Annotated in this window: 57 protein-coding genes, 3 pseudogenes and 1 riboswitch (1 of these 61 only partly in view); of the genes and pseudogenes, 18 read left to right on the top strand and 42 right to left on the bottom strand. The window is 45.8% G+C overall.

The annotated features are described in order from the left end of the window. The first annotated feature begins 23 nt into the window (after positions 1-23). A complete protein-coding gene (locus BTA30_RS10835) occupies positions 24-623 on the top strand; it encodes a rhomboid family intramembrane serine protease (RefSeq protein ID WP_076761265.1) in 600 nt (199 codons plus the stop codon). A gap of 201 nt (positions 624-824) precedes the next feature. On the opposite strand, the gene BTA30_RS10830 is transcribed toward BTA30_RS10835, so the two are convergent. The 6 genes from BTA30_RS10830 to BTA30_RS10805 form a co-directional block, all read right to left on the bottom strand. Further along, entirely contained in the window at positions 825-2,309 is a 1,485-nt protein-coding gene (locus BTA30_RS10830; RefSeq protein ID WP_076761264.1) for a PH domain-containing protein, read from the bottom strand. Further along, positions 2,299-2,778: a PH domain-containing protein gene (locus BTA30_RS10825; RefSeq protein ID WP_076761263.1), complete on the bottom strand. Its 480-nt coding sequence runs from the start codon at positions 2,776-2,778 to the stop codon at positions 2,299-2,301. Before BTA30_RS10825 ends, BTA30_RS10830 begins: the two co-directional genes overlap by 11 nt. A 107-nt stretch (positions 2,779-2,885) precedes the next feature. Continuing rightward, positions 2,886-4,355, bottom strand: coding sequence for a degradosome RNA helicase CshA (gene cshA / locus BTA30_RS10820; protein WP_076761262.1), 1,470 nt, complete (start codon positions 4,353-4,355; stop codon positions 2,886-2,888). A 410-nt stretch (positions 4,356-4,765) separates the two neighbouring features. Beyond that, positions 4,766-5,479: an alpha/beta hydrolase gene (locus tag BTA30_RS10815; RefSeq protein WP_076761261.1), complete on the bottom strand. Its 714-nt coding sequence runs from the start codon at positions 5,477-5,479 to the stop codon at positions 4,766-4,768. A 59-nt stretch (positions 5,480-5,538) separates the two neighbouring features. Next, positions 5,539-6,909, bottom strand: coding sequence for a UDP-N-acetylmuramoyl-tripeptide--D-alanyl-D-alanine ligase (locus BTA30_RS10810; RefSeq protein ID WP_076761260.1), 1,371 nt, complete (start codon positions 6,907-6,909; stop codon positions 5,539-5,541). A 146-nt stretch (positions 6,910-7,055) separates the two neighbouring features. Beyond that, positions 7,056-8,141, bottom strand: a complete 1,086-nt coding sequence (locus BTA30_RS10805; protein ID WP_076761259.1) for a D-alanine--D-alanine ligase — start codon at positions 8,139-8,141, stop codon at positions 7,056-7,058. A 158-nt stretch (positions 8,142-8,299) separates the two neighbouring features. On the opposite strand from BTA30_RS10805, the gene BTA30_RS10800 reads away from it, so the two are divergent. The 3 genes from BTA30_RS10800 (at position 8,300) to fbpB (ending at position 9,389) form a co-directional block, all read left to right on the top strand. After that, complete coding sequence (locus tag BTA30_RS10800) at positions 8,300-8,620, top strand: thioredoxin family protein (protein WP_076761258.1); 321 nt, start codon at positions 8,300-8,302, stop codon at positions 8,618-8,620. A 452-nt stretch (positions 8,621-9,072) separates the two neighbouring features. Then, on the top strand, positions 9,073-9,234 hold the full coding sequence (locus BTA30_RS10790; RefSeq protein ID WP_076761256.1) for a Fur-regulated basic protein FbpA: 162 nt from the start codon (positions 9,073-9,075) through the stop codon (positions 9,232-9,234). After that, positions 9,234-9,389: a Fur-regulated basic protein FbpB gene (gene fbpB / locus BTA30_RS10785; RefSeq protein ID WP_076761255.1), complete on the top strand. Its 156-nt coding sequence runs from the start codon at positions 9,234-9,236 to the stop codon at positions 9,387-9,389. The genes BTA30_RS10790 and fbpB overlap by 1 nt, the downstream gene beginning before the upstream one ends. 52 nt (positions 9,390-9,441) lie before the next feature. Here fbpB and BTA30_RS10780 read toward each other — a convergent pair whose 3' ends face one another. The 9 genes and pseudogenes from BTA30_RS10780 to BTA30_RS24240 form a co-directional block, all read right to left on the bottom strand. Continuing rightward, positions 9,442-10,590 (bottom strand): acyl-CoA dehydrogenase family protein, encoded by a 1,149-nt coding sequence (locus BTA30_RS10780; protein WP_076761254.1) that lies wholly within the window; start codon positions 10,588-10,590, stop codon positions 9,442-9,444. A gap of 130 nt (positions 10,591-10,720) precedes the next feature. Further along, on the bottom strand, positions 10,721-11,059 hold the full coding sequence (locus BTA30_RS10775; protein WP_076761253.1) for a hypothetical protein: 339 nt from the start codon (positions 11,057-11,059) through the stop codon (positions 10,721-10,723). Positions 11,060-11,182: 123 nt separating this feature from the next. Next, positions 11,183-11,950 (bottom strand): ABC transporter permease, encoded by a 768-nt coding sequence (locus BTA30_RS10770; protein ID WP_076761252.1) that lies wholly within the window; start codon positions 11,948-11,950, stop codon positions 11,183-11,185. After that, positions 11,943-12,869 carry an ABC transporter ATP-binding protein gene (locus tag BTA30_RS10765; protein ID WP_076761251.1) on the bottom strand — a complete coding sequence of 309 codons (927 nt, stop codon included), beginning with the start codon at positions 12,867-12,869 and terminating at the stop codon, positions 11,943-11,945. Before BTA30_RS10765 ends, BTA30_RS10770 begins: the two co-directional genes overlap by 8 nt. Positions 12,870-12,939: 70 nt before the next feature. Then, the gene (locus BTA30_RS10760; RefSeq protein WP_076761250.1) at positions 12,940-14,184 is read right to left on the bottom strand and encodes a dicarboxylate/amino acid:cation symporter; all 1,245 of its coding nucleotides are present in this window, start codon (positions 14,182-14,184) and stop codon (positions 12,940-12,942) included. Positions 14,185-14,257: 73 nt separating this feature from the next. Further along, positions 14,258-14,399: riboswitch (cyclic di-AMP (ydaO/yuaA leader) on the bottom strand. Between the two features lie 71 nt (positions 14,400-14,470). Next, on the bottom strand, positions 14,471-15,511 hold the full coding sequence (locus BTA30_RS10755; RefSeq protein ID WP_076761249.1) for an AI-2E family transporter: 1,041 nt from the start codon (positions 15,509-15,511) through the stop codon (positions 14,471-14,473). 224 nt (positions 15,512-15,735) lie between these two features. Further along, positions 15,736-16,116 carry a glucose starvation-inducible protein GsiB gene (gene gsiB, locus BTA30_RS10750; RefSeq protein WP_076761248.1) on the bottom strand — a complete coding sequence of 127 codons (381 nt, stop codon included), beginning with the start codon at positions 16,114-16,116 and terminating at the stop codon, positions 15,736-15,738. 111 nt (positions 16,117-16,227) lie between these two features. Further along, a pseudogene (locus BTA30_RS24245) lies at positions 16,228-16,575 on the bottom strand (YdbC family protein); the annotation flags it as partial. A gap of 21 nt (positions 16,576-16,596) precedes the next feature. Then, positions 16,597-16,914 (bottom strand): annotated as a pseudogene (locus BTA30_RS24240) (cupin domain-containing protein); the annotation flags it as partial. A gap of 3 nt (positions 16,915-16,917) precedes the next feature. On the opposite strand from BTA30_RS24240, the gene BTA30_RS10740 reads away from it, so the two are divergent. Further along, on the top strand, positions 16,918-18,354 hold the full coding sequence (locus BTA30_RS10740; RefSeq protein ID WP_275667190.1) for a Na+/H+ antiporter NhaC family protein: 1,437 nt from the start codon (positions 16,918-16,920) through the stop codon (positions 18,352-18,354). A gap of 42 nt (positions 18,355-18,396) precedes the next feature. Here the strand turns inward: BTA30_RS10740 and BTA30_RS10735 are convergent, their stop codons facing one another. Beyond that, positions 18,397-19,245 (bottom strand): EcsC family protein, encoded by an 849-nt coding sequence (locus BTA30_RS10735; protein ID WP_076761247.1) that lies wholly within the window; start codon positions 19,243-19,245, stop codon positions 18,397-18,399. Positions 19,246-19,366: 121 nt separating this feature from the next. On the opposite strand from BTA30_RS10735, the gene BTA30_RS10730 reads away from it, so the two are divergent. Together BTA30_RS10730 and BTA30_RS23165 are read left to right on the top strand one after the other, a co-directional pair. Continuing rightward, on the top strand, positions 19,367-19,813 hold the full coding sequence (locus BTA30_RS10730) for a DUF2188 domain-containing protein (RefSeq protein ID WP_076761246.1): 447 nt from the start codon (positions 19,367-19,369) through the stop codon (positions 19,811-19,813). A gap of 3 nt (positions 19,814-19,816) precedes the next feature. After that, entirely contained in the window at positions 19,817-19,954 is a 138-nt protein-coding gene (locus BTA30_RS23165) for a hypothetical protein (protein ID WP_158027622.1), read from the top strand. A 100-nt stretch (positions 19,955-20,054) separates the two neighbouring features. Here the strand turns inward: BTA30_RS23165 and BTA30_RS10725 are convergent, their stop codons facing one another. Beyond that, positions 20,055-21,254, bottom strand: a complete 1,200-nt coding sequence (locus BTA30_RS10725) for a macrolide family glycosyltransferase (RefSeq protein WP_076761245.1) — start codon at positions 21,252-21,254, stop codon at positions 20,055-20,057. A 307-nt stretch (positions 21,255-21,561) separates the two neighbouring features. Between BTA30_RS10725 and aspA the strand changes: the two genes are divergently transcribed. The 5 genes from aspA (at position 21,562) to BTA30_RS10700 (ending at position 25,733) form a co-directional block, all read left to right on the top strand. Beyond that, entirely contained in the window at positions 21,562-22,983 is a 1,422-nt protein-coding gene (gene aspA / locus BTA30_RS10720; RefSeq protein WP_076761244.1) for an aspartate ammonia-lyase, read from the top strand. A gap of 95 nt (positions 22,984-23,078) precedes the next feature. Next, a complete protein-coding gene (locus BTA30_RS10715) occupies positions 23,079-23,345 on the top strand; it encodes a GlsB/YeaQ/YmgE family stress response membrane protein (RefSeq protein ID WP_076761321.1) in 267 nt (88 codons plus the stop codon). A 176-nt stretch (positions 23,346-23,521) separates the two neighbouring features. Beyond that, the gene (locus tag BTA30_RS10710; RefSeq protein WP_076761243.1) at positions 23,522-24,802 is read left to right on the top strand and encodes an Nramp family divalent metal transporter; all 1,281 of its coding nucleotides are present in this window, start codon (positions 23,522-23,524) and stop codon (positions 24,800-24,802) included. Between the two features lie 56 nt (positions 24,803-24,858). Then, on the top strand, positions 24,859-25,410 hold the full coding sequence (locus tag BTA30_RS10705; RefSeq protein WP_076761242.1) for a GNAT family N-acetyltransferase: 552 nt from the start codon (positions 24,859-24,861) through the stop codon (positions 25,408-25,410). Between the two features lie 71 nt (positions 25,411-25,481). Then, positions 25,482-25,733, top strand: coding sequence for a hypothetical protein (locus BTA30_RS10700; protein ID WP_076761241.1), 252 nt, complete (start codon positions 25,482-25,484; stop codon positions 25,731-25,733). Between the two features lie 171 nt (positions 25,734-25,904). Here BTA30_RS10700 and BTA30_RS10695 read toward each other — a convergent pair. From BTA30_RS10695 to BTA30_RS10685, 3 genes and pseudogenes are all read right to left on the bottom strand, one after another. Then, positions 25,905-26,522: pseudogene (locus BTA30_RS10695) on the bottom strand (lytic polysaccharide monooxygenase auxiliary activity family 9 protein); the annotation flags it as partial. A gap of 191 nt (positions 26,523-26,713) precedes the next feature. Then, the gene (locus tag BTA30_RS10690) at positions 26,714-28,435 is read right to left on the bottom strand and encodes a pyruvate oxidase (RefSeq protein ID WP_076761240.1); all 1,722 of its coding nucleotides are present in this window, start codon (positions 28,433-28,435) and stop codon (positions 26,714-26,716) included. 83 nt (positions 28,436-28,518) lie between these two features. Further along, positions 28,519-28,770: an FAD-dependent oxidoreductase gene (locus BTA30_RS10685; RefSeq protein ID WP_076761239.1), complete on the bottom strand. Its 252-nt coding sequence runs from the start codon at positions 28,768-28,770 to the stop codon at positions 28,519-28,521. 952 nt (positions 28,771-29,722) lie between these two features. On the opposite strand from BTA30_RS10685, the gene BTA30_RS10680 reads away from it, so the two are divergent. The 3 genes from BTA30_RS10680 to BTA30_RS10670 are packed head-to-tail and all read left to right on the top strand — an operon-like array spanning position 29,723 to position 33,103. Then, a complete protein-coding gene (locus BTA30_RS10680) occupies positions 29,723-30,112 on the top strand; it encodes a chorismate mutase family protein (protein ID WP_076761238.1) in 390 nt (129 codons plus the stop codon). Further along, on the top strand, positions 30,081-32,177 hold the full coding sequence (gene pabB, locus BTA30_RS10675) for an aminodeoxychorismate synthase component I (RefSeq protein ID WP_076761237.1): 2,097 nt from the start codon (positions 30,081-30,083) through the stop codon (positions 32,175-32,177). The genes BTA30_RS10680 and pabB overlap by 32 nt, the downstream gene beginning before the upstream one ends. Further along, a complete protein-coding gene (locus tag BTA30_RS10670; protein ID WP_076761236.1) occupies positions 32,174-33,103 on the top strand; it encodes a prephenate dehydrogenase dimerization domain-containing protein in 930 nt (309 codons plus the stop codon). Before pabB ends, BTA30_RS10670 begins: the two co-directional genes overlap by 4 nt. Before the next feature lie 815 nt (positions 33,104-33,918). On the opposite strand, the gene BTA30_RS10665 is transcribed toward BTA30_RS10670, so the two are convergent. The 3 genes from BTA30_RS10665 to lrpC form a co-directional block, all read right to left on the bottom strand. Beyond that, positions 33,919-34,530: an FAD-dependent oxidoreductase gene (locus BTA30_RS10665; RefSeq protein WP_076761235.1), complete on the bottom strand. Its 612-nt coding sequence runs from the start codon at positions 34,528-34,530 to the stop codon at positions 33,919-33,921. 75 nt (positions 34,531-34,605) lie between these two features. Beyond that, the gene (locus tag BTA30_RS10660; RefSeq protein WP_094777321.1) at positions 34,606-36,789 is read right to left on the bottom strand and encodes a DNA topoisomerase III; all 2,184 of its coding nucleotides are present in this window, start codon (positions 36,787-36,789) and stop codon (positions 34,606-34,608) included. 70 nt (positions 36,790-36,859) lie between these two features. Then, positions 36,860-37,288, bottom strand: a complete 429-nt coding sequence (lrpC, locus tag BTA30_RS10655) for a transcriptional regulator LrpC (protein ID WP_076761319.1) — start codon at positions 37,286-37,288, stop codon at positions 36,860-36,862. A 117-nt stretch (positions 37,289-37,405) separates the two neighbouring features. Between lrpC and BTA30_RS10650 the strand changes: the two genes are divergently transcribed. Then, positions 37,406-37,816 carry a carboxymuconolactone decarboxylase family protein gene (locus BTA30_RS10650; RefSeq protein ID WP_076761233.1) on the top strand — a complete coding sequence of 137 codons (411 nt, stop codon included), beginning with the start codon at positions 37,406-37,408 and terminating at the stop codon, positions 37,814-37,816. A gap of 80 nt (positions 37,817-37,896) precedes the next feature. Continuing rightward, on the top strand, positions 37,897-38,190 hold the full coding sequence (locus BTA30_RS10645) for a DUF3817 domain-containing protein (RefSeq protein WP_076761232.1): 294 nt from the start codon (positions 37,897-37,899) through the stop codon (positions 38,188-38,190). A gap of 37 nt (positions 38,191-38,227) precedes the next feature. Here the strand turns inward: BTA30_RS10645 and BTA30_RS10640 are convergent, their stop codons facing one another. The 3 genes from BTA30_RS10640 to BTA30_RS10630 all read right to left on the bottom strand — a co-directional run bounded on the left by BTA30_RS10640 (position 38,228) and on the right by BTA30_RS10630 (position 41,034). Continuing rightward, a complete protein-coding gene (locus BTA30_RS10640; RefSeq protein WP_411813150.1) occupies positions 38,228-39,166 on the bottom strand; it encodes an LCP family protein in 939 nt (312 codons plus the stop codon). 164 nt (positions 39,167-39,330) lie between these two features. Continuing rightward, positions 39,331-40,140, bottom strand: a complete 810-nt coding sequence (gene amj / locus BTA30_RS10635) for a lipid II flippase Amj (protein ID WP_076761231.1) — start codon at positions 40,138-40,140, stop codon at positions 39,331-39,333. Positions 40,141-40,611: 471 nt separating this feature from the next. Continuing rightward, positions 40,612-41,034, bottom strand: coding sequence for a pyridoxamine 5'-phosphate oxidase family protein (locus BTA30_RS10630; protein WP_076761230.1), 423 nt, complete (start codon positions 41,032-41,034; stop codon positions 40,612-40,614). A gap of 82 nt (positions 41,035-41,116) precedes the next feature. On the opposite strand from BTA30_RS10630, the gene BTA30_RS10625 reads away from it, so the two are divergent. Next, positions 41,117-41,494 (top strand): DUF2283 domain-containing protein, encoded by a 378-nt coding sequence (locus tag BTA30_RS10625; protein ID WP_076761229.1) that lies wholly within the window; start codon positions 41,117-41,119, stop codon positions 41,492-41,494. Between the two features lie 438 nt (positions 41,495-41,932). Here BTA30_RS10625 and BTA30_RS10620 read toward each other — a convergent pair whose 3' ends face one another. The 16 genes from BTA30_RS10620 to ulaA form a co-directional block, all read right to left on the bottom strand. Next, positions 41,933-42,802, bottom strand: coding sequence for an SDR family oxidoreductase (locus BTA30_RS10620; protein ID WP_076761228.1), 870 nt, complete (start codon positions 42,800-42,802; stop codon positions 41,933-41,935). A gap of 111 nt (positions 42,803-42,913) precedes the next feature. Next, positions 42,914-44,992, bottom strand: a complete 2,079-nt coding sequence (locus BTA30_RS10615) for a BglG family transcription antiterminator (protein WP_076761227.1) — start codon at positions 44,990-44,992, stop codon at positions 42,914-42,916. A 255-nt stretch (positions 44,993-45,247) separates the two neighbouring features. Beyond that, entirely contained in the window at positions 45,248-46,381 is a 1,134-nt protein-coding gene (locus BTA30_RS10610) for a mannitol-1-phosphate 5-dehydrogenase (RefSeq protein WP_076761226.1), read from the bottom strand. After that, the gene (locus BTA30_RS10605) at positions 46,378-46,818 is read right to left on the bottom strand and encodes a PTS mannitol transporter subunit IIA (protein WP_076761225.1); all 441 of its coding nucleotides are present in this window, start codon (positions 46,816-46,818) and stop codon (positions 46,378-46,380) included. Before BTA30_RS10605 ends, BTA30_RS10610 begins: the two co-directional genes overlap by 4 nt. Before the next feature lie 71 nt (positions 46,819-46,889). Next, entirely contained in the window at positions 46,890-48,317 is a 1,428-nt protein-coding gene (locus BTA30_RS10600) for a PTS mannitol transporter subunit IIBC (RefSeq protein WP_076761224.1), read from the bottom strand. A 277-nt stretch (positions 48,318-48,594) separates the two neighbouring features. Continuing rightward, complete coding sequence (locus BTA30_RS10595; protein WP_076761223.1) at positions 48,595-49,233, bottom strand: GDSL-type esterase/lipase family protein; 639 nt, start codon at positions 49,231-49,233, stop codon at positions 48,595-48,597. 92 nt (positions 49,234-49,325) lie between these two features. Then, positions 49,326-50,075, bottom strand: a complete 750-nt coding sequence (locus BTA30_RS10590) for an IclR family transcriptional regulator (RefSeq protein WP_076761222.1) — start codon at positions 50,073-50,075, stop codon at positions 49,326-49,328. Between the two features lie 22 nt (positions 50,076-50,097). Next, positions 50,098-51,111, bottom strand: coding sequence for a 5-oxoprolinase subunit C family protein (locus BTA30_RS10585; protein WP_076761221.1), 1,014 nt, complete (start codon positions 51,109-51,111; stop codon positions 50,098-50,100). After that, positions 51,108-51,818: a 5-oxoprolinase subunit PxpB gene (gene pxpB / locus BTA30_RS10580; protein WP_076761317.1), complete on the bottom strand. Its 711-nt coding sequence runs from the start codon at positions 51,816-51,818 to the stop codon at positions 51,108-51,110. The genes BTA30_RS10585 and pxpB overlap by 4 nt, the downstream gene beginning before the upstream one ends. A gap of 91 nt (positions 51,819-51,909) precedes the next feature. Then, entirely contained in the window at positions 51,910-52,713 is an 804-nt protein-coding gene (locus tag BTA30_RS10575) for a putative hydro-lyase (protein WP_076761220.1), read from the bottom strand. Continuing rightward, entirely contained in the window at positions 52,704-53,915 is a 1,212-nt protein-coding gene (locus BTA30_RS10570) for an NRAMP family divalent metal transporter (RefSeq protein WP_076761219.1), read from the bottom strand. The genes BTA30_RS10575 and BTA30_RS10570 overlap by 10 nt, the downstream gene beginning before the upstream one ends. Positions 53,916-53,939: 24 nt before the next feature. Beyond that, a complete protein-coding gene (pxpA, locus tag BTA30_RS10565) occupies positions 53,940-54,701 on the bottom strand; it encodes a 5-oxoprolinase subunit PxpA (RefSeq protein WP_076761218.1) in 762 nt (253 codons plus the stop codon). Between the two features lie 288 nt (positions 54,702-54,989). Then, positions 54,990-55,745: a Cof-type HAD-IIB family hydrolase gene (locus BTA30_RS10560; RefSeq protein WP_076761217.1), complete on the bottom strand. Its 756-nt coding sequence runs from the start codon at positions 55,743-55,745 to the stop codon at positions 54,990-54,992. A gap of 73 nt (positions 55,746-55,818) precedes the next feature. Further along, positions 55,819-56,772 (bottom strand): transketolase family protein, encoded by a 954-nt coding sequence (locus tag BTA30_RS10555; protein ID WP_076761216.1) that lies wholly within the window; start codon positions 56,770-56,772, stop codon positions 55,819-55,821. Next, on the bottom strand, positions 56,769-57,599 hold the full coding sequence (locus BTA30_RS10550) for a transketolase (RefSeq protein WP_076761215.1): 831 nt from the start codon (positions 57,597-57,599) through the stop codon (positions 56,769-56,771). Before BTA30_RS10550 ends, BTA30_RS10555 begins: the two co-directional genes overlap by 4 nt. A 12-nt stretch (positions 57,600-57,611) precedes the next feature. After that, positions 57,612-57,671: the final stretch of a PTS ascorbate transporter subunit IIC gene (gene ulaA, locus BTA30_RS10545; protein ID WP_076761214.1), read on the bottom strand. It continues 1,314 nt past the right edge of the window; 60 of the gene's 1,374 nt are visible here — the last part of the coding sequence; its start codon lies beyond the right edge, outside the window — the gene reads right to left on this strand; it ends in the stop codon at positions 57,612-57,614.

The raw sequence follows: 57,671 nt of genomic DNA, 5'->3' as shown, positions 1-57,671 counted from the left end.
GTAAAGGGGCTTAGAGCTAAAGCATGTTTATCAGAACAGAAAATTTTCAGACGTTTATCAGACTTTATCCGGTTACGACCGCTATATTGGCCCTGCAGCTTGCCATTTGGATTGTTTTTTTAATCCCCCTTCCTTCTGTGCAAATGTGGTCTGATTTAATGATCGGGTTTAACTGGGGAATTGCAAATGGAGAATGGTGGCGGTTTGCCACACCGATCTTGATTCATGGAGGGTTTTCTCATCTGCTCTTCAACTCGATGTCGCTGTTTTTATTTGCGCCTGGACTGGAGCGGATGCTGGGGAAGATGCGGTTTATGATCATTTATTTCGGAGCGGGCGTGATCGGCAATATCGGCACATACTTCATAGAGCCGCTGGAGTATATGCATGTCGGGGCTTCCGGCGCGATATTCGGGTTGTTCGGCGTTTATTTATATATCGTCCTGTTTCGTAAAGAGCTGATGGGGAGCGCCAATTCACAAATCATCGTAACGATTCTCGCCATTTCGGTTTTGATGACTTTTATCAATCATAATATTAACATCATGGCGCATATTTTCGGCCTTTTGGGCGGACTGGCGCTTGCTCCGCTATTTTTAAGCAAAAAGAGTGACGGTTATTAACCGTTCACTCTTAGATTGTTGACAAAATCCTAAAACGGTTTAAAGTTTTAGGATTTTGTCATCCTTTCAGCGTGATTGAAAACCCTTGCAGTCTAGGAAGGACGAGCATCGGAGCGGAGCGAATGTTGGAATTCGTGAGCACCGACGCGCAGGCCTGACAACGAATGCGAGGGTTTTTCGACACGCTGAGAGTGACGGTTATTAACCGTTCACTCTTTTTTCATAGGAGTACCAATTAAAAATGTCTTCTGAATCCTTCTCGTCTGCATCCGCTACGGAGAACTTCTCCATCAACATCGATGATTTTGTTGATGTGTGGATGGAGACAAGCTTCTTTCTGCGCTGGAAAAAAGAGCGGCTGACCTCAAAAACCTGCATGCGTTTGTGCTGGATGACAGCGGTTGTCCTGCCGATGAGGCGGGATGACATGATCAGTTTGCTGCCGCTGATTTTCCACCCCGCATCACGATATGCCAAATATCCGAAGATCCAGTAAAAAGGAATCAATATGATGGACAAATACCCCCAAGGCGGAAAGAAAATGCTGAGCGGAATCACCGCCAGGACAGGCCATGATGAGCGCAGCATGTACCGGCCCAATGCGCGCTTCGGCAAGCGGTTCAGCCCTTCTTCAGGAGCATAATCAGGTATCAACTCGCCGAGGCGTTTTTTGATCAGCTTTCTGCTGATGATCGGGAACAAGACGGTCGATTTGTCTTCTTCCATCGCGCTTCCCCCGGCGCTGACGATCGTGATGGTTGCAAAGCCGAACGGCTGCCTGATCAGACTTTCTTTTATTTTAATCGCCTGGATTCGCTGGAGCGGAATGGTGACTTGATGTTTTTCAATCAGTCCCCGGGAAATGATGATTTCTTTTTGTTTGCGGACAATGGTAAAGTTCGCATACTTCAACAGCATGCCGATGATGCTGAGGAGCCATGCGATGAATAGGGCGGCAAAGGCAACCAATGCAATCACCGCTGCTCCGGCGCTGTTCAAAAAGGAAAATCGATCATACAGCCAATCCAAATTGAACACTTCGTCTATTTGAGTAATAAAAGCGAAAATCCCTGAAATAATGACCCCTATTCCGCTTGATGTTGAAGCAGCGATCAGAAGCTCCTGTCCGCTCATTTTATATGTCGTCTCAGGTGCCGGCGGCGCTTCTTCTATTTTCACGACAGCATCTTTTTGAAGCTCTGCATTGTCAGCTGCAATATCGGCCATTTCTTTCTTTCGCTCAAAGAGCGCCTTCTGGATATTTTCAGCTTCGGCCTGTGTAACGGCGACAAGGGAAACTTCCGCTTCTTTGCCGTCTCCGGCCGTTTCGACCTGAAGTTTGACAAGCTTAAAGATTTGCTGGATGATCCCTGCGCTTGTGTTGATCGTTTGAATCCGTTCGATCGGAATGTACCTCTTTTTCTTTGTGATCAGGCCTTCCTCGATCCGCAGTTCATCCTCCTCAATCCGATAGGTGAATTTTCTCCACTTTATGATACTGCTTGCAATCAAAAAAACGAAAAACAGTACGACCGCAGAAATTGCTATTATGTTGATCACATGGTTATGATTTAAAAAAAAGGCCACGCCAAACGGGATGATAAAATTTTTGACGGTTTCAACAAGCCCCGTAAAAAAGTTGAGAATCATGGCTGCCGGGTGCATGCGTTTCGGTTCAGACATCATCTTCAGTCACCCTTGCCAAACGGGATATGAAATCTCTGAGCTGATCCGCTTCTTCCAGATCAAGAGCGGGAATTGAATGGGTTGTCGCGGCAGTTGAAATTTGAACGGATGCAAGGTTGTATTTTCTGAGCAGAGGCCCCTGTGATGTATCAACATGCTGAACCCTGACCATCGGGACGATCACACGCGTCACTACAAAGATTCCGTGCTGAATATCAATTTCATGCTCATGCACTTCATAGCGCCAGATCTTGTGACGGAGGTTCGGGATGATCAATATAATAAAAATTGAAATGACCAGCCATACGGCGGCTGGCAAAATTCCAATCCACAAAGGCCATTTAAAGATCACGCCAAGCACAACCAGACCTGCGGCAATCAGGAATAAAACAAATGATGTGATGATTGCGCTGATTCTCCACACTTTTACGCCATCACGGCTGATTTGATTTTTCGGCTCGCTTCTCAAAACTCGATTCCCCCAATCTTATATTTTATGTACGAACTTCATGCCCTTTTTGTTTCACTAAATTGCTTTTAAAAAAGGCGAATCCGTTAAAAGGATCCGCCTTCTGATTATGAATTATATGATTTTTTTTGTCGTCTGTCATTTGATGAACGCTTTTTATCATAGGATGAACGGTTGTTCTTTCCTTTTCCTCTATAACCGCCGCCGTCTCTGCGTTTTGATGAACGTTGGTGATGGTTTTTGTTTCGCTTCGATCTGAGCGGCGCCTCTTCTGTTAAGCGTACAGGCGTGTTATCCGGCTCTTTTGTCATCATTTTAATCGCTGCTGCAACGACTGTCACAGAGTCATGGTCTTCCAGAAGTTCTGCTGCAGCAGTCATATAGAAGTTCAGGTTGTTTTCAGAGATAATGGTGCGGATGCGGTCAACCGTCACCTGCTGCTGGCCTTCAATGGCTTCATCAATAGTCGGTTCTTTCATCCGATCCATTTTACGTTTTGTCGTTTGCTCGATGGCACGCAGCATATCCTTTTCACGCGGCGTGATAAACGTCATCGCCATTCCGGTTTTACCCGCGCGGCCCGTTCTTCCGATGCGGTGGACATAGCTTTCAGGATCTTGAGGGACATCAAAGTTATAGACGTGGGTTACGCCTGAAATATCCAAACCGCGGGCAGCAACGTCTGTCGCAACCAGCACTTCAATTGCGCCTTGCTTAAATTTCCGAAGCGCAACCATCCGCTTTGCCTGTGTTAAATCTCCGTGAATTCCTTCGGCTGTGTAGCCGCGCAGGTTCAGCGCCTCAGTCAGCTCATCGACGCGGCGTTTTGTACGTCCGAATACAATCGCCAATTCAGGAGACTGGATGTCAAGCAGACGTGTCAATGTATCGAACTTTTTCCGTTCCTGCACTTCCAAGTAGAACTGCTGAATGTTGGAAACCGTCATTTCCTTCGCTTTTACCTTAACGTGTTCAGGGTCGTTCATGAAGCGTTCGGCAATCCGTTTAATCGGTGCAGGCATCGTTGCAGAAAACAGCAATGTCTGGTGTTCTGCCGGCACATTGGAAAGAATGGATTCGATATCTTCGATGAATCCCATGTTCAGCATTTCATCCGCTTCATCAAGCACAACGGTATTCACAGTTTGAAGACGCATTGTGCGGCGGTTGATATGGTCAATCAGACGGCCCGGAGTACCAACAATAATGTGAGGATTTTTCTTGAGCGCGCGAATTTGGCGGCCAATATCCTGACCTCCGTAAATTGGAAGAACTCGAGCGCGTTTATCCTGTCCAATTTTATATAGCTCTTCAGATACTTGAATGGCCAATTCACGAGTAGGTGCGATAACAATGGCTTGAATGTTAGGAGACTCGGGGTTGATTTTCTCAACAAGAGGAATGCCAAATGCAGCTGTTTTTCCTGTTCCCGTTTGCGCTTGTCCAATCACATCTTTATTTGCAAGTCCGAGCGGTATCGTTTGCGCCTGAATCGGTGTTGCTTCTTCAAATCCCATACGATTGATCGCTTTTGTGAGATCAGAACTTAATTGAAAATCTTGAAACGTTATAGTCAATGTATTCAAACTCCTTCTGCTTACTGTTTCAGTAATGTCGTGTTTCATCAATAAAAACTGCCCTTTTTATAAAGGACAGGTTCATACTTTATACAAAGCCCGAATTACTTTACATGTTATATTACCATTCCGTTATATGTTTTTCAACAAGACGAGAATAAGGGATGTGCTCTGTGCGGCGGTTTTTTCAGCTGTTCCTTCAGGGCGAGATCAAGGCCTGTTATGAAGGCTTGCCTCCTATGTAGCCTGAGAAACAGAACTGTTGGTAAAAGTCGGCAGCCCCTTTAGAGGCGTCGTTTTTTCTACACCTTTTTAACATTGTAACACAGGCTTTAGAGGGTTTCGACAGTCATATTTATTTTTTTCAAAGCTTCATCCCGCACACTTATTTTTTGCCGATTGCCGATGAATTATTTATTTTTTATTGAATCAATCGGAATTTTTTTCAGAAATGCTTCCACGGTTTGAAAAAGAAATGCAGGATTTTCTTCAAGGCAGACATGATGCTTAGAATTTGGCAAAAGACAAAGTTCTTTTTCCTCGGAAGGAATCGTCTCATATAAGTAATGAGCGCTTGATAATGGGACGATTGAATCGTATTCCCCCTGAACGATGAGCACAGGGATGTCGAGGTTTTTCAAAGCCGGTTTTGTTGCTTTCACAAGCTTGCGAAACTGCAGCGCTGAAGAAACCGGTGTGCTTGTCAGCTTTTGCTTATATCTTTTGTAAAGCAGATTGTCCTCCAGCCTGCCTTGGAATGAATCTTTGATGACATTTTTCAAATCCTGAATCAGCTGTCCGGGGCTGATGTATTGGGCAGCCGCACTCAAAAGAACGAGCCGGCTGACAGGATACTTTCCCGCTAAATAGGCGGCAATCATTCCGCCCATTGAAAAGCCGATTAAACATACGGTATCACATGTTTTAAGAAGACGGATGAGCTCCACTTCAGCACAGGCAATCCACTCCTGAAAAAAGACGCCTTTCAAAACCGGCATGTCTCCGTGTCCCGGAAGTGTGATCATTTCGACATGCCAGCCGGCCGTTTGTTTGAGGTGGTCAGCCAGCGGCTCTACTTCATACGGAGCTCCGGTAAAACCATGAATGCATAAACATCCTATCATGACTTATCACCCGTTTCTTTTACTGTTTATCATATAAAAAAAACGACTTTATGATTCCTTTACAACTCTTTTACCGCTTCCTCAAGTCTCATTCCCCTTGATGCTTTCACAAGGACTAAATCTCCGGCAGTCGCTTTTTCTTTCAGCGCGTTTTTGAGACTGTCTTTGTCTTCCTTGCTGAAATGCATGACGCGATGCTCCGGAAAATGTTTACGTGCCCCTTTTGCAATATATGCACCGAGGTCGCCGTATGCAAATACAAGGTCGACGGAATCAGGATGAATCGATTGCCCGATTTCTTCGTGAAACGCTTTTTCCCCTTCGCCAAGTTCAAGCATGTCACCAAGAACCAGCATTTTTTTCCCGTAGCCCTTCATTTGCTCCACAAGCTCAATCGCCGCTTTCATGGATGTCGGGCTTGCATTGTAGGCATCGTTAATGACCGCAATGCCGGCTCGGGTTTTCATCAGTTCAAGTCTCATTCCCGTTACTTTCAGCTTTGTAAGCCCTTCGGCGATGTGTGTGCGGCTGACATTCAAAAGATCTCCCGCTGCAATTGCCGCCAGAGCATTTTTCACATTATGCTTGCCGAGCACAGGGATAAAGAAACTGTTGTCGATCCCTCTGACGCGAAAAGCAGTCCCTTCTTCTGTCTGGCTCATGTCCTCTAGCTGATAGTCCAAAGCCGGGTCTTCGCCGAACGTTTTTGTTTGATAAGGAGGCTGCTCCAGCTTTTCGGACAGAAGCGGCTCATCCCCGACATAAATCAGTGTACCTTCTTTGGAAAGACCGTTGACGATTTCCAGCTTTGCTTGGGCAATCCCTTCTCTTGAACCGAGTTCAAGCAGATGCGATTCGCCGATATTCGTGATGACAGCAATATCGGGACGCCCCAAACGGGTGAGAAAATCGATTTCTCCTTTGGCGCTCATCCCCATCTCAAGCACGGCGACTTCTGTATCTTCCGGCATCGCGAGAATGGTAAGAGGCAAACCGATGTGATTATTATAGTTCCCTTCCGTTTTATGCACTTTGTATTCGGTTTCTAAAACGGAATGAATCATATCTTTCGTCGTCGTCTTCCCATTTGAACCGGTTACACCAACTACTTTTATATCAAGCTGATGACGGTATGCTTTCGCAAGCTTCTGCAGCGCTTCCAGCGTATCATCCACGATAATGACCGCGCTTCCTTCCGGCGGATTCGGTTCGTTTCGATTCCAGAGCACAGCCGCAACGCCTTTGCGAAAAGCCTGTTCTGCAAAAGCATGGCCGTTGAACCGTTCTCCTGCAAGCGGAATAAACAATTGATCCTTTTCCAGTTTTCTTGAATCTGTTGAAACGCCCTTCACCGGCCGTTCGCCAAAAGATTCATCGGCAAGGAAGCCTTCCGCCATATCAGCAATTTCTTTTACCGTTCTTTTTATCATGTTTGTCCCTCTCTTTCTCCAGCAAGGAAAAGAGACACTATCACAAAAAAGATAGTGTCTTAAGATATCAAAGCGAAGGGCGCGTCCCGCACCTTTCGAAAACCATGCCGGATGTAGTCAGGGGCTGCCGGGTGTCCGGCCGCCCGTTAAAAAGTATGTTTAATCTGCTGTTTTTCTTCGTGGCGCTCGATTGCCAAAGCGACGAGCTTTTCGATCAATTCAGCATACTCAACTCCTGATTGCTTCCACAGAAGCGGGAACATGCTGAACGGCGTAAATCCGGGCATCGTGTTGACTTCATTGATCAGCACCCTGCCTTCGTTTGTCAGGAAAAAGTCAGCTCTGACAAGGCCTGAGCCGTCAATCGCCTGAAAAGCTTTGACCGCCATGCTGCACATTGTTTCGTATTCATCTTCCGCTAAGGAAGCCGGAATGATCAAATCGGTGTCACCGTCTTCATATTTTGCTTTATAGTCATAGAAATCTTTCTTCGGAGCAATTTCGCCTGCGACTGAACAGATCGGTTCATCATTCCCCAGAACGCCGATTTCTATTTCGCGGCCGATGACGCCTTCCTCTACGACGATTTTCCGGTCATATTGGAATGCAAGTTCAAAAGCCTTATCAAGCTCGGCGCGGTTTCGGCATTTGCTGATGCCGACGCTTGACCCGAGGTTTGCAGGTTTAACAAAGCACGGATAGCCAAGCTCCTCTTCAACTTGATGATAGCTTTCTTCTTTTGCTGTGTTCCAGTTTCTTTTCACAAAAGAAACGTATTTTGCCTGATCAAGACCTGCTTGTGCAAACAGATGCTTCATGACCACTTTATCCATTCCTGCTGACGAAGCCAATACCCCATTTCCAACGTAAGGAACATTTAAAAGCTCCAGCATGCCCTGAATCGTGCCGTCTTCTCCGTTCGGCCCGTGCAAAAGCGGAAAAACAACATCGATTGCTTTTTCTTGCGAATTTGACTGGCCTGGGAACATGTCGCGGTTTAAGGCTGCAGGAGAAAACGTCTCTCCCGTCTGCTCAAATTGAAGCATTTTAACGTTTGAAACTGGCTCTGACAGCTGCGGCCCTCGCACCCATTCGCCTTTTTCTGTTATATAAATCGGATGTATATCAAATTTTTCAGTATCTAATGCTTTCGTGACGGCTAGCGCAGTTTGCAGGGAAACGTTATGCTCCGCTGATTTCCCGCCGTATACCAATCCTAATTTTGTCTTCAATTCGTACTCCCCCCACTGGATTCATCTTTACTATCTTATCACTTTCCCAGGAAAATGATCTAATTATTTTAGATACATTGAGCAGTATAGAAAAAAGCATTTGTATGTAAATCCTTTTCATTTTATATTAAAATGGCATTGAAAAGGAGAGGTTCCAATTGAAAAAAATCACAACAGAAGCACAATTTAATGAATTGATTCAATCCGATAAAGAGATCATTGTTAAGTTTTACGCTGACTGGTGCCCTGACTGCACCCGCATGAATATGTTCATCGGCGACATTCTTGACGCATATCAGGATAATGAGTGGTATGAACTGAACAAGGATGATCTTCCGGAGCTTGCCGACAAGTATCAAGTCATGGGCATTCCAAGCCTATTAATTTTCAAAAATGGCGAAAAAACAGGGCATCTTCACAGCGCAAATGCCAAAACGCCTGAAGAAGTAAACGAATTTTTGTCCGAACATATAAGCTAATTCGTATCAAGTCAACTTTTTATGTCTTTTTCTTTGGACATGGGGGCAGCCATGTCCATTTTCTTATCTCTTTAAAAGACGGGGCAGCGGTCAAAATTGTTTCAGCTGAATATGTTCTATGCTTCCGATTCAAAATTTTTAACAGTATAGCAAAGATTCGACATAAAGTATTTCCCGGGAAACGTGTTAATGTCGAAATTTCGCAAAAAGTTCTTGATTCGTTTTTTATAATCAGGTAGAATGATTTTTGTTCCTATTTTGCAATTATTTTTTCTAGTTGTGAAGCCCATGTCGGCTTCTTTTTTTTGTCTTTTAATTGGATAATAATTCATATTTTGTTTTCTTCTTCAATATTCTTTAATGGATATCCCTTTACAGGATGTGGTTTTGTTTTGTATAATACTAAGTGATAATGATTATCAATATCAATTATAAGTATGAGGTGAATATCTATGGCCCCTCAATTAAAAGAAGCGGTGGAAATTAGAAGAAAACGATTAATACAGCGGTTAATTCAGCTGGGTATATACAAAAAAGCAGAACGCCATCTTTATGAATTGACTTTAAGCGAACTTGAAAGCGAATACCGATCATTAAAGAAAGGCGGACAATAATGTCAAAACGAAAGATTAAAACCTACCATCAGCTTGTCGAAGAATATAAGAAAGAAATCATCCGCAGCCCTAAAGAAATGGATATGATCTATGCGAAAATGGACCGCAGACATGAAAACAGTCTGCTCTCCGTCTCTAAAGAAAAACGACTATAAAAAGAAGCCGGACGTTTTTGTCCGGCTTCTTTTGACGTTTGTGAAGCAGATCCTATTCGCTGAATGCCAATCCTGCAAGCTTGCTGATTGTCGCATCATCCATCGGCGGGTTGTGGAGTCCCGCCCGGACGTCGCGGTAGTATCTCTGCAGCGGGTTTGTTCTGGCCAGGCTTTTCGCTCCGACGACTCTCATCGCTTTGTCTACGACAGCAACAGCTGTATTTGTGACCGTATGCTTAACGGCTCCAAGCTCTCCTGTTAAAAGGCCGCGGCGTTTTGGATCATCATAAAGCTCTGCGACATGATACAAAAAATGACGGGCTTTCATCAGCTCAAGATCCATTTCACCGATATGCCGCTGAACCGCGGGCACTTCTTTAATCGGCCCTTTCAAACTGTTGGGCGTATAGTCATTTGCAAATCGGACGGCATCATCTCTCGCTGCTTGCGCGATCCCCAGATAAACGGCCGGAATGTGCAAAAGCCAGCCATTGATTTTATCCGTTCTTTTTTTCATTTGCAGCTCAACGAGCATGGAATCGTTCAGGCGGACATCAGTCAGAACTAGATCATGGCTCCCAGTGCCTCGCATCGCGATCATATCCCATGTTTCTTCGATTGCCAGTCCTTCCGTGTCCTTATGAATTAAAAAAACGCCGATCGTTTGTTTTTCTTCAACCCATGCGGTGACAAGAAAATAATCTAGCACGGGAGACATTGTCGTAAAGGTTTTTCTCCCATTAACTACCCAGCCGTCCCCTTCTCTGACGGCATTCGTACCAGGGCGGCCGCCTCTCGTCGGGCTGCCTGTCTGCGCTTCGCTGGCTGCTCTGTTGATAAGCGCACCGTTTAACGCTTCTTCAGAAATCAAAGTAAACACATCATTGTCCCAGCTGTTTCCTTCTGCCAATTCCCCCATCACACTCAAGTGCCAGCCGATGCTGAGAGCCGTGGGTCCGTCGCCTTTGGCCAGCCTTTCCTGAAAGAGCAGCATGTCATAAAGCGAAATGCCTTCTCCTCCGTAGTCTTTGCCGACAGTCAGCGCTGTATAGCCTGAATCACGCAGCTTTTGAACATGTTCTTCAGGAAACAAAGCATGTTCATCATAATAGGCTGACGTTTTCGCAAACTCATCTGCAAGATTCCCAATTTTGCTTAGCCATTCCTGCTGTTTTTCATTTTTTACAAATACTGAGCACACACCGGCACCCTCCTGACATAATTCCGATAAGTTTAATAAGTATTATAGTTTTATAAAAGCGAATGTGCAACCAATAACCATGATCATGCAAAAAAGCACGCACTCGGCGAGTGCGCACTTTTCTTTTGATTTAAACGGTTTGACCGTCCCTGCCGTCCACCTTCATACCGAGGTAGATCAGCATGTATGTTAAATAGCCCATCGTGACCGCAAGACCGCCGAAGAAAAAGTCGGAAAAAAGCGGTTCTTCATATGCGGCAATGCCGGCCAGCACGATCCAGCTTGCATAAAGATACCCCATAAAAAGGCGGACGCCGTTTTTTAATTGATATAACATAAACAAACCTGCAAGCGAAAACATTCCAAGTGCAAGTCTAAAATAAACGAGATGATCGAAATGAAATGCAAAAGATGCGAATGAAAATGACAACAGCAAAATCATCGGCATAGCCGTAATAAATTTTCTCATAGATGTCTCATCCCCCATTCCCTTATCGTTCAAATTATAAGGGAAAAAGGGATTATGAATCGGTAAATGCGACATTTTTCACAAAAGTGTCATTCCTTTCGTCACACTTTTGACAAATATCTTTTATACCCTCATATCTCGTTTACAGAAGCTCCACCAAGCCGCACCGAGAAAAAATACGAAATGGGTGAAGATGATAAACAGTGAAAATAAAGGTGTCATTCCCGCAAACAGCGGCTTTGTCTGTCCAGCGTATTGGGTTAAATCGGTGTTGGCAAACAGCAAAAATTTCCCAAGCGGGTTTTCCAAGTACGACATGATCGTAACAAGCATTTTCGCTCCATACAGTACGACAATCGAAACCATGATGCTGAGCGCACTGCTTCTAAACAATGCCGAGCATAAAAAGGCAAACGAAACCATCAAAAAAACTTCAAGCCACTGTGAACCGATTAGCTGGAGCGTATTTAAAAATAACGGCTCCGCTTTTTCGTCAAGCTTCACACCGAAAAAGAGCAGGCCGAACAGCAAAGAAAATCCGTAGTAGATGAAAAAAAGCCAAATGCTTGCGAGCACGCTCGTCAAAAACTTTGAAACTAAAATTTTCTCCCTGCTGACAGGGCGGATCAGCAAAAATTTGATCGTCTTTTTATCATATTCAAACGATATGATGGAGGCTGCCACCACAATCGAAAGTCCCTGCAAGAGAATATTGAGGTTTGGCGCAAACGAAAAATAGCCGATAAAATGATCATCGGCGCCGGCTCCCATCAGGATCCTCTTCGTCACCAAAGCAAGCAGAAATTGCAGGATAACAATCAGAGCCAGCGATACAAATGTTACTCTTCGCTTAAGCAGTTTGACATGCTCGTTTTGAATCAGTCTAAACATCAGAATTCCTCTCTTCCGTCCCATTCGTCAACACCATATATTCATCCTCAAGAGAATGTTTAAACGGCGATATCGAATAGACGTCGATATCGTTTGCGACAAGCTGTTGGTTTAAAGCCGGTATTTGCGCTTTCGCGACTTTGACGGCCAGCATTCCTTTTTCTGCATATGCTTCATATCCATGCTCTGACAGCCACTGAAGCGCTTTTTCCTGAGGCTGCACTTCCAAAAGCGCCTTTTCCCGTTTTTCGTCTCTATCATTCAGGATGACTTCCGATTTGATCTTTCCTTTTTGAAGAATGACGACGCGGTCGCACAAGTCTTCCACTTCCTTCAGCAAGTGGGTGGCAAAAAGGATCGCCGTCCCTTCCTCTTTGGCCAGTTCCCGCAAATGTTCACGGAAATCTTTCATTCCCGCCGGATCCAATCCATTTGTCGGTTCGTCCAAAATCAGCAGCTTGGGCCGGTGAAGAATCGCCTGAGCAATTCCGAGACGCTGCTTCATTCCGAGCGAATATGTTTTCACTTTATCATGAATCGCCGCTTCCAGACCGACTCTTATGACCACTTCTTTTAATCTTTCAATTGTAATATCGTGATGCATATTGGCATAATGTTTCAGATTTTCATAGCCTGTCAAATACGGGTAAAATTCAGGATTTTCGACGATCGCTCCGACCGCTTGAATCGCTTGTTCAAATTGGCGGTCAATCGGGAAACCGTTTATGGCAATCGAACCGCCGCTCATTTGGATTAAACCGGTGATCAATTTGATGAGCGTTGTTTTTCCCGAACCGTTCGGACCGAGCAGGCCGATGATTTCGCCTTCCTCCGCCGTCAAATGAATATCGTGCAGTATCATCCGGCCGTCCATGTTTTTATCTACGTTTTCTATATGTAAAACAGGATGTTTCGCCATGATTTCCTCCTCAATCCAAAAAAATAAACAGCGCCTGAAACAGGCACTGTTTGATTATAGCATTTTTGCTTTACATGGACACTTCTGTATGAGGGGCTTCGATTTTGCCGTGTTTTTTCTCTGTCTCGGTGACAATGACGGCACATGCCGCATCCCCTGTTGTGTTGACAGCCGTCCGGATCATGTCCAAGAGTCGGTCAATTCCCAATATTAGCGCAATTCCTTCAACAGGTAGACCAACCGTCTGAAGAACCATTGCCAGAAGGATCAATCCAACGCCGGGAACCCCCGCTGTTCCGATGCTGGCAAGCACTGCTGTCAGTACGACTGTTATCAGCTGGGTAAATGACAGGTCAACATTGTAAACCTGGGCGATAAACACTGTCGCAACCCCTTGCATGATCGCCGTTCCGTCCATATTGATCGTAGCTCCGAGCGGCTGAACAAAGCTGCTGATCGGCTCAGGTACTTTCAGCTTTCTTTGAGCGACGTCCATCGAAACCGGCAATGTCGCATTACTGCTTGACGTACTGAACGCAACAACCATCACTTCTGAAAAATCTTTAAAGAATGTTAAAGGATTTCGTTTTGCAATCAGAGCCACTGTCGAGCCGTACGTAACGACCGCATGGATGAAAAGAGCAAGAATAACGACAATCATATAAAGTCCCATCGCTTTGATGGCATCCCAGCCTTGACTTCCGATTGCGCCTGCGATCAAACCGAACGTTCCATATGGCGCGAACTTCATGACAAAGTTGACGAGGTACATCATTAAATCGTTCCCTTGTTCAACCACTTTCAGAAGGGCATCCGCTTTTTTCCCAAGCATTGTAATCCCGAGGCCGACTAAGATGGAGAAGGCGATGATTTGCAGCATATTTCCTTCAGCCATCGCTTGAACAGGGTTTGTCGGAATGATATTCAAAAGCGTTTCAGCAACGTTTGGCGCTTTCTCCGCAGAGTATTCGGCAGCGCTTGTATCATAGGTCCCAATTTTCCCCGGCTTTATGACCAGTGCCAAAATAAGTCCGATAGTAATAGCGACCGCAGTCGTTGTCAAAAAGTAAGAAATCGTCTTCGCACCGATTCTGCCAAGCTTCTTCGGATCTCCAAGTCCCGCTACCCCTAAAGTGAGAGAGAAGAAAACAATCGGTACAACAAGCATTTTAATCAGATTTAAAAAGATCGTGCCGAGCGGTCCGAATAAAAATGTATTTAGCTTGTTAAATAAGTCCGGTGAAGTGACATTTAAAATAATACCGACAGCTGCACCGAGCAATAAGCCAATGATAATCTTTGTAGCTAACTTCATATTGATGCCTCCCCTTTCTAAAAAAAGCCCATGAGAGATCTCCCACGGGCTTTTACCATTCAATTTGGTTCCACATGACTCTCTTCACGTTGATGAGGTTAGCTGACGGGTTCGGACGAAGAGATGTCCGTCTTTCTGTCCGTTATAGAACAGAAAAATTCACCCCAAATGATCGGGTCCCCCACTCCTACAAAAGGATTAAACGTGTGGCGCTATATAATTATATAACAGTTATACCTGAAAATTCGAAATATGTAAACCACCTTTTTTGATTTACAAATATATGCTATTTATTAATGCCGGCCGTTCGGTTTTCTTCTCGATTTGTCACATCCAGTATATCCAATAAGAAAACAAATATTGGAATCCCGATGATTAGTCCCCAAATCCCTATAAAATGTTCAGAGAAAATCAACACGATAAACGTGAAGAAAATCGGCAGCTCCGTCTTTGCGGACATCAATTTCGGATTCAGGAAATAGGTTTCGATCGCATGAACAATCATGATGACCAGGACCAAAGAAACAATATAAGCGATCCCGCCGATGCTGTACGCGATGATGCTCAGCGGAATGAGGGAAATGACAACACCGGCGACCGGAACCAATCCAAGGAAAAACACCATCACCGCCAGGCCGAAAAGCTGAGGAAAACCCATGATTCCGAGAGCGATTGTCGTTAAGGCGCAATTGATAGAGGCAATGATGAACTGAGCTTCGAGCACCTTGCCGAACGTTCTCGTGAATTTTTTGCCAAAGTACGCAATTTCTGCATAGAAAACGGCGACCTTGCTCGTTTTAAATTTATTCATCAAGCTCATGACTTTATCTTTTTCAATCAGGAAAAACATGCTGAGAATTAATGACAGGATCACTTGCAAGCCAAATGCGCTGATATCCGTAACATATGTATAGATAAAGTTAAGCCCTTTTTCCAAATATGATGTCAGGTTGAAATCGCCGAATATATCGGTGATCATATCAAGAAAAGGAATACTGTCAGGGTGAGAAGCGATATATTTTCCTTGTTTAATAATCTGCTGTATTTGCGTGATGATCACGGGATAATACATCACTCCGCCAATCGAAAGCCCGATGGCAAGAGCCGCGTATAAACAGGATATAATCAGTCTCTGGCTGACCTTAATAAAACGGTTTAAAAAGCTTCTGATCACATTTTCCAAACGGTTCATTAAAAAGGTGAAAATAAATGTAAGCAAAATGAGATTCATCATGCTTCGGAATAGATATAAAACCCCCGCCAAAACTACAAAAACAAAAAAACGCCTGACCCCAGGGTGCTGAAAAAATTTAAACAACGCTGCCATTCGAGTACACTCCCACCAGTACTTTAGTCCTTAACTTTTTAGCATATTCAAAGTCACATCATTACAATTAGAGTACCATCTGTAAATTATATAACAAAACACCGCGGAAATCTCATTTCAAGATCAATAATTAATAATAATTTAATATAGACAAATCCAGGTTAGCGGACAGTTAAAGCATAAAAAAAGAGAGGGGCTGCTGTAAAGCCCCTCTCTCCTGCTGATTAACCGCTTCTTCTTTGGCGTCCGCCTTTTTCGCCGATCTCTCGGTAAAACTCCTTATCATGATTTTGACTCGTTTTTTCCCCGCCTTTTTGACCGATCTCTTGGTAGAACTCTTTATCATGAGTTTGGCTTGTCTTTTCTCCGCCTTTTTCACCGATTTCTTGATAGAATTCTTTGTCATGAGTTTGGCTTGTCTTTTCTCCGCCTTTTTCGCCGATTTCTTGGTAGAATTCCTTATCATGGTTTTGGCTTGTTGTTTCCCCGCCTTTATGGCCGATTTCTTGGTAGAACTCTTTATCATGGTTTTGGCTTGTTTTCTCCCCGCCTTTTCTACCTGCTTCTTCACGGCTCATTTTGTTATTTTCGTTATTGTTTGCCATTTTTAACTCCTCCTTTTGAAGTGTTATGGTTTTTACATTCCACATCTGAAAAAGAGTAAACAAAAATAGCACATTCACGAAAGTCGCGGAGAACATCAGTGGACAGCCCGCTTAGCCTCTCACCCCGTTTACCGTCCATTCCGGTTCAAGGACAAGCCCCAGCACGCGCTTCTCGAGGGTGCGGCTTATATCGATCGGATTTTCGATAAGCTCAATATCGCTTGATTCAAACGTTCCTTTCTGACTCGTTCTTTCATATATCAGATCGTGCTCTCTCTCCATAAATTGCAAATAATCGCGTTTTGTCTTCCAAAGCGCCATAATCACAGCTTCCGGACCGTTCTCGGACTCCCGCCATCCTCCCCATTGCCTGATGAGCCCATTGATGTTTTGAAGCGGTCGCCATTTGGCCTGGGCTTCACTAAACGGCCGTTTGTTTTGTCCGGCCGGCTTGCACTGAATCAGCTTCAGCACGTTGCCTTCTGCAAATATCACGGTTTCCGCGCTTGTTTTTTCCATACAAAGGTTAACCGTCCTCACATTCGCGCGCGTCCGGTGAATCGCGCCTCTCGGAATGAGCAGTGAATCGTTCGGTTTCACCGCTTCCGTGCCACGATCCTTAAAGTCGATCAATAGCTCCCCCTCCAAAACAATAAACAGCTCATCTGAATCAGGGTGAAAGTGCCACACATAATCGCCTTGCAAGACTGCGATCCGCATGCAGTGATTATTCACCTCTGAGACGATGAAATTGGCGTGTTTCTCCTTGATGTCCTTTGTCAGATCAGAAAAGTTCATTTTATGTCCAGGTTTCAAGTTGATCAGCTTCCCCTCTTTTTGTTTGCTTTTCTCCCGAACTTATTTTACCATTTGACTTTTGACCGTTCGCCTTTTAAAGTGTTGGATATTGATGAAAAAACGGTTTTAACGATAGAAGAGGTGTACAGCATGGAAAAACAAAACGGAAAAGCTTCCGGGCTTTTGCCGCTATTTTTATTTGTTTGTTTATTCGTCGGATCAGGACTTATAACGGGCGACTTTTACAGCCTTCCAATTGTAGTCGCGGCCTTGGCTGCATCCGTTGTTTCGCTCGCCATGAACCGAAAGGAACCGCTTAGCCGGAAGACGGAATGGTTTGCAAAAGGCGCGGGACATCCTGATATTATGATCATGGTGATGATCTTTATTTTGGCGGGGGCGTTTTCTTCTGCTGCAAAAGCAATGGGGGCTGTGGATTCGACCGTGAATCTGGCTCTATCATTCGTACCGGAGCAGTTTATGGTCGCCGGCTTATTTATCATTGCCGCTTTCATCTCCATTTCGATGGGAACTTCGACCGGAACGATTGCGGCACTCGTTCCGATCAGTGCAGGGATCAGCGCCGAAATAGGCGTTCCCGCGGCGTTCTCGGTAGCTGCCGTTGTCGGCGGCGCAATGTTCGGAGATAACTTGTCTTTTATTTCTGATACGACGATTGCCGCTGTCCGCACTCAGAAAACGAAAATGTCGGACAAATTTAAAACGAATTTCCTGATCGTGCTGCCCGCCGCAATCGTAACGATCATTCTGCTGATGATTTTCTCGTCGGGAGGACACCTTGAATCCCAGGAAGGGACATACAGCTGGATAAAAGTGCTGCCATATCTCGGCGTCTTGATTTTTGCGCTTCTCGGTTTTAATGTGATGGCCGTCATCCTTGGCGGAATCGTTTTAGCCGGTGTGATCGGAATTTTCGACGGCAGCCTGACCCTCCACTCTTATTTAACGGCGATCACAGAAGGGATTGGCGGGATGTCTGAGCTGATCATCCTGTCTCTTCTGATCGGCGGAATGGCGGAAATGATGAAGCGGAACGGCGGAATCACCTTCCTGCTCGAATTCGTTTCCCGGCGGATCCGCACAAAAAAAGGAGCGGAAGCCGGAATTGCGGGGCTCGTCAGCGCAGCCAATCTGGCTACGGCCAATAATACAATTGCTATCATCACAGCCGGACCTCTCGCCAAGGATCTATCCGACCAATACGGAATCGACAATCGGAAATCGGCAAGCATCCTTGATATCTTTTCATGCGTCATTCAAGGACTGATCCCCTACGGAGCACAAATGCTGTCAGCGGCGCAAATTGCGAAGATATCGCCGATCAGCATTCTTCCTTATTCTTTCTATCCGGTTTTGATCGGCATCTGCGGGATTTTTGCGATTGTCTTCGCGCTCCCGCGTTTTACAGAAAAATCTTAGCGGCATAAAGGGATGCATGGTCAAACCGGCATCCCTTTTCATTTACTCTTGATCTCTGTTTTCCCGGGGACATTCCTCATTTTCTTTCTCAATCTCTGCAAGCTTCTCAAGGATTCTCCGCTTTTTATACATCATCATCCCTGTTTCAGCCACTCCGTTCATCATCGAACGATTCGAGATCGCACCAAAGAGAATGCCTGCTATGGGCACCATTTGAAATAGCTTTTTCCAGCCGAAGGAATCACGGTATGTATAAACGACTTCCCGCCAGCCTTGAATTTGCGAGACCATATTATTGCGGGTGCCGGGGCTTTGGTGATAGTGGCTGAGTTCTTCTATAATCGCTCTCTTTCCGACAATGTCAGCCGAACTGAGCTGCAGGCACTTGATGATGAACATTCGTTCCGTTTTCTCTTGCGGGTTGTAGCCATAAGATACCGCGATATCCTGCAAGGTTTTTAAAGAAAGGCCGAGGATTGCGGGAATATCGACTGCGAGTGTAAAAATGCCGCCTACCCCCGTTGTCGCCCCTTGTACGGCCGCGGTGTTTGCTCTGTTTTTCCCAAGATCTTCACAGATTTGATCCATAACCGCTAAAGGAGCTTTTTGGATATCTTCAATCGTTTGAATCGTTTCATTCGGAAGCTTTTTCTGATACTTGCGAATCAGATGTTTTTCAGAAGTCAGATATTGCCCGCCGTTTTGAATAAAGCCGCCGATTTCATCCAGCAGCAGGCCGATTTTGTCTTGAATAAATGCAGGCGTCAGCTTGTCCAGCACTTTGAACGGAAGCCTTCCGATTCTTTCCCAAAACCATGCTTTCTGCTGTTCTTTTTCCCATTTTTCAATGATTTTCAACTGTTCTTCTAAATCTGTCTGCACGTTGCGCACGGAGAGTCCGTCCTCCTTATTGTTTTGTTATAGTATACAATGTTTCACCTCAGAATTCCGGTTTTTTCATTCGCTTGAAACGGGTAAATAAAAACCATACCTAAAAAGGGGGAATCAAGCGATGCCTTGGTCAATGGAAGACTATCCCGCTTCACTCAAAAATGTAGACAAACCGGTTAAAAAGAAAGCTATTGAAATTGCAAACGCGATGATGGATGAAGGCTATGAGGAAAACCGCGTCATTCCGATTGCAACGAGCAAGGCAAAGGAATGGGCCGAAAACAGAAGCAAAAGTGAACTCAAGGCTTACTCAGAAGAAGCAGATGAGACAGAGCGCGATGATGACAGCTCAAATTCGCGTCCAGCTCTGGCGGAAACGTGTGAACACGTCATCAAGCATGAAAAAGGATGGGCGGTGAAAGCCGAAGATGCCAAGAGGGCCAGCGATGTGAAGGAGACAAAACGAGAGGCGGTTGAACGGGCGAAAGAAATCGCCCGAAATAAAGGGACCGCCGTTATCGTCCACAAAAAGGACGGCAGTGTTCAGAAAAAGATACGGATGGACTAAAGTGTGACCCGAAACCATTGCAGTCTGGGAAGGGCGAGCATCGGGCTTTTACAGGACGTGATAACGACGGTGTTCGGACAGGACGTCCGCGCACTTAGATGTGATGACGGCGGCGTTCAGTCAGGACGCCTGAGCGATTAGCCGCCGTTCCTTTCTTGAATGTGAGCACCGACTTCAGCATACCTGACAACGAATGCGAGGGTTTGTCGACACGCTGTGACTCTCCTGATGGGGAGCGTCTTTAGTTTTTATGCACAAGTTCAAAAACAGCATCTGCAGCTTTTTGGTAGCCGCCGGCGTTGCGAAGCGATTTGCCGATTTTGGCAGCACCGTTTGCATAAGAGCGGTTTTCGATGATTTCTTTTATTTTTGTTCGCAGAATAGATGAGGAAAGCTCTGTTTTGTCCAGCATCATTCCTGCGCCTACCTGTTCTACCCTGCTGGCGACGAAGAACTGATCACCACCCATCGGGATGACGAGCAGCGGCGTGTCAAAGTAAAGCCCCTCATTTGTACTATTCATCCCACCGTGTGTGACAAATAAATCTGCTTTTTTCAAAAGCTCCAATTGCGGAATATAAGACCTGACAATAAAGTGATCCGGTATTTGATCGAGCTCATTTGGATTCGTATTTTTGCCAATTGACAACACCACTTTTCCGTCGAAGTCTTTCAAGGCTTCAATGCACATGTTATAAATGTCTTTTTGCTGATTAAAGATCGTCCCCATTGAGATGACGATGACGGTTTCACCCTCCAGCTCTTCGAATGGGAAGCCTTCCGGATCTTGGCGGTTTGTGATAGACGGCCCGACAAACAGATAATTCTCATCAAATCGTTCGGCATAAGGCTGAAATTCTCTCGATGTGAAGACTATTGTTATATCTCCGCGGCATGAAAACACATCGAACGGCTGACGAAGGCTGATAGGATACTGGTCATTTAATTCGCAGAGAGACTGCTTGAATTTTTCAAAGTAAGGCGAACGTTCAAGATCGTTTTGAGGATTTTGTGTAAATGAGCTGACAAACCCTTCATCCATTGCAAATGTCGTACATAATGAAATGCTCGGCAGCTCCAGCATTTCAGCAATGATTTTCCCAGCCAGAAAATGATGATCGAAAATCACATAGTCATAAGATTCGTCCTTCACTTCCTGATAGATGATCTGAACGATCTCGTCCGCTTTTTTGGCCATGTTGTAGCCTATTTCGGCAAAGTCCATTTCCTTTTCATCTGTTACGTTTTTCCCCAATGACAAAAAATCTCTGAAATCGGGATATAAACGAACTTCAGCCCCTGTTTTTTTAATTTTTTCTGCGTATTCTTCGACCGCATAATATACAACCTTTTCTCCTCGTCCCTGAAGCTCTTTTGTCACACCAAGCGAAGGGTTGATGTGACCTTCCCCGGGAAAATTGATCATCAGTACGTTTCCCATCACAGCTCTTCCTTTCTCATATTAAAATTTTATATAAGGAATTTACTACAAAAAAGCGAAACAAGTAAAGAAATTTAATTAAGTTAATAATATACAAACATAACTATTTGACCAGTTGTCTCTTTCTGCATATCTTTCCTTAAATTTTTTTGACATGCAAATGATCCGATATCATTACTAAAAACAGGCTTTTTAATACTTGACAGCCTGTTTTCAGGAGTCGATTTTACTTTTTTTAAAGCAAAGTAAAACACGGCGGATCGTGGCACACTACATCATAAGAAACGACATACGGAGGGTTATAACCATGGAAACGAAAACAACCCGAATTGAAAAAGATTTTCTAGGCGAAAAAGAAGTTCCGGCTGACGCTTACTATGGCGTGCAGACCATGAGGGCGGTAGAGAACTTTCCGATCACAGGCTATCAGATCGATGAAGAATTGATTAACGGTTTGGCGATGATCAAAAAAGCAGCAGCTCTCGCCAACATGGATATCAAGCGGTTATATAAAGATCTTGGCAAAGTCATCGTTAAGGCGGCCGGCGAAATATTGGAAGGGCTGTGGCATGATCATTTTATCGTCGATCCCATTCAAGGCGGAGCCGGCACTTCAATGAATATGAATGCAAACGAGGTCATCGCAAATAGAGGATTGGAGCTTTTAGGAAAAGAAAAAGGCGATTATTTTCATTTAAGCCCGAACACACATGTCAACATGGCTCAATCAACGAATGACGTTTTTCCGACAGCCATTCATCTCGCAACATTGAATCATTTAAAAAAGCTTTTGGCGACGATGGAAGATATGCTTGATGCATTCCGCGAAAAAGCAGCCGAATTTGATTCCGTCATCAAAATGGGGCGGACTCATCTTCAAGATGCGGTTCCCATTCGGCTCGGACAGGAATTTGAGGCATATTCGCGCGTGATTGAGCGCGACATCGAGCGGATCAGACAATCCCGCCACCATCTTTATGAAGTCAATATGGGAGCGACCGCGGTCGGCACAGGACTGAACGCTGATCCAACATACATTCAAAATGTCGTTGAGCATTTGTCAGAGATCAGCGGCTATCAGCTGACAGGGGCGGATCACCTTGTCGATGCCACCCAAAACACCGATGCTTACACAGAGGTTTCCGCCGCCCTAAAAGTAGGGATGATGAACATGTCTAAAATCGCGAACGATATTCGCTTAATGGCCTCTGGACCAAGGGCGGGGCTTGCGGAAATCCGGCTTCCGCCGCGCCAGCCCGGTTCTTCCATTATGCCGGGCAAAGTGAATCCGGTCATGCCCGAGCTGATGAATCAGATCGCATTTCAGGTCATCGGCAACGATCATACCATCTGCCTTGCTTCAGAAGCGGGACAGCTTGAATTAAACGTGATGGAGCCTGTTCTTGTATTTAACCTGCTGCAATCAATCAAAATCATGAACAACGGATTCCGCGTGTTCACCGATTACTGCATCAAAGGGATCGAAGCAAATGAAATCAGGCTGAAAGAATTTGTTGAAAAAAGCGTCGGCGTCATTACCGCCGTCAACCCCCATCTAGGGTATGAGGCAGCTGCCAGAATTGCCAAAGAGGCCATTGCCACAGGCCAATCTGTACGCGAACTTTGTTTATTGCATGATGTTTTAACAGAGGAGGAGCTTGATCTCATTCTAGATCCGTATGAGATGACGCACCCCGGAATTGCCGGCGCTTCCCTGCTCGAGGAATAAACAGTCGTCCCGCCCGATATGCTTTCGAACGTTTAGCAAAGCAAAAGAGAGGCTAAACACGTAATATAAATCAATTGAAAGAGGGTGGAATGACAATGTTGGGATTTCTCGTTTCTTTAATCGTTGCAATTGTCATCGGTTTAATCGGAGGTGCAATCGGAGGCAATGGCGCTCCCGGCGGCATCATCGGCTCAATGGTTGTCGGCTTTATCGGAGCTTGGATCGGCCACGGGCTGTTCGGAACCTGGGGGCCTGATATTGCGGGATTCGCCATCTTTCCGGCCATTATCGGCGCCGCGATTCTCGTCTTTATTTTAAGCCTCATCTTCCGCGGAAGAATGGGTTCCCGATCCGAAGCATAAATTAGCCAGCATCGCAGAAGCGATGCTGGTTTTTGTTTACGCTAAACAATTCCTGCATAAACTATAGCATCACATAGTTGACAATTTAGGATGTAAGGGCATATGATGAATATGGAATTTGCACTAAGGAAACTTTTGTGTATAAGGAAAAACAACGGAGAATCTAGGTGAATCATATGGTCAGTCAGGATCTATCCAGACACGCACAAATATCTAAAGCAGCTCAAGATGCACTAGACGGAAAAAGCAGAGGATTCAAAAGGCTGCTTCCTTTTTTAGGGCCGGCTTTCATTGCAGCCATTGCTTATATCGATCCCGGCAACTTTGCAACGAACATCGCCGCAGGTTCCAAATATGGATATTTGCTCTTATGGGTGATTCTTTTTTCTAATATCATGGCACTGCTTATTCAATCATTATCCGCAAAGCTCGGCATTGCGACTGGAAAAAACCTTCCCGAAATCGCAAGAGAAGAATTTCCAAAACCGGTGTCAGTCGGTTTGTGGATTCAAGGAGAGCTTGTCGTCATTGCGACAGACCTTGCCGAATTTATCGGAGCGGCTCTCGGCCTTTATCTGCTGTTCGGCATTCCGCTTCTTGAAGCGTCCATTATTGCGGCGGCAGGGTCATTTGCGATCCTGGAACTGCAAAGACGCGGCGTCCGGCCGCTTGAAGCGGCGATTACGGGAATGCTGTTTATCGTCGTGATTGCCTTTGCCTTTCAAACCTTTTTCGCAAAACCTGACCTCGGATCTGTTTTGGAGGGCATGTTTGTTCCCCGTTTTAACGGAACCGACAGCATCCTGCTGGCGGCGGGTATCTTGGGAGCAACCGTCATGCCGCATGCCATTTACTTGCATTCCGCTCTCACCCAGCGAAGAGTAGTCGGAAAAACAGAAGCAGAGAAGAAGAAAATTTTCCGTTTTGAATTTATAGATATTTTGATCGCCATGCTGATTGCCGGAGCTATCAATGCGAGCATGCTGATCGTCGCTGCTGCATTGTTTTTCAAACACGGTATTTTTGTCGAGGATTTGGATGTGGCCTTCAGCCACTTCAGCAGCATGGTCAGTCCGCTGGCCGCCGTTTTATTCGGCATCGGGCTTTTAACAGCGGGCTTATCCAGTTCATCTGTCGGAACGCTTTCCGGAGATATCATCATGCAGGGATTTATCAATTTTCGGATTCCGCTTTATCTAAGACGGTTTATTACGATTCTGCCGCCTATTGCCATCATTGCATCAGGCGTCAATCCGACAAATGCTCTTGTTATGAGCCAGGTCGTCCTGTCATTCGGGATCGCCTTCGCTCTCATCCCGCTCATCTTATTTACAAGCAGTAAGCGCATTATGGGAAGCCTCAAAAATGCGAAGTGGGTGACAGCCGTCTCTTGGCTCATCGCTGTGCTGATCGTCACCCTGAACATTTTCCTTATCTTCGATACATTTTTCGGCTAAAAAAGCTGACTTCGGTCGGCTTTTTTATATTATACTGAAGAAAAGGAGGATTATGGATGTTCAAACTGAAGATCGATGATGACCTCTACTTAAAAAAACTCGAACCGATAGATGCACCTAGTGTCTATATGCAGATCCAGCAGTCGAAGGATGATTTAAGAAACTGGCTGTATTGGGTGGACGGAACAAAGAAGCTTGAAGACACCGAAGCCTTTATTGAAGATTGTATGAAACAGGCCGCCGCGAATAACGGCTTTCAGGCCGGAATCTGGCAGCAAAATCAATTTGCCGGCATCATCGGCCTCCACTATATCAATTGGATCAACCGTACGACTTCGCTCGGCTACTGGCTTGGGAAGTCTTTTCAGGGGAATGGAATGATGACGAAAGCATGCCAGGGGCTGATTGATATGCTGTTTAATGAATATGAGCTAAACCGGATCGAAATCAGGGCCGCAACAAAAAACTTTAAAAGCCAGGCGATTCCCGAAAGACTTGGATTTACGAAGGAAGGCTGCCTCAGACAATGCGAGTGGCTCCATGATCACTATGCCGATCATTTTGTCTACGGTCTGCTAAAGGAAGAATACGACGCACGCAGCAAATGAGTCCGAAATTTGTCACACGCATTTTCGGCCCCAATCTGGTATGATAAATTAAAAAATATGGAGTTTTGGCTATGAGAGTATTTATCCTGTTTTACCTATGGATCGTCCCGCTTATCATCGGTCTGATATTTTTTCGGATTACCCAAAGGACGAGCTTTCAAAAAAGGTTCTATCCGGGCTATGTGATGATCGGACTGGCTGCTGGCGTTTTTGCTGTCTGCTATTTGATCGGACAGCCGTATCTCGGCAATTTCTTTGGAGGCACGATGCTGTTTGGAACCCTTCTTCCATTCACAGCAGCGGCAATGAAGAAAAAGAAATAATCCGGTTATACTAAACTAAGTAAAATACACGAATTTTAAAGCCTGCTTCGATTTTTTCGAAGAACAGGCTTTTTCATTTTCATTTGATCTGTTTGCACCAAAACCCACTCATATGCAAAACGAATGTCCAGACCGTTTTGATCAGCAGATCAAGCAACCGGGGCTTTATTTATTCTCTAAATCAACATCGATGACATTATAGAAAGCGTTTTCAGTGTCAGCCACGTCCCAAACAGCCAATATCACATGATATCCTTGGCGGTCTTCAGGTACATAGATTTGATGTGATAAATGATTCGATGCAGGCGAACCGTCATGTTCAATTGTTCCAATCTGCTCAAAATCGGCCCGCTCCAGCGGTTGATTGGGATCCCAGCCTTTTTTGGTGATATAGTAATGCCATTGGCTGGTTTTGTGGGGGGCGGTATATTTCCAAGTAAATGTATGTTCTCCACCGGTCATGATATGTTTAAACCAGCGTTCTCCGGTTTGCTGATCAAGAATGCCGCCGAACAATCCACCCGCAGACGCAATTTGTCCATCGGCAGGTCCTGCCTGCGGAAACCCTTTTTTCGCTTCCAAGCTTTGCGGCTCATACATCACGCTTCCGCAATTCAAGTTAAGCAGCCCATAAGCCTCACTGCACAAAGCCGCTCTGCTTCCGGGTTTTTCAATAAAACCATGTGCAAAAGCCTGCTGAGGAATGATTGATGAACCCAGCAATCCTGCCGCCAATATAACAGCGGCGCTTAGCGTTTTTTGAAAATGAAATGAAAATTTACGCTGCATATGGATATCCCCTCTCTCTTTTTTAGATGATGAGATGGGTTTTGATGCAAAAAGAAAAAACAAACAAGCGCCTTACGCTCTCCTTCTTATATTTTCCATACTGATTTTAACATGCGGAAATGATAAATCAACAGAATCTTCAAAAAATAAAAAACAGCCAAGGAAGCAACATTATGCCCCTTGGCCATTCACTACAATATCCTTTTTAAACTTTTCTTTAACGGCGGCAGGTCAAGTTCTTTTTTCTCAAAGAATTTCTTCATCATATATTTGCTGTAGTTTGCCGCTTGTGTATAGGATATTTTTCCGGGGAGCGGCGGTTCGTCTTCAATTGCCACATCGATAATCGCCGGTTCTTGTGATTGAAAAGCATTTTTCAGGGCAGGAATGAGTTCTTCATGCCTTGTCACGCTGAACCCCTTCCCTCCGCATGCTTCGGCAAATTTGGCATAATCGACGTTTTCGAGCGCTGTCGCATATTCAAGATGCCCCTTTTCCTGTTGTTCATATTGAATCATGCCTAAGTTTTGATTATTTAAGATGACGACAACAATCGGGAGATCATATTTGACAGCGGTCGGAAAATCGTGCATGGACATGCTGAAGCCGCCGTCTCCGCATACGGCTACAACCTGGCGTTCCGGATAAGAAAGCTTTGCGGAAATAGCGCCGGGAAGGCCGCATCCCATCGTGCCAAGCCAGCTTGATATAAGAAAATCCTGATTGGTCATATTAAAATGGCGCGTCATCCAGACCGTCACGTTTCCGACGTCAACGGAAAGGACCCCATCATCTGCGACAGCATCTTCAAGCCTTGCGATCACTTGCTGAGGCTTAAGCGGTGATGTCGCCTCCTGCTCATCTTTTTCAATTTGATATCGCCACTTGTTCATATGCTCTGTACAGCTTTCCAAAAATGAGCGGCTCGTTTTCCGTTCAATTGTTTTCGTCAGTTCAAATAGTCCGGTCTTCGCATCACAGACAAGGCCGGCGGTGACAGGATACCGCTTGCCGATTTTTGCCGGGTTGTTGTCAAGCTGGATGGCCGGCGTATCTTCCGGCAGATAATCACGGTAAGGAAATGAAGTCCCCAGCATGATCAAAAGATCGCATGCCTCCATCGCTTCATATGCAGACTTTGTGCCGATGTGTCCGAGGTTTCCGAGCATATGCGGATGCCGATCAGGGACGGCGCCTTTTGCCGGAAGCGTGATGATGATCGGGGCGGCTGCTTTATCTGCAAACTCCAGCAGTTCCTCCCTTGCCGATTTCATTCCCCTTCCCGCCAAAATAACCGGCTTTTTCGCTTCATTGATCAGCTGCGCACACTGCATAAGCTGGCTTTGCTTCGGGTAAAGATCTCCTTCAATATAAAGCGCGGACGTATAAACCGGCTTCCTCTTGATCTTTTCTGCAAACAGGTTATCAGATACGGTCAGAACGGCGACCCCTTTTTGGCTGTATGCGGTGCGGATCGCTTGATTTAAAAGATCAGGCAGCGCTTCGGCCGAATGAACCTGCTGATTGAAGACAGCTACATCCTCAAACATCCTCTCAAGGCCGATTTCCTGAAATGTATCCCTTCCGATTTCATTTGAAGATACCTGTCCTGCAATGGCAAGCACAGGTACACCGTCAGCTTTTGCATCATAAAGCCCGTTCAGCAGATGAACGGCGCCGGGCCCCGCGATTGAAAGGCAGACACCGATTTTGCCTGTCAGCTTCGCATCGGCCGCGGCAGCAAGAGCCGCGGTTTCTTCATGGCGCACTTGAACGAAGCGGAGATTGTTTTCTTCATGCCGCAATTCATCAACAAATTCGTTGATGCTGTCCCCCGGCATGCCGTAAACATGATCAATATTCCATTCCTTCAGCAGCTCTGCCCCTATTTTTCCTGCGGTTTTGTTTGCCATATCACGTCCTCCTTTGTTTATCCATACCACTTTTTCGCTGACGGGAAACGTGATACGGCATGCTGACGAAAGTGAAGAAAACACTACAGCGGCTGTTGCAAAGCAGCCTTTGGTAAGGAGAAAATTGAAATATCATGCTTCGTGTTCCCAGCCGTGCTCATCTCGCTTAAGATCTCCCCCGCCACACTGCTGAACTTGAAGCCGTGCCCGGAAAATCCGGCGGTGATCGAAACATGAGGATGTTCTGGATGCTGATCAATGATGAAATCTTCGTCAGCCGTTCTTGTATAAAGGCAGACTCCGCCTTTTGAAAATCGTCCCACACCTTTTGGCAAGCAGGTCCCCCCAAAAAACGTCATGAAGCAGTTTTACTGGCATGAATCCGGTGTTGTACTGGACTCCTGCCTTTTCATTTGATCTTAATCCGTTTGTGATTGCAGTAATTAATATACTCTCAGAGTTCTTTTTTAAAATGTTCGATCCCCTACTGCACGGTATTCTAGCCAGTTGAAGCAGCGTTGTTAGATGGTGTCTAACAATTGGGGTGCAGTTCATTCACACAAGTGTTGAAATTTTTTGCAATATTTAAATTGTTACAATTTAGGTTTCAAGTTATAATTTAACAATAAACAAACCGAATTTGCATAACTTCGATTAAAGTTAAGGTTGTTAAATCCTTCTTCAAACACAGGGTGATCGTGGCGACACTTGTTATAATCTGCTTTTATAAAATTTGTAGTATTCGAGGATCACAAGTGTAATCTCGCGGCTGTTCTCTATATTTAAACATTTGTTCACTGGCTTATTCATCCAATGAGCCTGCTCTGATTGGTTAGCAGTGCTCGTACGTAGGTGATTCAACACATGATGTTCACGAGGATGTTGTGGTTACACCATTGAACGACTCTGGCATGGCGTTATTCCGCGCGTTTGCATACTTCAACCTGTCATGTGGCAGTGTATCAAGGTTACTCCATTTTAGAAGGACGAGCTGGTCTATCTATTAATGTATCTCAATCAACTTGTTGAGTCTCCTCGGCACGTTAGGTATTCATAATGCTGTAGATTGTCAGTTTCAAGTGCTATGGAAGCCATCTACCTTCGAGATTCGGTTGTTAGGTATTTTCACTGAAACTATAGTCGAAACACTCAAATCTTCTTATCTTATGAGTCGTATACTTAATAACCCTCGACTGTCTAAGTTTTGGGTGGAAAGGGTAGACGCGGATCGTCAAGAGGTAAAGTCCCTCTCTTTTATCAAAAGAATGTAGAATCGGAGGAATTTACATGTTATCAGAAATAGAAAAGGGGCTTGAGGGCCTGCGTGTAAAACTTGATAGTATTGATGAACAATTGTTGGATACATTGAAAGCACGTTTAGAATGCTGCATTAGGATTGGGTTGTACAAACGTGAGTATAATATTCCGATGATGCAACCGCACCGAATTAACTTTGTCCAGGAACGAGCAGCTCGATACGCTGACGAGAATGGTTTAAGTAAAGAGTTTTTGCGTAACCTTTATGAGCTCATTATTTCTGAAACGTGCAGGGTTGAGGATATAGTAATTGACAACTCAGAAAATCGCAGGCAAGAAATTTCTTCAAGCCTAGTCGACCAAAAAAGAAAAAGGGAGGAATTGTTTAATGGGGGCAGGGATACAAACACTTCTAATTGACAACTATGACTCATTTACTTACAACCTCTATCAAATGATCGGCGAAGTAAATGGCCGACCGCCAATAGTTGTCCGTAATGATGTAGACTGGTCACAAGTACCGATTGATGAGATTGACAACATCGTTATCTCCCCAGGCCCTGGTCGACCGGAACGGGTTGAGGACTTTGGTATTAATACAACCGTTATTCTAGAATCTAAGTTGCCAGTCCTCGGGGTCTGCCTTGGACATCAAGGCATAGCTCATTTGTTTGGCGGGAAGGTGAACCACGCTTCTGAGCCCATGCATGGACGAACATCAGTCATTCACCATTCAGGGATCGATATCTTTGACGGGCTTCCTCCTGAGTTCTCTGTCGTACGCTATCACTCCCTTATAGTTACTGAATTGGGTGATGATGTGGAAGCGATTGCGTGGACAAAAGATGATTTGATTATGGGGCTTCGCCACCGCAATCTGCCGATTTGGGGTGTGCAATTCCACCCCGAGTCAATCTGTAGTCATTATGGGCACGAGTTGCTTGCCAACTTTCGAGACCTAACTCCGAAGCGCACTAGACGATCAAGACAGTCTCCCGACTTAGAGGAGCCTTCTAATTCTAAAAATGATTTCTACCAGATTCATTTTCGAAAATTATCGGGATTTCCTGACGCTCAGTCAAGTTACCAGACACTATTTGCTGATGCACCTCATGGATTCTGGCTTGACAGTAGTAGTGTCATCGAAGGCTTGTCACGATTTTCATATCTTGGCGATGGTACCGGAGAGAATGCTGAATATATTACCTATAAAGTAGCAGAGGGTGTTGTAAAAGTACAACGTTCGGGTCAAGAGACGGAGTTCATTCAACAGTCATTTTATGATTATCTTGATGAGCAAATCCGCCGTCGAGCAACATCTACTCCGGAAGGCCTTCCCTTTGACTTCAATCTCGGCTATGTGGGTTACATTGGCTATGAGCTAAAAGCTGAAACTTGTGGGAGTAACCGGTATCAATCTGAGATTCCAGATGCGGCCCTGCTTTTCGTTGACCGCATGCTTGTTTTTGATCATCTTGAACAGGAAGCTTACCTGTTGTGTCTTTCGACTGGGGATGAGGATAAGCAAGCAATCAACTGGCTAAATGCTACAGAGCAAATCTTGAATGAAATTCCTGTTGCAGCAAATGATTTTGACAAGGATTCAGTACTTACGTCCGTGCCAGACCACAATATCCCAATCGAGTTTCGTCATAACCGACCATCTTATCTTCAACTGATCAACAATTGCTTAGAAGAAATTCGTAATGGGGAATCCTATGAGATATGCTTGACTAATTCCGCCACTGTTTATACCCCTATAGACCCTTGGATTACTTATACACACCTGCGAAGAATCAGTCCGGTGCCCTATGGGGCATTTTTAAACTTTGCGGATGCGGCAGTACTGAGTGCCTCTCCGGAACGGTTCCTCTCAATCGGTACTGATCGTATCGTTGAGTCCAAACCGATCAAGGGTACCCGTATGAGAGGTAGGACTTCTGCTGAAGATAATCAATTACGAAATGAGTTACTAAGTCAAGAAAAAGATCTCGCAGAGAACTTAATGATCGTTGACTTAGTCCGTAATGACCTTAACACTGTTTGTGAAATTGGATCTGTTCATGTACCTAAGCTGTTCGATGTAGAAACGTATGCTCCCGTCCACCAGTTGATCTCGACTATTCGTGGCACTATACGTCCAGACAAATCAACGGTTGATTGCGTCCGTGCTGCTTTTCCAGGTGGTTCGATGACTGGTGCTCCGAAAATTCGGACGATGGAAATCATAGACCGACTCGAGAGCGGCCCTCGCGGTGTCTACTCGGGCAGCCTCGGCTGGTTTGGACTGAGTGGCGCTGCGGATCTTAGTATTGTTATTCGTACAGTTGTTGTTACCGATGACAAAGCGACTTTTGGTGTCGGAGGAGCCATCGTAGCATTGTCAGATCCAGAAGAGGAGTTCAAAGAAACTCAGGTTAAAGCGCGAGCTATGGTCTCAGCTATCGCAGCAGCGGAAGTCTCTGCAGTGGGAGGTTCAAGATGAGTCAGGAAATAAGGCAGTGTGTTATTGTGGGAGGAGCTGGTGGTGTTGGCGGGATGTTTGCAGGCCTCCTTGAAGGATCTGGTGTTGAAGTATGTATTATCGATATGAATCCTCCTTCCGTTAGTCGACAATTCAAGAAGTGTGACATCACTGTTCCGACTCCACAGGCCAAAGATATGATCCAGAAGGCGGACATGGTGATGCTCGCTTTACCAGAGAACGTAGCTCTTCAAGCAGTAAAAGTTGTTGGGGCGTTAATGAAGCCTGATTCTCTCTTTGTGCACACTCTTTCGGTACAGTCGCCCATATTTAAAAAAATACACTCTTTGGGTTTGCCTTTTGAAAGCATAGGTCTTAACCCTATGTTTGCTCCAAGTCTTAGTATCGTGGGTAGACCGGTAGCTGTCATAGTCCAAAACGATGGGCCTAAAGGAAGTCATTTGATTCAGATGATTTTAGATTGGAAAGGACGTCCGGTGCTATTAGAAGCTGAGGAGCATGATCAATTGGTCGCGGCTATGCAGGCACTCACTCATTCAGCGATACTCACCTTTGGATTGGCGCTCGCAGAATTAGATGTTGACATTGCAAAACTTAGTTCCCTTGCACCCCCTCCGCATGCAACTATGCTTGCACTACTAGCACGGATTAGTTCTGGAACACCGGATGTGTATTGGGACGTCCAATCCGTCAACCACCAAGCAATGAGGGCTCGTGCTGCACTAGCTGAAGCAGTTGGATCGTTGGACGAATCGGTGAGGGATAAGTCCGTATTCATCGAACTGCTGCGTAAATCCCGAGAGGTATTTGGAAATGAAATAGCCCTTTATCAAGATCTCTGTACTAGTATCTTTGAAGGTCCACTATCACAACTTAATCAAGCACTAAAGGAGGAAAAACATAGCCAAACTAACCAACCCGGTTAATTGGGTAGAATCAAGGATTTTGAAAACAACTGATTCCTTTGATCAGGCGATGAAAGAGTGACGAACTTAACATGTTTTTACATAGAGGGATGGCAAAAAATTCGTCTTGAGGACAGAAAGGAAGCTGTCGAGTTTGTTTCTTGCTCCTACTTAGGGTCTAGAGGTACATTCTGAGCTTGTGGGCGGTGGACAAATTTAGCGTTCACTTTCCACATCCCGAAACTGCTTTCGGCCTTCCTACCCAGCGGAATTAGTAGATTTACTTACCGCAATACACGCGGGAGTACCGACGGTGTGCTTTACATCGGTAAGTAACGTACATTTAGGTGTTCTTCCCTTATTTCTCAGTTCCGTACGGCCAGCAATCGTCGAGCTCAGTTTTGCCCACAGCAAAGAACTCCACTACCTGCGATATGCGTGGAGTCCAGAAAGTAAAAACACACCGCTATTGAAAAATAGGCCAAACTCCACTCAGATGATAGAGGGAACGGCTTTCTAGGACAAATAGAAGTATGAAAATGTCATGAAGATTCCCGACATTTTCATTGACAAGTTCTTTTTTCAACAAAGGGATTCCACCAAACACTTATGGGTTCACTAGTTGAATATCGATCGATTGATAGAAAGCGTTTTTATTATCCGCCATATCTCGAACAGCCAATATCACATGGTATCCTTGGCGGGCTTTTGGCCAATTTGCTATGATTTCCCGCTTGTGCATAGGGTATTTTGTATAAAGGCAGACTCCGCCTTTTGAAAATCGTCCCACACCTTTTGGCAAGTAGGTTTGAATGAATTGTTGAAAATCTTGTTCGTCAGACGGATATGCCCCCAAAGCTCCGATTGGTCATATCAGGATCTGTCGTTAGGCCTCCGTCGTGGCGGCCGATTTTGATTCCGCTCCCTCCGAGGCTCGGCGTTCCATAGCGGAATGGCCCTCCAAGTTCGAAAAAGAATACCGGGAATCGGCAGCCATTATAAAGCGATTCTTCCGCTTCAAACCATCCAAGCACTTTGCGAACGGGCTGTAATCGCGGCCCCATGTCACTGAGAAGTTTGCCCGTCCACGCGCCTGATGTCACAATCAGCTTGTCAGCCCTGATACGGCCGGACTTCGTTACAATTTCAGCGGAATCTGCACGCAGGTCAATTTGTTCAACCCGTGTATTCATTAAAAAGCGGGCCCCGTATGCCTCAGCCAGCTTTCGATAAGCCACGATGCAATTTTGATTGAACAACACGCCCGACGTTGTTTCAAAGCAGCCAATAAAATCGTCGGGAACTTGCCTAATCGGCCGTGTATCGCCATTGTGGCTTCCCAATTCGTGCGGAGGATCAAACGCATCAACCAAGAGGACATCGACGCCTTTTTTGACGAGAAAATACCTCGCTGCCATTCCCATTGAACCCGCCCCAACAATGATCACCGCAAAATTCCTTCATTCTAAGTAAGTATTGGTCAAATATAAAAAAGCCTGCCGTTTCCGGCAGGCTGCGTGATTTTATTGATCAAGCTTCAGCTTTTTCAGCTGTTCGGCGAGCGCGTTGTTGATCGGCTCATCCTTGTTTTGCTTTTTCATGTAGGAGTGTACATCGCGTTTTGTTGCTTTTGCATTTTTGTCTTTTCCCCTGCGTTTTTCAAAAACGGAGAGCTTTTCTCTGTGGCCGCAGACGCAGGCGAAGGTCTGGCCTTCCCCGTGGCCGCGCAGCTCCATGCGTTTATGGCAGTTCGGGCAGCGGGCATTCGTTTGTTTGGCAACCGTTTTGCGGTGGCCGCATTCCCTGTCCTGGCAGACGAGCATTGTGCCGCGCTTCCCGTTTACTTTCAGCATCAGTTTTCCGCAGTCTGGGCAGTGCGTGCCCGTAACATTATCATGCTTGAATTTTTGATTGCTGCTCTTGATTTCCTTGATCGTCTGCTTCGCATACTCTTTCATTTCCTTAATGAACGCAGCGGATTTCAGCTTGCCTTTTGCAATGCCTGACAGCTTCTGCTCCCATTCGCCGGTAAGCGCCGGAGATTTTAAATCTGACGGGACAAGTTCAAGGAGCTGTTTTCCTTTTGAGGTGATGAAAATATCTTTTCCTTTTTTCTCGATCAGGAACGTATTGAAAAGCTTCTCGATAATGTCGGCCCGTGTTGCGACCGTTCCGAGTCCGCCTGTCTCTCCAAGCGTTTTGACGAGATTTTTTTCTTCTCCCTGCATAAATGCGGCCGGATTTTCCATTGCCGACAAGAGCGTTCCTTCATTAAAGCGCGCAGGCGGCTTTGTTTCTCCCTTTGTCTCTGTCAAAGACCGGACAGAGAGTGTATCACCTTTTGCGAGCTTTGGAAGGGTTTGATCTTTTTCTTCCTCGTCATCATCTTCATCCACATGATCATATACCGCTTTCCAGCCTTGGGACTGAACGGTTTTTCCTTTTGCCGTAAAGGTTTCTCCGCCGATCTCAGCAAACACCTTTGTTTCTTCATATTCAAACGGAGGCATCAATACCGCGAGGAAACGCTTGGCAATCAAGTCGTAAAGCTTTCTCTCTTTGTCGCTTAAAGCGCCGAGCGCAAGCGGCTCTTCCGTCGGAATGATCGCATGGTGATCGGAAACTTTCGCATCATTGACAAAGCTTTTGCCTGCTTTAATGCCGCGCTTCAAAATTCGGGTCACATGCTGGGCGTACGGCTTGACCTGCATCCCTTCCAAGCGGTCTTTCAACGTCGGGACAATGTCGTTTGAAAGAAATCTTGAATCTGTCCGCGGATAGGTGACAAGCTTGTGCTGTTCGTAAAGCTTCTGGAGAACGGACAGCGTTTCTTTCGCGGAAAAACCGAAGCGTTTATGGGCGTCCCTCTGCAGTTCTGTTAAATCATAGAGGCCGGGCGCAAAGCTTTTTTTCGCCGTTTTCTTCAAGTCGGAAATCACGGCCGGTTTGCCTTGGAGCGCTCCTGCGAGCTGGGATGTCACAGATTCATTGAATGTACGTGTCTGCTTTGTTTTTTTGTCCTGCCATGTCAGCGACATGCCGTCAACGGCGGCGCGCAGGCCGAAATAAGGAACCGGTTTAAAGTTCTTGATGTCTTCCTCTCTTTTCGCGATCATTGCCAATGTCGGCGTCTGCACGCGGCCGCAGGAAAGCTGGGCATTGAATTTCGTCGTCAGCGCCCTTGTTGCGTTAATGCCGACAATCCAGTCGGCTTCAGCTCTTGCCACGGCTGAATGATACAGGTTTTCAAATTCCTTGCCGCTCTTTAAGTTTTTAAAGCCTTCTTTTATCGCTTTGTCTGTCACAGATGAGATCCATAACCGCTTCAGCGGTTTGTTCACTTTCGCCTTTTCAATAATCCAGCGGGCGACAAGCTCGCCTTCCCGCCCCGCATCTGTCGCAATGACGATGTCTTTGACATCTTTTCTGATCAGCTGCGATTTGACCGCCTGAAACTGCTTCCCGGTCTTCTTAATGACGACAATCTTTAATGGCTCAGGGATGATCGGCAGGTCTTCAAGGCGCCATGACTGAAATTCCTTTCCATATCCTTCAGGGTCGGCCAAGGTGACCAAATGGCCGAGCGCCCATGTCACAATGTAGCGGTCCCCTTCAAGATATCCATTTCCTTTTTTATGACACTTCAGCACACGGGCCAAGTCCCGGCCGACTGAAGGTTTTTCTGCTAAAACGACTGTTTTTGACAAGTCCATCACATCACTTTCTTGTTCATGCATCCTTTTATTATAACAGATAAAAACAATGCAACTCTAATGTTCATGATTCCTTTGTTTCGATTTTAGAAAAAATCACATGTGTCACGGTCTGGGCGTATGCGGAAGTTTCGTTGATAAACTCTTCAATCTGCGCCAGGCTTTCCGCGTTGATTTTCAGCATATAACAGGCCGCCCCCGCAATCCGGTAGCAAAATTCGATATTGGAAAGCCTTTCGATATAGGTTTTAAATCTGTCGTATTCTCCGTTTTTCACTGCAGCTTCAATGATGCAGGAGACGGGGAGGCCCACTTTCGGGTAATCAATGTCCAACGTATATTGTTTGATCACGCCGAACGATTCGAGGCGCCTGACTCTTTCTGTTACAGATGGTGCGGAGAGGCTGACTTTTCTGCCAAGCTCCCGCATGGACAGGCGGCTGTCTTTTTTTAATTCGGCTATGATTTTAAGATCAAGATCATCTATTTTCAATTGCAATGTTATTACCTTCATTTCGTTTCATCTTTTAAATATCCCCTTAGAAATCCTTTTATTCGACATTCATATTCATCACTCTCTTAGATATCATTATGGAGAGGTGATCAGCAAATGACAAGAATCAATCCTTCAGAAAAGGGAAACACTCCGTTTCAGCGGCTGCTTGGGTATTCTGAAAGCCTTCTGTCAAGCTGGACGGCTTTGGCTGAGGTGCTGGCAGGAGACGGTTTTTTATCAAAAGAATTAAAGGAGCAGGTGCGCAGGGTGCTTGCTCAGGGGAACGGCTGTGAATATTGCAAGGCCAAGGGGAAGCCTGCTATCCCTAATCAGGAGAAAACAAGCTTTGCGATGGGATTTGCAGAAGTGTTTTTGGCGCAGAGGGAGCGCATTTCAGACAAGCAGTTTGACGTTCTCAAAGAAGTTTTTTCAGAAGAAGAAATAGCCGAATTGACAGCCTTTATTTGTTTTACGACGGCCCAGCAATATTTCGGGGCATTAATGAAGATTCCGGCGCAAACTTAAATACATGAGAAAAACCTGTCATATTTGTCCCTTTTTAGTTTATAGTATAAAGGAAGAATATGAGCTACAGGAGGTATTTCATGCTGCAAACGCCAATTGGACGTCTTCGCACGATGGGTTTTATTGAAGGCATGTCACTGCTTATCCTGCTTTTTGTCGCCATGCCCCTTAAATACTGGGCGGGCTATCCGATGGCCGTCACGATTGTCGGCTCGCTTCACGGCGGATTATTTATTATATATCTGCTTGTTCTTTTGTATGCGACATTTGTGTTGAGGTGGTCTCTGAAATGGCCGGCTGCCGGCTTTATCGTCGCATTTGTACCATTCGGTAATTTTCTTTATGACCGAGGATTAAAAAAATACGATAAATAAATAGACGATCCGCCGAAAGATACGGCGGATCGTCTGTTTATGAATCTTCTAAAAAAGTCTTTAGTTCTTCTTTGTTTTTTTCAAGGTCCAAATCCAATACCGCTCCATACTTGGGATCGTCCGCATTTGTAAACGAACCGTCAACAGGCAGTCTGAAGCTTTTCGTTTCTTTTACGCTTCCTAAAATAAAGTCTTTTCCGACTGAGAATAACAACCCGTTCGGTAGGTTTGTTTCAATGTAAGGATCAATGATCCCCCACAGCTTGGGAAGCTGAGCGATATTTCCGACGCTCACCGCTTCTTTTTCAAGCTTTGAAAAGACTTCCTGCTGTCTCCTGACCCGTCCAAAATCGCTTTCTGCATCATGTCTGAAACGGACGTAGCCCAGCAGTTTATCGCCGTGAAGAACCTGTTTGCCCGGCTCCAAAGTCATCCCGATGCCATAGGACATTCTTTTCGGAACGTCGACTTCGATGCCGTCAGGCGCAATTGCATCGACGATTTTGGAAAAGCCGTTAAAATCAATGACAGCATAGTAGTTAATATCCAAATCAAAGTTGTCCTTGAGCGTTTTACGGACAAGCTCCGGGCCCCCATAAGCATATGCGGCATTGATTTTTTGCTTTTCATAGCCCGGGATGTCGACATAGCTGTCCCTCATGATCGAAATCAATTTGGGCTGCTTCTGTTTCTTGTTGTAATGAACAACCATCATCGAGTCTGACCTTGAATGGTCTTCCCCTCTTGAATCAATACCGAGCACGAGAATATTCACTTCATCAACATCTGAACCTTCTCCGTTAAATTCAAACTGGCCGTCGTCTTTAAATTCGCCCTCAGATTCAGACAGTCCTTGCCTGTATTCATAAAAGACATAGCCTGCAACAGCTATGACAAACAGCAAGGTTAATGTAAACAGACGCTTTATGATTTTTCGTCTTTTTCTCTTTGGTTTTCCAGCTCTTTCCCTCTCCACTTTTATCACCGCCACAAATAAGACTATCACAGGATGAAACTGCCGGCAATTAATATAAGAAAGCCAAAAACGTCTATGCTTGATGAAAAGGAATGATTATAGATCCCTTAACTTTCATAAAGAAATCAAAAATATCGTTTTATAATCATTTCGTCAAAAACCAGCTACATCCATTTGGTCATCCATGCGATATAGTAAGAGGCAGGTATAAATAAAAGTTGGGCAAGCACTGTTCCTGCCACTCTTGATACCGCCATTGTAATCGAAGCCCACTTTAAATAGACATAGTTCCGTTTCCCTTTGGCCACGTCATCTGCAAGAACCGAAACCTTCGGATCGACAAACAGGGCCAAGAGCATGGTCGCGATCCCGTTTACAAGTCCCGATGCCATCACTGCCGTCGTATGCCTTTCAGGAACGAGAACTCCAGCGTAAAGAGCGGCCAGCACACCGATAGTATAAATGGCTGTGATCACCATGTTTAAAACGAACAGCCGTTTCGGTATAAAGCGGAGCTGAAAGCCTTTTACATATTGCACGGTCGGTCTTTTCACATATTGTTTGACGTTTTTCAGGCCGTTTTTCGAAAACGCCTTTCGGAAAACCTGCAAAACAGAACCGTCTTCACTGGCTAAATGTATGATCGCCCGCGAAAAAACAGCGACAAACGTCGGCAGAAGCAGCATTCCGCAAATCGTGCCGACGGTTGAGCCGAAGATTAAGAACCGAAACTGCTGTCCTACGAGTGAGAGAGCATCCGTACCTGCCACATCAACGAGCTTTCCGGTCACAGGCTGCTGAATCATATTGGACATTCTCGACACGATCACCATCACATTAAACAAGGACAGGGCCGAGGCGATAAACCCGACCTTGGCGCCGGACAGCCGGGCTGCATACGCCAATGTTTCAATAGAGTGTATCAGCAATAAAAAACAAAAAATCAACAGGACTTTAGATGATAAAACATCCACATTCGAGACCTCCAGTCTACAAATTAGACTGTTTCATGAGGGCAAATGTTGCGTTCATTTGAAAAACCGCTTTAGCAGATGCCAAAGCGGTTTTTTTGTCTTATTCTTTTATTCGAGCAAATAAATCCTATATGATAAGGGTCCGCTGAAACTGCGGATGATTTAAAATTCGTAAGATCAGCATCTATCTTTCCGAGTGAAAGTAAACACCATGGAATTTCTGATACAAGACAACGAAAGCCCTACCTCTCATTCGTCCTTACGGCTCCGAAGCCGCGCCAGTGTGAATTGTGAAACAAAAAGTCTTTTTTCCCTCTATCCTGTTAGGGGCGGTCAGAGGAAGAGAATAAGCATCTTCTAAGAAAGAAAAAAGAAGTTTACTTTCCATCTACATTTATTTGCCCTTTGCGTGTTCCTATTTTGTATTATACTACAGTTCTCCCTATATGACAAACTGTTCAACACAGTTTTCTACAAATCAAGGGTCACCGGTGTGCTTTCCCCTTCATTCATCAGCCGGATTTCTGAAGGGTGAATCTCAAGCACGGACAGGTTTGGATCATCTTTGCCGTCAAACCAGCGCTCAAGCTGTTCATGCCAGATTTGATCCTTTAATTCTTTTGAGTGGTTCAATTTTGCCGTACCTTTGATTTCAAGATACGCATCGCCAAAACCTTCGCCGTCATACCCTAGCAGCACATGGACATTCGGATTGTCGTCAATTTCTTCCGCCTTGTGCGTTTCATCGCTTGTCGGTGTATAAAGCGTCATCCCGTCGTGGAAAAAGGTCATATAGCGGGAATTGGGTTTTCCCTGTTCAACTGTTGCAAGCGTACCGATTTTATGATGATCGAGAATATCGAGCACCTTTTGTTTGATTTGCTGCTGATCCATTGTAAGGTCCCTCCTTTTCATTGTGTCCACTGTTACTTTTCCACAATGTCCGGTATATTAAACAATTGAATGGAGTGATGACATGATTTTGATTACATATGATGATGAAGCTGAGATGGGCTACATTTATATGACAGAAAAGCACACGGATCCTGTCACCACTGAGGATATCGGAGAGACGGCTTTGATGGCTGACCTTGACCGCGATAACCGGATCATCGGAATTGAATTTTCGGGAGACGCCGCACCAGATATTGCCCGTCTCGGAACCATAGCCGGCAAAAAACAAAAACTTGAACCGGCTTTCTTAAACGGGGAACGCGTCTATTCGTTTCGTTCGAACCGCTTAAAAGCTGCAAAAACGATTCTAATGAACGGAGTCGGGTTTCATTTTGCTGACACCGGCTGCCAACACTTCATCGGTTTTGATGTTTTCGATCGGAAAGAAAAAAGCGAATGAGAAATGCTCCCATCCGCTACATTCTCGTAGTCATCCGTGCCTGCCTTAAGAAAACCGCGTCTTCACTGCCGGCTTTGGATCAATGCTTTGTGTTTGGGGAATGGTGTACTGTTCGCCGGGCGACAGCTGGAATTCGTGCCAGGCGTCGACATGATCCATGTCTTCTTCAGGCGGCAGGACGGCGGGAATGTCTGTTTTTTCTCCTTCCTACATCATCTGAATGTCTTTTCTTTCCCCTTATTCATTTATAGAGGAATGGCGTTGTTCAAGACAAATTTGTTCAGGGAATGGCACAGCAGAGGTCTGTATTGACATAAACGAACAACTGAAGCCCCGGCTTGTTCAGTTTATTGAAGCCACAGTCCATCATTTGGATGTTTTCTTTTTGCGCCATCAGTCCGTCGTATTGAATAACACCTTCGCTCGAGCTTCCCCCTTTTATGTCGTAATAAAGTCTCCGCCGTTCACATGGAGAGTCTGTCCTGTCATATAAGAAGAATCATCAGATGCCAAAAGCACATAGCAGCCGACATGATCCACGGGCTGGCCGGGGCGCCCCATCGGTGTATCAGTGCCAAAGGTTGCGACTTCCTCAGCGCTGAAAGTGGACGGAATAAGCGGCGTCCAAATCGGTCCCGGTGCAACAGCATTGACGCGGATGCCGTCTTTAACAAGCGCTTGAGACATTGACCGTGTAAAGGCATTGATCGCGCCTTTTGTCGCTGTATAGTCGATCAGCTGCGGATTTCCCCGGTAAGGGTTGATCGATGTTGTATTAATGATGGCGCTGCCCTGTTCTAAATAATCGATCGCTTTTTTTGTAAAGTAGAAATACGAATAGAAATTGGTTTTAAAAGTTTGTTCCAGCTGTTCGCCGGATATCTCTTTAATGCTGTCTTTCGGATGCTGTTCAGCCGCATTGTTGACAAGAATATCGAGCCTTCCCAATTCCTTGACGGTCTGTTCGACGGCATCATTGCAGAACGCTTCATCCCCGACATCTCCAGGAAGCAGAAGGCATTTGACGCCTTCTTTTTCAATCCGTGCTTTTGTCTCCTGAGCGTCTTCATGTTCATTCAAGTACACAATTGAAATGTCCGCGCCTTCTTTGGCATAAGCGACTGCGACGGCTCTGCCGATCCCGCTGTCGCCGCCTGTAATAAGCGCGACTTTTCCTTTAAGCTTATCCGTTCCTTTATGGTTTTCATCTTCGTAAATCGGACGCGGATTCATCACGCTCTCGATCCCGGGCTGGCGGTCTTGCGTCTGCGGCGGCTGTCCATCCGTTTGCCGATTGCGTAAATCCATCATTAATTCCTCCCTTTTGCGAATGCTACTTTCCTTTTAACCGCCGATTTTTCTTTTTAAACATGTCCGTATGCCTAAAACAGCAAAACCCCGGAAGATGTTCCGGGGTTTTCACCACTCTTTATCCTGTATGAATTTATGAAACAGTGTATTCAGCCTGCTGTAAAGCTGGCCGGCATCTCCGGTCTGGTACGCACGTATACTTTCATCGCTTTCAATAATCGAAGAGCTGATGAGACTTAATATTTCAGATCCTTCGGGAGACAGGTCATCTGGAGCAAGCATGATGAGCATCCGCGACATCTTCATGACGTTCCCGTCCATCCCTCTGATCTCATACGGCTTTGTCAGATCAACCGTTTTGAATAACGGAAGAGCCGCCGCTTCGCTTTTTAAGTGAAACAAGGCGAAAGACGTCCCGGGGATTCCGAGTCCTCCTTGTGTTTCTCGTTTTAACAGTCCTTCGGCCATCTGCCGGGCATCTGTAATCAAGCCTTGTTCTTCAAGCATCCGGCAAATGTGCCTTACCGTATTTTCATGGCTGCCTTCGGTCTCCAGCACTTCAACTGCAAAGTGGCTTAAGATGTCTTGAATCGCCGCTGCATAATGATCGATTTTCCGGGCGATGTCCAGCATATCCGGAAACGGCTCCCGCTGTTTTTGTGCCGTTCGTTTTTTCTTAAGAATCAGCGGGATCTTTCGAGTCAACTGATGTTTAACTTGTTTGACATCCTCTTCATCAAGCAGCGGGCTGACGGTGACGTAATCGATTCCTTCATATGGAATCGGCACGGTTGAGACAATGATGTCATATGCTTCGGCTTTTTTTGTCTTCAGCTCCATCAGCGAAGAAATCTCAAACGATGCGATTTCAGGGAGCTCTTTTTTCAGCCTTGACGCGAGCATCTTCGATGAGCCGATCCCGCTTGAACAGATGACAAGCGCACTGATGTTTATTTTTTGTTTATTCATTTCGAGTGCAGAACCAAAATGAAGAGCGATGAATGCAATTTCTTCATCAGGAAAATGAATTTCCGGGAAAAACTTTTCGACGCCTTCCTCGATTGCCATGTATAAGAGAAAATAGTCCTTTTTAATCTGCTCTGTCAACGGGTTGTAGACCGACATTTTTTCTTTCATGCGAATCATGGCAGGTTCAAGATGGGCGATCAATCCTTCATAAAGCGAATGATTGTCATTGAGGCTCTGCCCTGTCTTGCAGGAAATGAAATCAATCAGCTTTTTCGTTCGAAGAGCGGTGTCGAGCTCAATCTCTTCCGCACTGTAGTCCGTTTTAAAGCTTCGGTTTGCGCTTCTGAGATGCATCGTAATATAGCCGGCCTCTGCTTCGGGAATCTTGACGCGGAATGCTTCTTCAAGAGATTTTGCAAGCGCAAGCGCCAGCTCAAATTCTTTTGTGTTTTTCAGTTCTTTCAGTTCTTCTTCATTCATATTAATCACTTCGCCAAGCTGGATTCGTTCGACTGCAAACGTCAAATGGACGACCAGGGCGATATATGCACTGTCAGAAAGCGAGAGGCCGTGCTTTTCTTTTATATGAAACAACGTTTTTTCCGCCTTGAGCAGTTTTCCTCTGCTGACAACGCCGAAGATTTTTTCCGCTGTCTGGTTTTTGCCTTTTATATTCATTTCAATGGTTTCCAAAAACTGCTGCACATCAAGCTTGTCCGCCATTAGATTGCCGACGATTTTTCGTTTGGCGTCTTCGGGGCCTCTCAGTTCAATGCCATAGCCTCTCTTTCTGATAAGGGAAAGACCGAACGGGGCGATCCAATTCTCAAGCTCATCGAGGTCATGGCTGATCGTTGCGGCAGTCACCTGCAAATCGTTGGCGATCGTATAAAGCTTGATCGGTTCCCCTGCTTCAAGCATCGCACACAGAATCAGCAGCTTTCGCTCATCAGCGCTGTATTCAACATGACTTTCATAAGTAAGATCGCTGAAAAGCCGCTGTTTGTCTTTGTAAGCTCCGACAAGCTTTAAACCTTTGCCCGGCTGTTTATCAAGCTTCAGCTGATACTTTTCCAGGGCGGATTTAACCCCTTTCAGCTCACGGTGAACCGTTCTTGTGCTGACTTCAATATATTCAGCGATTTCATTGATTTTCACATAACGGTTTTGGTTTAAAAGATATTTGATGAGTTTTTGTTCCCTTGCTGTCATATACATAAAGCGCCGCCTCCGGTGATTATCATTTTCGCAGGTTTAAAGGGGCTGCTGGGGAAAGGTGGTATCCCTATAATAAAATGCTTACAGAAAACCTTCAAATCAAACTAATAAATTTTTTTATAAAATTTGATAAATATATATACCAAGATGAGAAGCACCAGCTGGCGGCTGATGCTTCTACATTAGATTGCGTGTGTTTCATCTTCTTCATTCGGCTGTTTTCTGTTTTCATCCGGCCCCCCTGACCGCCGGCTTTTACAAATGCTTCAAAACCAATGAAAACAAAGGGTCATTCGCTTGCAGGCCGCATACTTCATGAAGCACGTCCTCATAGCCTTTTTCATCGATCATGCTTTGCAGTTGAACGGCTTCCGGATCATCTGCATGATCAAATTGCAAAGCCAGTGCAATTCCTTCCGCTAAATGGACTGATTCATCTCCGAGCTTGCTCAGCTTTTGAGCGGGGCTGATCAAGCGGTCGTTCTGACCCAGCTTGCGAAGCGGCGACCTTGCCACACGTGCAACATCATCTGACAGACATTCATTTTCAAAGCGGCCGAGAATTTTCTGCACATAGCTTTGATGCTCTTCCCTTGTAAAATCGTATGTCTGAATCAGGTACCGTCCTGTTTCTTCAAGCGCACCGACAACGGTCTGGCGAACCTCAGGATGTTGAATCGCATCTTTTATCGTCTTGAGCCCCTTTTGATAACCGGCATATGCCGCCAGGGCATGGCCGGTATTGACGGTAAACAGCTTTCTTTCAATGAAAGGTGCAAGATCGGATACATATGTTACCCCTTGAATTTCGGGTGGATCACCGATGAATGCGGTTTTGTCGACAGCCCATTCGAAGAAAGGTTCAACCGTTACTTTCAGCACATCTTCGTGATGCTGAATCGGCACAATTCTGTCTACTGCGGAATTCGGAAATTCAACGAGTCCGCTTAGTGCGAGACGCTCATTTTCTGTTAAATGGCTGAAAATCTCCTCTTTCAAATGACCGCTGCCGCCGATCATATTTTCACAGGCGATGATATGAAGAGGATGCTTGTTCGTTTTAAGCCGCTTTTTCAGGCCGTCAGCTATCGGTTTCGCAATCAGCTTGAGCACTGACGGGCCGACAGCCGTTGTCACGAGATCCGCTTTCTCAATCACTTCATATAACTCTTCAAGCTGTTTGCCGCTGTTGATCGCCCGGACAGGACCGATCGTTTCCGTCTCCCGGGCTGTGTCAGCCAATTCGACGGTATACCGCCGCTTTTCGTTCAGTTCATTGATGATGCTTTCATTCACATCAGCAAACACGACCTCATACCCCGATTTGCAGAGCAGAGCTCCGATGAATCCGCGGCCGATATTGCCCGCTCCAAAATGCAAGGCGATCATAGCTGGCCACCTTCTTCAAAAACCGCCATTAATTCGTTTTTGTCTTTAGCGTTGATTAACCGCTCGACATTGTCCGTTTCAGAGCAGACGATTGCGATCTTTGACAAGATCTCGAGATGTTCATCGTTTTTCCCTGCAATGCCAAAAACCACTTTTGCAGTATTTCCGCTGCCGTATTCAACACCGTCAGGGATTTGAATGACGGAAATGCCTGAGTGAAGAACATTTTGCTTGCTGTCCTCTGTACCGTGCGGAATGGCAATTGCGTTTCCCATGTAAGTAGATGTAATGCCTTCTCTCTCCAGCATCTTCTCTATATAGTCCGCGGTGACATATCCGGATTCAACAAGAGCCGTTCCTGCAAGACGGATCGCTTCTTCTTGTGATGCGGCAGATTGGTTGAGATGAATGTTCTCTTTTGCAAGTACTGGTTTCATTGGGAAATCACTCTCTTTCTTACTTGTTGTGTGAGCCTGACTGAGCAGGCTCAGCCAGGTTGTCAGATTGTTTATTGTTTAAGCTGATCGATCAGTTCGTCGTATTTTGGGCTGTTTAGAAAATTTTCGACTGATATATGCTTGGCGTTTGGAAGCTTAGTCTTTGCACGCTCTGTCAAGTCTTTGTGCGTGATGACGATATCAGCATCATCCGGCAGATTGTTGATTGACGTATTGGATACGTCGATGTCGAGTTCAGCTTTTTTGACTTTGTTTTTCAAGATGGACGCTCCCATTGCACTCGACCCCATCCCTGCATCACATGCAAAGATGATTTTTCCGACGTTTTTGTAGTCGGAAGCGGTTTCCTCTGTTTGTTCAGCCGAAGTCAAGGCTGAGACGGCTTGACTCTTCTTCCCTTTCATTTGCTGCACCTTTTCCGCAGCTGCTGTTAAGTCCTCTTCTTCAGCAGCTTTAGACGTTTTGAGAATGAGTGATGCCACAATGAATGACACAGCCGCCGCGACCAGAACGCCGAGAATGATGCCGATGTGGTTCCCTTTCGGCGTCATAGCCAAAATCGCGATGATGCTTCCAGGAGAAGGAACGGCCGCCAATCCCGCGTTAAAGATGGAGAAAGTCAGTACACCGCTTGCTCCCCCTGCTATCGCCGCTAATATTAAAAGCGGTTTCATCAGGATATAAGGGAAGTAAATTTCGTGAATTCCGCCAAGGAAATGGATCACCGCAGCTCCGGGAGCGGTTTGCTTTGATGTCCCCCTGCCGAATACCATATAGGCCAAAAGGATGCCGAGACCAGGTCCGGGATTGGCTTCAAGCAGGAATAAAATTGACTTTCCTGTTTTGGCCGCCTCTTCAATCCCAATCGGGCTTAAAATACCGTGGTTAATCGCATTGTTCAGGAAAAGAACTTTTGCCGGTTCTACAAAAATGCTTGCCAAAGGCAGCAGATTCGCATTGACGATCACTTCCACACCCGCAGCCAATGTTTTATTCAAGCCGAGAACAACCGGACCAATCGCCAAAAACCCGAGGACGGTCAGAATAAATCCGAGAATCCCGGCCGTAAAGTTGTTAATCAGCATTTCAAAGCCTGACCGGACTTTATCTTTGAAGAGCCTGTCCGTCTGTTTGATCAGATAACCGCCTAACGGCCCCATGATCATCGCCCCGAGAAACATCGGAATATCAGCACCGACAATCACTCCGATTGCTGCCGTCGCCCCGACGACTCCGCCGCGGTGATCGTAAATCATCTTACCGCCCGTATAGCCGATCAGAAGCGGCAGCAAATATTTAATCATCGGGTCAACCAATGTACCAAGTGCTTCATTCGGCAACCAGCCCGTCGGAATAAATAAGGCGGTGATGATGCCCCATGCGATGAATGCGCCGATATTCGGCATGATCATTCCGCTCAGATAGCTTCCGAAACGTTGAATCTTTACTTTGAAATCTTTATTTTGTTTATCTTCCATTTCATAACCTCCTTTGTTGTCCTTTAAAGCAAGTGATAAAAAATGATGTCGAATAATGTCGCCCCCTGTTTTTATACTAAAACGCTTACAGCCTCGTCTCAATTGAAAGAAAACGCCACTTTGGCAGTAGCGGTGTGACAAAATTTAATAGTTTCCTTTTTTAGTGTGTCTTCGAATGCCGTCATCGACTCGCGGAAACTACAGGGGCGGACGCTTGAGGTTATACGAAGGCATAAAAAAAGACCTTCTTTGACCAGAAGATCTTTCTTAAAAATGTTTAGTTGTCCAACGGCCCATAACCGGCCGCTCTCAGCTTTTCTGCCATCGCTTCATACCCTCTGCCGTTCGGGTGAACCTGATCAAATGACAAGTATTCTCTTTCATGCCCTTTAAATACGGCATAAGTATCGATAACCTTGATTTGCGGCGCTGTCTCCAGCTGTTTTAAATGCCTGTTAAAACCGGAAATCCATTTTTCAGCCAATTCGATGTTTGGAAACGGATTATAAAGATTGAGCAGCCTGACAATGAAGTTCGAATGTTCGGCTCCCTTTATTTCCTCGATTCTCGCCAGCATGTCTGAGTAGTTTTTCTGGCAATGCGAGGATGCTTCCCAAAAAACGTGTTCATCCTGTTCTTTTTCGTAAATGTCCAAGGATTGAAGCAGATCATTGCCACAGCCCGTTATGGTGATGACATCCGCCTTTTTGACTTGCTCCCTGATGAATGGCTGATCAAGCATCTCGAGAATTTCCGCCGTCTTAAGACCTGATTTGGCAAACACCACTAAGGAAACGTCCTGCTGCAAATCCTCTTCCATCTTTCTTTTGTAGCGCTGAACAAACCCCGGTGCAAAAAAACCGGCGCCGACTCCGACAGTTAAAGAATCGCCGAGAGCCGTATATTGAAGCGTCATATCCTTTCCCCCTCCGGCTATGTCACTTTAGTGTGACGGCTACCATATATGTACTCGGCAGAAGTGAAAAAGGATACTCTTCTTCTCTTTCTTTAAAAACCTAGCTTTCTTGAAATATCAAGCGCCGCCTTTTTCACTCTTTCCGTTAAATAAGGAAGGCGGTCTTTTTGAAAGCGGGCTTCAAATCCGGCTATGCTGATTCCCGCAGCTATCTGGCGCTTATGGTTGAAAATCGGTGCAGCGATGGCGGATGTATAGTCTTCAAGCTCTGAATGGCTGACGGTGCACCCGTTTCGGTATGACTCCTCAATCACGCGGACAAGCTCGTCCTTATCGCGGATTGTTCCAGACGCCATCGGCTCCAATTCGATTTTTTCGATATAGGCTTCCCGCTCCTCCTTCGGCAAAAACGTCAGGATGCTTCTCGCGCAAGCTCCGGCATATAAAGGAGATCTTCTCCCGATAGCCGTGTAGAGGCGAACGGTCTGCGTGCCTTCTATTTTCTCTATGTACATCGCTTCATTTCCCTGTCTGACGATCAAATGGACGGCTTCGTCCACTTCATCCCGGAGTTCTTCCATAATGGGCAAAGCGATTTTTCGAATATCCAATCTTTCTGAAACAAGCTGGCCGTATTGCAAAAATAACAAACCTAAGGCATACATCCCATTTTGATCACGATCAAGAAACCCCATTTCTTCAAGAGAGCAAACCATACGATACACAGATGTTTTCGGCATACCCGTAAGCTCAATCATGTCATTAAGCGAGAGCCGTTTTCTCGTCAAAAACAGATTGAGCAGGGTCATAGCTTTAACAACCGTTTTATTTCTGTTTTCCATCCCTTCCCCCTCCTGATACACATCATAACATGTATTCAAGCTTTAAGCGGGCGGCAAGTTCGCTGATTTTTGTCTCGCGTTCAATGTAGAGCCGTTCTGCTTCATGCAGGCCGATAAGCTGAAATTGCACTTGCTCTCCCGGCATCATCTGTGTAACAGCAGATAAGTCGGCTGAAATGATGTGGGCGATTCTCGGATACCCTCCGGCTGTCTGCCTGTCTGCAAGAAGCACGATCGGGTTGCCGTCAGGCGGAACCTGGATCGTTCCGAAAGATACGGCTTCAGAGATCATTTCCAGCGGGCTTTCGAGTTGAAGGGCTTCCCCTTGCAGACGGTATCCCATCCGATCAGATTTGGCCGTGACCCGGAAAGGCTCTCCGAAAAAAGTTTCCTGCGAGGACTGGGTAAAGCGGCTGAATTGTTCCCCTTTTATCACGCGAATCGCCTGATTTTTCTTTAACGGAAGAAAATATTGGCGGTCTACAGCCCAATTGGGGGTCGCAAATCCGTGCGGATTCATTTGAGCCCTTAGCTTCTCTATGATGTTTTCTGATAAAGCTGTCAGCTCACCGGCTGTTAAAGAATCGCCTTTCTGCAATTGTCTTCCTTTGCAGCCGCCGATTCCGGCTCTTACATATGTGCTTTTGCTGTTCATGACTGGCGGAACGTCGATTCCACCGGCGACCGCCATATATGCGCGGCTGCCCCGCCTGCACATCCCAAATGTGATGATGCTTCCTTCTTCAACCAAGACGGGCCTCCACAGCGGAGCTTCTTCATCATTTACAGTCAGGGAAAAATCGGCTCCTGCCACCGCTATCAGAGCTGTTTTCTGAAAGCGGAGAGACGGACCCGGCCCCATCAGCGTCACTTCAAGCGCCGCTTCGTTCTGCTTGTTTCCAGCCAGCATATTGGCTAGGCGCAAGGAATCCGCATCCATTGCCCCGCTTACAAGGATGCCATACTTTTGAAATCCGGTGCGACCCAGATCTTGAACCGTCGTCATGAGGCCGGGCTTTAATACTTCTATGCTCACGATTCTCCCTCCTTCAACCTTTCGTACTCCTCTTCTGTCACGCTGACAAATTTCACCATATCTCCAGCTTTCAGGAGACTTGGAGGCTGTTCATGAGGCCTGAATAAATCAAGAGGCGTGTTGCCGATCAGCTGCCAGCCGCCTGGTGTTGATAATGGATAGACACCTGTCTGCATGCCGGCGATTCCCACTGAACCAGCCGGAATAGAAGTCCGCGGAGAAGATCGCCGCGGCGCAGCTATTTTTTCCGACATACCGCCTAAATAAGGGAATCCCGGCGCGAAGCCGATCATATATACGAGGTATTCACCTGCTGTGTGGATGTCAATCACTTCTTTTGGAGTCAGACCGTTGATCCGGGCCACTTCCTCCAAATCGGGACCGAAACGGCCTCCATAGCAGACGGGAATTTCAACCGTGCGTTTTTCTGCTTCTTCTTCTATCGTCAGCTCTTGGATGCTTTTTTTGATGAGGGTTTTAACCTTTTCATACGGAGAATCAAAAGACGTGCTGTTCTTCATCTGTTGATATACTTCAAAAGGATGATAAAAAACGGTTACGCTCGTGAAAGCTGGTACACATTCAATGAAGCCTGGGAACGGATCGTTTTCAAGTTGTTTTGTCAGGGCACTTGCCAAAAGCTGTGTCTGTTCATTTATGTCGGTTCCAAGCTGAATGATGACCGCAGAGTCCCCGAGCGGCGCCATTTTTACACCAGATACATTTTTCAATTCTACACCACTCCCCTAAATCAAAAATCAATACAGACAAACTGATCTGTATTGATTTTACATGTTATCAAACACCAAACTGTTCATCCCGCACATCCGTGATCAGCATATGACCCGGTGAATGTGTAATCATCAGCTCCGGCTTCACATGCATAGCGACAGCCTGTGGTGTAACACCGCATGCCCAAAATACCGGAACTTCCCCTTCTTTGATCGTCACCGCGTCACCGAAATCAGGGTTGGCGATGTCTTGAATACCGATGGCTTCAGGACGGCCAATATGAACCGGACCTCCGTGGACGGCGGGAAACCTTGATGTAACCTGAACGGCCCGCACTACCTGTTCTTCCGGAATCGGCCGCATGCTGACGACCATCGGTCCTTGAAAACGGCCCGCCTGTACACATGGAATATTCGTTTGATACATCGGAACATTTCGCTTTTCTTCAATGTGTCTGACGGGAATACCGTTGTTTAACAACGCTTGTTCGAATGTGAAGCTGCAGCCGATTAAAAAGCCGACCATATCGTCCTCCCATAACGGTGAGATATCTGTTACTTCTTCCGTCAGTTTCCCGCTATTGTACACGCGGTATTTCGGAAAATCGGTGCGAATATCGGCGCCTGGCGCTACGATAGACGGGACGGGGGAACCTGGATCTGTGACATCCAGAATCGGACAGGGCTTTTGATTCCGCTGGCAAAACAACAGAAATTCAAAGGCCAGCTCCTTTTTCAAAATAACCAAATTCGCCTGAGTGTAGCCCGCGGCCATGCCGGCCGTCGGTTCTGAAAGTCTGCCCTGCCGGATCAATCCGCGGACTTCTTCAGGACGCATCACATTTAAGTTTTGCAACGATATCATCCCCATAGCTTAGGAATTTGATTGATCAGTGTATAGCCTCCCATAGCCGCCATAACAACCACGACGATAATGCCGGGAATCGTCAGCCAAACCGGATGTCTGTAATCTCCGACAACATTCTTTTTATGGGCGCCGATTAAGAGGGAGCCCAGAGCGATCGGGAGGATCAACCCATTTAACGCACCAGCAAGGACCAGAAGATTGACTGGTTTTCCGATCGTTACAAAGCAGAGCGTTGAGACAATAATAAAGATGATAATAATGAGATTGGTATTTTTTTCAATTTTAGGCGAAAACGTTTTAAAGAAAGATACCGATGTATAAGCGGCGCCGATGACGGATGTAACGGCAGCCCCCCACATGACAAGACCAAAGATTTTATAGCCGACATTTCCGGCAGCAAGCTGGAATACAGAAGCCGGCGGGTTATCCGGATTAATCTGGAGGCCTTTCGACACAACACCGAGTACAGCAAGGAAAAGTGCAATTCTCATGATAGAAGTAATAAAAATGCCGGAAACAGAACTTTTCGTCACTTCAGGTATTGAATCCTTTCCTTTTACACCGGCATCAAGCAAACGGTGTCCCCCGGCGAACGTAATGTATCCGCCGACCGTTCCGCCGACAAGCGTGACGATCGCAAGAATATCGATTTTATCAGGCATGACCGTCTTTGACAGCGCTTCTCCGACCGGCGGCCCTGTTGTGACAGCTACATACACGGTTAACAGAATCATGACAAAGCCCGCGATCAGCGTAAATCGGTCCATCGCTTTTCCTGCTTCTTTAATGACGAAAATCAGAATGGCGATGACGGCGCTGATAATGGCTCCTGTCTGAGGCGTGATTCCGAATAAAACCTGCAGTCCAAGACCCGCGCCTCCAATGTTGCCGATATTAAAGGCAAGCCCTCCGAGAACGACGAGAAAGGCGATCACATAGCCAAGCCCAGGAAAGACAAGGTTGGCGATTTCCTGGCCTCTTTTTTCAGAAACAGCGATAATTCTCCACACATTGGTTTGGGCAAAGATATCTAAAATAATGGACACCAAGATGACAAAGCCGAAGCTTGCGGCTAAGCTTTGGGTGAAAACTGTGGTTTGCGTCAAAAAGCCTGGTCCAATTGAGGATGTGGCCATTAAAAAAGCCGCTCCCAATAATAATGTCCAGTTGCTAGAAGCGCCCTTTGCTTTTTTGTTTTGCTTCAAATTGTATTCCTCCTTTTGTCAGCATCATGTTGAAAAAGCTTGTACATTAATATCTGAAAACTTTAGTTCCCGGCGGATTTTTTGCGCAAACTGCAGCGCATGTGCGCCATCGCCGTGAATACATATCGTATCTGCTTTAAGACCGACATCAGTCCCCTGCAGACTGCGGACTTTTCCTTCCTTGACCATACGGATCACTTGAGCAACCGCTTCATCATCATCTTGAATCAGCGCATCATCCTGCAAACGGGAGGTCAGTGTCCCGTCTTCTTGATATGTACGGTCAGCAAACACTTCATGCGCCGTTTTCAAACCGGCTCTTTCTCCCGCAAGCACGAGCTCACTTCCCGCCAATCCGAACAAAATCAGGTCGGGGTCTGTTTTATAGACCGCATGAGCAATCGCATCCGATAGTTCTCTGCTCTTTGCAGCCATATTATAAAGTGCACCATGAGGCTTTACATGCTGCATCTTAACGCCTTCGGCTTTTAAAAATCCGGACAGTGCGCCAATTTGATAAACAACGAGATCATATGCTTCATCTGGCGTAATGGCCATATTTCTCCGGCCGAATCCCGCTAAATCCGGAAGACCGGGATGCGCGCCGATTTGAACCCCTTTTTCAGCAGCCATCTCAACGGTTTTCCGCATGACGCCCGGATCTCCGGCATGAAATCCGCAAGCAATATTGGCCGATGTGACAAATTCGAGAATATCCTCATCAAGTCCTATTTTGTAGGCGCCGAAACTTTCTCCAAGATCACAGTTTAAATCAACAAGATTCATCATAGTCCCCCCTATTTATTGATGCCGCAATTCATCGAATTTTAGTATATCCCTTTTTGTTCCGATTTTCGGAACCTTAATTCCGAATAATCAAACTTAGAATGATTATATCAGGGATTTTCCTTCTTGGCATCACATTGTTAGAAAACCTAACATAAAATAAATCGATTTTCCTAAAAATTTGCGGTCGAAGAAGCGCTCTTCACGCGTTTGATAAGAAGTTTTGAGAAGCATGAATGTTTTGCTGTCCAACAAAAAAAGAGCCCGACCTGAGGCTCTTTTTATCGGCTAAGACAATACCCAATGTCTGATCGCTTTGGCGACGCCGTGTTCTGTATTTTGATCTGTAATCCAGTCTGCTGTTTCCTTGACGATGTCCTGAGCGTTCCCCATTGCGACGCCCAATCCGGCCTCTTTGATCATGGCGATGTCATTTAAGCTGTCGCCAACAGCCATCACATTTTCCATTGTAAAGCCGAGGCGCTCGGACACTTTTGCCAAAGCAGCTGCTTTATTAATGCCGAGGGCGTTTACTTCAATATTGGTCGGACTGGAATTTGTGACTTCGAGTTCTTTGTTCTTTTTCAGCTCCTCCAAGACCCGATTCCTGACATCATCATCCGGAATGTCGAACCCGAATTTCAGCCATTCATAAGACTGTATATCTTCGGGAAACTCGCCTCTCCACACTTTATCGACACTGGACGCCCAGAAATCGGTATTGTGCGTATTCCGCAAATCCCACATCATCTGCACATGATCGGGATGGAGCAGCTGGCGTTCGACTAAGTTAAAGGAAGAATCCCAGATTTCACTTCCGTTTGCCGTGATCAAATATGAAGACAGCTCCAAAGACTCTGCCAATTCGCGGCACGTCATCAGGGTCCGTCCGGTGCTGACCACGACATAAACCCCTTTTTCTTCGGCTTCTTTAATCGCTTTTCTATTTTCATCTGAAATGGTCTGTTCATCATTCAACAACGTCCCATCCATATCCAATGCTACAAGCTTCACATCGATTCGATCTCTTTGACTGACTGACACGATATTCAGATACCTCCACTTTTTTAGGCTTCTATCTATTCTAATATAAAAATCGGCCAGGACAAAGAGTTTCCTAAACAAGCTGTACAGCCGCCTGAGCAATATGTTCCGCAGTCAAATGATAAAATTCTTTCAAATAATCCGTATCCCCGACCTGTCCGAATGCTTCGTGCACCCCGATTCTCTTAAGAGGAACCGGACAATGTTCACTCAGCACTTCCGCAACTGCGCTGCCCAAGCCGCCGATGACATTATGATTTTCAGCAGTGACAACCGCTTTTGTTTTTTCTGCATAATGGATCACGGTTTCTTTGTCGATCGGCTTCATGCAGTACATGTCGATGACCGCAGCCTCTATGCCTTTTGCCTTTAGCAGTTCAGATGCTTTTAACGCTTCAGCAACCATGATTCCGCTGGCAAAAAGCGCCGCGTCACTCCCATCTTTCAGCACTTTTGCTTTTCCGCCTTCAAATGTTTCATGTTCACCATAAAGTTTGACCGCTTTTTTCCTCATCGAACGGATATAGTGAATCCCGTATTCTCCGGCTATTTTCTTCAAAAGAAAGGCCAGCATGGCCGCATCACTTGCTTCATATACAAATGCACCTGGAATCAGGCGGACCAGGCCCAAATCTTCAAAAGCCATATGGGTTCCACCGTTATGTTCAGCGGTAATCCCTGAATCAGATCCGAAAATTTTAATGTTCGTTTTGGCATAGGCTCCTGAGACAAACAGCTGGTCAAAACAGCGCCTTGTCGCAAACTGGGCGAACGTATGGACAAACGGAATTTTCCCGGTCAGGGACAGCCCGGCGGCCACCCCTATCATATTAGCTTCCATTACACCGCAATTGATGACTTGCTCCGGAATTTTCCGTTTGATTTTATCCATGGAGATCGAACTCATCAAATCCGCTTCCAAAGCAATGATCTCCTTGTTTTCCTTTGCCATTTCGAAAATGACTGAGCTGTAGGCCTGCCTCATTTCAATCGCGTCAAGCTCTCCCACGGCTGACGGCTGGCTCATGTCCTCACTCCCTTTTCTTCAAGCTCACGGATGCTCTTCTCAATCAGGAGGTTTTGTTCGTCATTCGCTCTAATATGATGGCTGTTATCCATTCTTTCAAAATATGGGACACCTTTGCCTTTCACTGTATCAAGGATGATGGCAGCCGGTTTTTCCCGCTGCGCCCCTCCCCTTTCAATCGAATCAAAGATTGCCGCTGTATCATGTCCGTTCACTCTTTCGGAATAAAACCCGAAAGCCTCAAATTTACGGACAAAATCCAACGGGTCGATAATATCTTTTGTCGGTCCGTCAAGCTGCTGTTTATTATCGTCTACGAACACATAAAGGTTGTGGAGCTTATGATGGGCCGCAAACTGAACGGCTTCCCAGCATTGCCCTTCATTCAGTTCTCCGTCGCCGACAATGACAAAGGTGCGGTTTGGCCGGCCGGAAAGCTTGTGCGAGAGCGCGGCGCCAACCGCGGCTGAAATCCCCTGCCCGAGTGATCCCGTCGTCATATCGACTCCCGCCGTTAAATTCCGATCAGGGTGTGACGGAAGAGCCGTGCCGTTTTGATTCAATGTATAGAGAACCTCTTCCTCAAAAAATCCTGACAGATGCAGCGCCGCATAAAGCGCAGGTCCGCCGTGCCCTTTTGACAAGATAAAATAGTCTCTTTCTTCCCAGGCCGGATTTGCGGGGTCAAATTTCATGACCTTTCCATACAATACGGCTAACACTTCAGCGATTGACAGGCTTCCTCCATAATGGCCAAAACCAAGATGATGCAGCTGTTTCAGCGTCAGCAGCCTGATTTGGCTGCATAAGCGAGCGATTTCACGCATCAAACCCCTCCTTTAAGCTTCAGCTTTCTGATCGGATTCCGGCTGCTTTTTTTGTCTAAAGCCGAGCAGGAC

The sequence above is a fragment of the Bacillus swezeyi genome (assembly GCF_001969815.1).
In the GTDB taxonomy this organism is placed as follows: Bacteria; Bacillota; Bacilli; order Bacillales; family Bacillaceae; genus Bacillus; species Bacillus swezeyi.
The sequence above is the reverse complement of the archived record's forward strand: the minus strand, read 5'-3'. Positions and strand labels throughout refer to the sequence as shown.

Bases quoted from the DNA above. Each gene is read 5' to 3' on its own strand.
- BTA30_RS10790 (WP_076761256.1), top strand. From the start codon at position 9,073: ATGGCCCCTCAATTAAAAGAAGCGGTGGAAATTAGAAGAAAACGATTA.
- BTA30_RS10755 (WP_076761249.1), bottom strand. From the start codon at position 15,511: ATGGCAGCGTTGTTTAAATTTTTTCAGCACCCTGGGGTCAGGCGTTTT.
- BTA30_RS10680 (WP_076761238.1), top strand. From the start codon at position 29,723: ATGTTATCAGAAATAGAAAAGGGGCTTGAGGGCCTGCGTGTAAAACTT.
- BTA30_RS10830 (WP_076761264.1), bottom strand. From the start codon at position 2,309: ATGATGTCTGAACCGAAACGCATGCACCCGGCAGCCATGATTCTCAAC.
- gsiB (WP_076761248.1), bottom strand. From the start codon at position 16,116: ATGGCAAACAATAACGAAAATAACAAAATGAGCCGTGAAGAAGCAGGT.
- BTA30_RS10730 (WP_076761246.1), top strand. From the start codon at position 19,367: ATGCCTTGGTCAATGGAAGACTATCCCGCTTCACTCAAAAATGTAGAC.
- BTA30_RS10630 (WP_076761230.1), bottom strand. From the start codon at position 41,034: ATGGATCAGCAGCAAATCAAACAAAAGGTGCTCGATATTCTCGATCAT.
- BTA30_RS10775 (WP_076761253.1), bottom strand. From the start codon at position 11,059: ATGAGAAAATTTATTACGGCTATGCCGATGATTTTGCTGTTGTCATTT.
- BTA30_RS10615 (WP_076761227.1), bottom strand. From the start codon at position 44,992: ATGTATATGACAGCAAGGGAACAAAAACTCATCAAATATCTTTTAAAC.
- BTA30_RS10600 (WP_076761224.1), bottom strand. From the start codon at position 48,317: ATGGAAGATAAACAAAATAAAGATTTCAAAGTAAAGATTCAACGTTTC.
- BTA30_RS10620 (WP_076761228.1), bottom strand. From the start codon at position 42,802: ATGGATTTACGCAATCGGCAAACGGATGGACAGCCGCCGCAGACGCAA.
- BTA30_RS10770 (WP_076761252.1), bottom strand. From the start codon at position 11,950: ATGTTTAGACTGATTCAAAACGAGCATGTCAAACTGCTTAAGCGAAGA.
- BTA30_RS10610 (WP_076761226.1), bottom strand. From the start codon at position 46,381: ATGATCGCCTTGCATTTTGGAGCGGGCAATATCGGCCGCGGATTCATC.
- BTA30_RS10715 (WP_076761321.1), top strand. From the start codon at position 23,079: ATGTTGGGATTTCTCGTTTCTTTAATCGTTGCAATTGTCATCGGTTTA.
- BTA30_RS10740 (WP_275667190.1), top strand. From the start codon at position 16,918: ATGTCCAGGTTTCAAGTTGATCAGCTTCCCCTCTTTTTGTTTGCTTTT.
- BTA30_RS10595 (WP_076761223.1), bottom strand. From the start codon at position 49,233: ATGACGCTTCAATATACGGCTCTCGGCGATTCTTTAACTGTCGGAGTC.
- BTA30_RS10710 (WP_076761243.1), top strand. From the start codon at position 23,522: ATGGTCAGTCAGGATCTATCCAGACACGCACAAATATCTAAAGCAGCT.
- fbpB (WP_076761255.1), top strand. From the start codon at position 9,234: ATGTCAAAACGAAAGATTAAAACCTACCATCAGCTTGTCGAAGAATAT.
- BTA30_RS10725 (WP_076761245.1), bottom strand. From the start codon at position 21,254: ATGGGAAACGTACTGATGATCAATTTTCCCGGGGAAGGTCACATCAAC.
- pxpA (WP_076761218.1), bottom strand. From the start codon at position 54,701: ATGAATCTTGTTGATTTAAACTGTGATCTTGGAGAAAGTTTCGGCGCC.
- BTA30_RS10555 (WP_076761216.1), bottom strand. From the start codon at position 56,772: ATGAGCCAGCCGTCAGCCGTGGGAGAGCTTGACGCGATTGAAATGAGG.
- BTA30_RS10810 (WP_076761260.1), bottom strand. From the start codon at position 6,909: ATGATAAAAAGAACGGTAAAAGAAATTGCTGATATGGCGGAAGGCTTC.
- BTA30_RS10705 (WP_076761242.1), top strand. From the start codon at position 24,859: ATGTTCAAACTGAAGATCGATGATGACCTCTACTTAAAAAAACTCGAA.
- BTA30_RS10550 (WP_076761215.1), bottom strand. From the start codon at position 57,599: ATGCGTGAAATCGCTCGCTTATGCAGCCAAATCAGGCTGCTGACGCTG.
- BTA30_RS10605 (WP_076761225.1), bottom strand. From the start codon at position 46,818: ATGAAACCAGTACTTGCAAAAGAGAACATTCATCTCAACCAATCTGCC.
- BTA30_RS10765 (WP_076761251.1), bottom strand. From the start codon at position 12,869: ATGGCGAAACATCCTGTTTTACATATAGAAAACGTAGATAAAAACATG.
- aspA (WP_076761244.1), top strand. From the start codon at position 21,562: ATGGAAACGAAAACAACCCGAATTGAAAAAGATTTTCTAGGCGAAAAA.
- BTA30_RS10700 (WP_076761241.1), top strand. From the start codon at position 25,482: ATGAGAGTATTTATCCTGTTTTACCTATGGATCGTCCCGCTTATCATC.
- BTA30_RS10625 (WP_076761229.1), top strand. From the start codon at position 41,117: ATGATTTTGATTACATATGATGATGAAGCTGAGATGGGCTACATTTAT.
- BTA30_RS10670 (WP_076761236.1), top strand. From the start codon at position 32,174: ATGAGTCAGGAAATAAGGCAGTGTGTTATTGTGGGAGGAGCTGGTGGT.
- pabB (WP_076761237.1), top strand. From the start codon at position 30,081: ATGGGGGCAGGGATACAAACACTTCTAATTGACAACTATGACTCATTT.
- BTA30_RS10645 (WP_076761232.1), top strand. From the start codon at position 37,897: ATGCTGCAAACGCCAATTGGACGTCTTCGCACGATGGGTTTTATTGAA.
- BTA30_RS10650 (WP_076761233.1), top strand. From the start codon at position 37,406: ATGACAAGAATCAATCCTTCAGAAAAGGGAAACACTCCGTTTCAGCGG.
- pxpB (WP_076761317.1), bottom strand. From the start codon at position 51,818: ATGGCGCCGCTCGGGGACTCTGCGGTCATCATTCAGCTTGGAACCGAC.
- BTA30_RS10835 (WP_076761265.1), top strand. From the start codon at position 24: ATGTTTATCAGAACAGAAAATTTTCAGACGTTTATCAGACTTTATCCG.
- BTA30_RS10815 (WP_076761261.1), bottom strand. From the start codon at position 5,479: ATGATAGGATGTTTATGCATTCATGGTTTTACCGGAGCTCCGTATGAA.
- BTA30_RS10760 (WP_076761250.1), bottom strand. From the start codon at position 14,184: ATGAAGTTAGCTACAAAGATTATCATTGGCTTATTGCTCGGTGCAGCT.
- BTA30_RS10590 (WP_076761222.1), bottom strand. From the start codon at position 50,075: ATGGAAAACAGAAATAAAACGGTTGTTAAAGCTATGACCCTGCTCAAT.
- BTA30_RS10575 (WP_076761220.1), bottom strand. From the start codon at position 52,713: ATGGGGATGATATCGTTGCAAAACTTAAATGTGATGCGTCCTGAAGAA.
- BTA30_RS10690 (WP_076761240.1), bottom strand. From the start codon at position 28,435: ATGGCAAACAAAACCGCAGGAAAAATAGGGGCAGAGCTGCTGAAGGAA.